64 protein-coding genes and 4 tRNA genes (2 of these 68 only partly in view) are annotated in these 55,795 nt (G+C 45.4%); 10 read left to right on the forward strand and 58 right to left on the reverse strand.

The features are described from left to right. A protein-coding gene (dapF, locus tag AC4BAN_RS12125) for a diaminopimelate epimerase (protein WP_490564675.1) crosses the window boundary here: on the reverse strand, positions 1–137 show its beginning. It extends 646 nt beyond the left edge of the window; only the first 137 of its 783 coding nucleotides appear in the window; it begins with the start codon at positions 135–137; its stop codon lies off the left edge, out of view. 106 nt (positions 138–243) lie between these two features. On the opposite strand from dapF, the gene AC4BAN_RS12130 reads away from it, so the two are divergent. From AC4BAN_RS12130 to AC4BAN_RS12140, 3 genes are all read left to right on the forward strand, one after another. Then, positions 244–1,137: a class I SAM-dependent methyltransferase gene (locus AC4BAN_RS12130; RefSeq protein WP_490564676.1), complete on the forward strand. Its 894-nt coding sequence runs from the start codon at positions 244–246 to the stop codon at positions 1,135–1,137. A gap of 81 nt (positions 1,138–1,218) precedes the next feature. After that, on the forward strand, positions 1,219–2,037 hold the full coding sequence (locus AC4BAN_RS12135) for an SH3 domain-containing protein (RefSeq protein WP_490564677.1): 819 nt from the start codon (positions 1,219–1,221) through the stop codon (positions 2,035–2,037). Between the two features lie 193 nt (positions 2,038–2,230). Further along, on the forward strand, positions 2,231–3,169 hold the full coding sequence (locus tag AC4BAN_RS12140; RefSeq protein ID WP_490564678.1) for a Ppx/GppA phosphatase family protein: 939 nt from the start codon (positions 2,231–2,233) through the stop codon (positions 3,167–3,169). A gap of 61 nt (positions 3,170–3,230) precedes the next feature. Here AC4BAN_RS12140 and AC4BAN_RS12145 read toward each other — a convergent pair whose 3' ends face one another. Further along, positions 3,231–5,612 carry a hypothetical protein gene (locus tag AC4BAN_RS12145; RefSeq protein ID WP_490564679.1) on the reverse strand — a complete coding sequence of 794 codons (2,382 nt, stop codon included), beginning with the start codon at positions 5,610–5,612 and terminating at the stop codon, positions 3,231–3,233. A gap of 184 nt (positions 5,613–5,796) precedes the next feature. Between AC4BAN_RS12145 and AC4BAN_RS12150 the strand changes: the two genes are divergently transcribed. Beyond that, positions 5,797–6,864: an Ldh family oxidoreductase gene (locus AC4BAN_RS12150; RefSeq protein WP_490564680.1), complete on the forward strand. Its 1,068-nt coding sequence runs from the start codon at positions 5,797–5,799 to the stop codon at positions 6,862–6,864. An 86-nt stretch (positions 6,865–6,950) separates the two neighbouring features. Here AC4BAN_RS12150 and dnaK read toward each other — a convergent pair whose 3' ends face one another. From dnaK to AC4BAN_RS12410, 52 genes are all read right to left on the reverse strand, one after another. After that, positions 6,951–8,816 (reverse strand): molecular chaperone DnaK, encoded by a 1,866-nt coding sequence (gene dnaK, locus AC4BAN_RS12155; protein WP_490564681.1) that lies wholly within the window; start codon positions 8,814–8,816, stop codon positions 6,951–6,953. Positions 8,817–9,013: 197 nt separating this feature from the next. Beyond that, positions 9,014–9,310, reverse strand: coding sequence for an FtsB family cell division protein (locus tag AC4BAN_RS12160; RefSeq protein ID WP_490564682.1), 297 nt, complete (start codon positions 9,308–9,310; stop codon positions 9,014–9,016). Between the two features lie 90 nt (positions 9,311–9,400). Then, a complete protein-coding gene (eno, locus tag AC4BAN_RS12165; protein WP_490564683.1) occupies positions 9,401–10,678 on the reverse strand; it encodes a phosphopyruvate hydratase in 1,278 nt (425 codons plus the stop codon). Positions 10,679–10,693: 15 nt separating this feature from the next. Continuing rightward, positions 10,694–11,815 (reverse strand): glutamine-hydrolyzing carbamoyl-phosphate synthase small subunit, encoded by a 1,122-nt coding sequence (gene carA, locus AC4BAN_RS12170; RefSeq protein WP_490564684.1) that lies wholly within the window; start codon positions 11,813–11,815, stop codon positions 10,694–10,696. A 76-nt stretch (positions 11,816–11,891) separates the two neighbouring features. Then, the gene (rplQ, locus tag AC4BAN_RS12175; RefSeq protein ID WP_490564685.1) at positions 11,892–12,407 is read right to left on the reverse strand and encodes a 50S ribosomal protein L17; all 516 of its coding nucleotides are present in this window, start codon (positions 12,405–12,407) and stop codon (positions 11,892–11,894) included. Positions 12,408–12,477: 70 nt separating this feature from the next. Continuing rightward, positions 12,478–13,467 carry a DNA-directed RNA polymerase subunit alpha gene (locus AC4BAN_RS12180; protein ID WP_490564686.1) on the reverse strand — a complete coding sequence of 330 codons (990 nt, stop codon included), beginning with the start codon at positions 13,465–13,467 and terminating at the stop codon, positions 12,478–12,480. 37 nt (positions 13,468–13,504) lie between these two features. Then, positions 13,505–14,110: a 30S ribosomal protein S4 gene (rpsD, locus tag AC4BAN_RS12185; RefSeq protein ID WP_490564687.1), complete on the reverse strand. Its 606-nt coding sequence runs from the start codon at positions 14,108–14,110 to the stop codon at positions 13,505–13,507. Positions 14,111–14,133: 23 nt separating this feature from the next. After that, on the reverse strand, positions 14,134–14,526 hold the full coding sequence (gene rpsK, locus AC4BAN_RS12190; RefSeq protein ID WP_490564688.1) for a 30S ribosomal protein S11: 393 nt from the start codon (positions 14,524–14,526) through the stop codon (positions 14,134–14,136). 9 nt (positions 14,527–14,535) lie between these two features. Then, the gene (rpsM, locus tag AC4BAN_RS12195) at positions 14,536–14,913 is read right to left on the reverse strand and encodes a 30S ribosomal protein S13 (RefSeq protein ID WP_490564689.1); all 378 of its coding nucleotides are present in this window, start codon (positions 14,911–14,913) and stop codon (positions 14,536–14,538) included. A 10-nt stretch (positions 14,914–14,923) separates the two neighbouring features. After that, entirely contained in the window at positions 14,924–15,040 is a 117-nt protein-coding gene (gene rpmJ / locus AC4BAN_RS12200) for a 50S ribosomal protein L36 (protein ID WP_007654264.1), read from the reverse strand. Positions 15,041–15,046: 6 nt separating this feature from the next. Continuing rightward, positions 15,047–15,265: a translation initiation factor IF-1 gene (gene infA / locus AC4BAN_RS12205; protein WP_377503297.1), complete on the reverse strand. Its 219-nt coding sequence runs from the start codon at positions 15,263–15,265 to the stop codon at positions 15,047–15,049. Beyond that, positions 15,266–16,039: a type I methionyl aminopeptidase gene (map, locus tag AC4BAN_RS12210; RefSeq protein WP_490564690.1), complete on the reverse strand. Its 774-nt coding sequence runs from the start codon at positions 16,037–16,039 to the stop codon at positions 15,266–15,268. A 3-nt stretch (positions 16,040–16,042) separates the two neighbouring features. Beyond that, complete coding sequence (secY, locus tag AC4BAN_RS12215) at positions 16,043–17,359, reverse strand: preprotein translocase subunit SecY (protein ID WP_490564691.1); 1,317 nt, start codon at positions 17,357–17,359, stop codon at positions 16,043–16,045. Positions 17,360–17,364: 5 nt separating this feature from the next. Continuing rightward, the gene (gene rplO / locus AC4BAN_RS12220; protein ID WP_490564692.1) at positions 17,365–17,811 is read right to left on the reverse strand and encodes a 50S ribosomal protein L15; all 447 of its coding nucleotides are present in this window, start codon (positions 17,809–17,811) and stop codon (positions 17,365–17,367) included. 1 nt (position 17,812) lies between these two features. Then, positions 17,813–17,992 carry a 50S ribosomal protein L30 gene (gene rpmD / locus AC4BAN_RS12225; protein WP_490564693.1) on the reverse strand — a complete coding sequence of 60 codons (180 nt, stop codon included), beginning with the start codon at positions 17,990–17,992 and terminating at the stop codon, positions 17,813–17,815. A 5-nt stretch (positions 17,993–17,997) separates the two neighbouring features. Beyond that, positions 17,998–18,516 carry a 30S ribosomal protein S5 gene (rpsE, locus tag AC4BAN_RS12230; protein ID WP_490564694.1) on the reverse strand — a complete coding sequence of 173 codons (519 nt, stop codon included), beginning with the start codon at positions 18,514–18,516 and terminating at the stop codon, positions 17,998–18,000. Positions 18,517–18,522: 6 nt separating this feature from the next. Then, entirely contained in the window at positions 18,523–18,870 is a 348-nt protein-coding gene (gene rplR / locus AC4BAN_RS12235) for a 50S ribosomal protein L18 (protein WP_490564695.1), read from the reverse strand. 8 nt (positions 18,871–18,878) lie between these two features. After that, on the reverse strand, positions 18,879–19,433 hold the full coding sequence (gene rplF / locus AC4BAN_RS12240) for a 50S ribosomal protein L6 (RefSeq protein WP_490564696.1): 555 nt from the start codon (positions 19,431–19,433) through the stop codon (positions 18,879–18,881). 14 nt (positions 19,434–19,447) lie between these two features. After that, positions 19,448–19,846: a 30S ribosomal protein S8 gene (rpsH, locus tag AC4BAN_RS12245; protein WP_490564697.1), complete on the reverse strand. Its 399-nt coding sequence runs from the start codon at positions 19,844–19,846 to the stop codon at positions 19,448–19,450. Positions 19,847–19,936: 90 nt separating this feature from the next. Further along, the gene (rpsN, locus tag AC4BAN_RS12250; RefSeq protein WP_490564698.1) at positions 19,937–20,206 is read right to left on the reverse strand and encodes a 30S ribosomal protein S14; all 270 of its coding nucleotides are present in this window, start codon (positions 20,204–20,206) and stop codon (positions 19,937–19,939) included. Between the two features lie 3 nt (positions 20,207–20,209). After that, positions 20,210–20,764 (reverse strand): 50S ribosomal protein L5, encoded by a 555-nt coding sequence (gene rplE / locus AC4BAN_RS12255; protein ID WP_490564699.1) that lies wholly within the window; start codon positions 20,762–20,764, stop codon positions 20,210–20,212. Between the two features lies 1 nt (position 20,765). Continuing rightward, positions 20,766–21,086, reverse strand: a complete 321-nt coding sequence (gene rplX, locus AC4BAN_RS12260; protein WP_490564700.1) for a 50S ribosomal protein L24 — start codon at positions 21,084–21,086, stop codon at positions 20,766–20,768. A 19-nt stretch (positions 21,087–21,105) separates the two neighbouring features. Next, positions 21,106–21,474: a 50S ribosomal protein L14 gene (rplN, locus tag AC4BAN_RS12265; RefSeq protein WP_490564701.1), complete on the reverse strand. Its 369-nt coding sequence runs from the start codon at positions 21,472–21,474 to the stop codon at positions 21,106–21,108. 1 nt (position 21,475) lies between these two features. Beyond that, positions 21,476–21,733 carry a 30S ribosomal protein S17 gene (gene rpsQ / locus AC4BAN_RS12270; protein WP_490564702.1) on the reverse strand — a complete coding sequence of 86 codons (258 nt, stop codon included), beginning with the start codon at positions 21,731–21,733 and terminating at the stop codon, positions 21,476–21,478. A 14-nt stretch (positions 21,734–21,747) separates the two neighbouring features. Further along, the gene (gene rpmC / locus AC4BAN_RS12275; protein WP_490564703.1) at positions 21,748–21,948 is read right to left on the reverse strand and encodes a 50S ribosomal protein L29; all 201 of its coding nucleotides are present in this window, start codon (positions 21,946–21,948) and stop codon (positions 21,748–21,750) included. A 3-nt stretch (positions 21,949–21,951) separates the two neighbouring features. Beyond that, entirely contained in the window at positions 21,952–22,374 is a 423-nt protein-coding gene (rplP, locus tag AC4BAN_RS12280; protein ID WP_490564704.1) for a 50S ribosomal protein L16, read from the reverse strand. A gap of 30 nt (positions 22,375–22,404) precedes the next feature. Then, positions 22,405–23,148, reverse strand: a complete 744-nt coding sequence (gene rpsC / locus AC4BAN_RS12285; protein WP_490564705.1) for a 30S ribosomal protein S3 — start codon at positions 23,146–23,148, stop codon at positions 22,405–22,407. A gap of 3 nt (positions 23,149–23,151) precedes the next feature. Beyond that, positions 23,152–23,544, reverse strand: coding sequence for a 50S ribosomal protein L22 (gene rplV, locus AC4BAN_RS12290; RefSeq protein ID WP_490564706.1), 393 nt, complete (start codon positions 23,542–23,544; stop codon positions 23,152–23,154). Positions 23,545–23,546: 2 nt separating this feature from the next. Continuing rightward, on the reverse strand, positions 23,547–23,825 hold the full coding sequence (gene rpsS, locus AC4BAN_RS12295; protein ID WP_490564707.1) for a 30S ribosomal protein S19: 279 nt from the start codon (positions 23,823–23,825) through the stop codon (positions 23,547–23,549). Next, positions 23,826–24,653 carry a 50S ribosomal protein L2 gene (gene rplB / locus AC4BAN_RS12300; protein WP_490564708.1) on the reverse strand — a complete coding sequence of 276 codons (828 nt, stop codon included), beginning with the start codon at positions 24,651–24,653 and terminating at the stop codon, positions 23,826–23,828. A 10-nt stretch (positions 24,654–24,663) separates the two neighbouring features. Beyond that, entirely contained in the window at positions 24,664–24,951 is a 288-nt protein-coding gene (rplW, locus tag AC4BAN_RS12305; RefSeq protein WP_490564709.1) for a 50S ribosomal protein L23, read from the reverse strand. A gap of 2 nt (positions 24,952–24,953) precedes the next feature. Next, complete coding sequence (gene rplD, locus AC4BAN_RS12310; RefSeq protein WP_490564710.1) at positions 24,954–25,580, reverse strand: 50S ribosomal protein L4; 627 nt, start codon at positions 25,578–25,580, stop codon at positions 24,954–24,956. A 1-nt stretch (position 25,581) separates the two neighbouring features. Next, on the reverse strand, positions 25,582–26,199 hold the full coding sequence (gene rplC, locus AC4BAN_RS12315) for a 50S ribosomal protein L3 (protein WP_490564711.1): 618 nt from the start codon (positions 26,197–26,199) through the stop codon (positions 25,582–25,584). Between the two features lie 180 nt (positions 26,200–26,379). Continuing rightward, positions 26,380–26,685, reverse strand: a complete 306-nt coding sequence (rpsJ, locus tag AC4BAN_RS12320) for a 30S ribosomal protein S10 (RefSeq protein WP_007654312.1) — start codon at positions 26,683–26,685, stop codon at positions 26,380–26,382. Positions 26,686–26,693: 8 nt separating this feature from the next. Next, entirely contained in the window at positions 26,694–28,796 is a 2,103-nt protein-coding gene (gene fusA, locus AC4BAN_RS12325; RefSeq protein ID WP_490564712.1) for an elongation factor G, read from the reverse strand. A 2-nt stretch (positions 28,797–28,798) separates the two neighbouring features. After that, complete coding sequence (rpsG, locus tag AC4BAN_RS12330; RefSeq protein ID WP_490564713.1) at positions 28,799–29,266, reverse strand: 30S ribosomal protein S7; 468 nt, start codon at positions 29,264–29,266, stop codon at positions 28,799–28,801. Positions 29,267–29,285: 19 nt separating this feature from the next. Further along, positions 29,286–29,702, reverse strand: coding sequence for a 30S ribosomal protein S12 (gene rpsL / locus AC4BAN_RS12335; RefSeq protein ID WP_219875622.1), 417 nt, complete (start codon positions 29,700–29,702; stop codon positions 29,286–29,288). Positions 29,703–29,806: 104 nt separating this feature from the next. After that, positions 29,807–30,124: a DUF3467 domain-containing protein gene (locus tag AC4BAN_RS12340; RefSeq protein WP_490564714.1), complete on the reverse strand. Its 318-nt coding sequence runs from the start codon at positions 30,122–30,124 to the stop codon at positions 29,807–29,809. Between the two features lie 6 nt (positions 30,125–30,130). Continuing rightward, complete coding sequence (gene rpoC / locus AC4BAN_RS12345) at positions 30,131–34,447, reverse strand: DNA-directed RNA polymerase subunit beta' (RefSeq protein WP_490564715.1); 4,317 nt, start codon at positions 34,445–34,447, stop codon at positions 30,131–30,133. Between the two features lie 109 nt (positions 34,448–34,556). Further along, positions 34,557–38,429 (reverse strand): DNA-directed RNA polymerase subunit beta, encoded by a 3,873-nt coding sequence (gene rpoB / locus AC4BAN_RS12350; protein WP_490564716.1) that lies wholly within the window; start codon positions 38,427–38,429, stop codon positions 34,557–34,559. A gap of 157 nt (positions 38,430–38,586) precedes the next feature. Continuing rightward, positions 38,587–38,964 (reverse strand): 50S ribosomal protein L7/L12, encoded by a 378-nt coding sequence (rplL, locus tag AC4BAN_RS12355; protein WP_490564717.1) that lies wholly within the window; start codon positions 38,962–38,964, stop codon positions 38,587–38,589. A 42-nt stretch (positions 38,965–39,006) separates the two neighbouring features. Continuing rightward, entirely contained in the window at positions 39,007–39,531 is a 525-nt protein-coding gene (rplJ, locus tag AC4BAN_RS12360; RefSeq protein WP_490564718.1) for a 50S ribosomal protein L10, read from the reverse strand. A gap of 4 nt (positions 39,532–39,535) precedes the next feature. Further along, a complete protein-coding gene (gene rplA / locus AC4BAN_RS12365) occupies positions 39,536–40,228 on the reverse strand; it encodes a 50S ribosomal protein L1 (protein WP_490564719.1) in 693 nt (230 codons plus the stop codon). A 16-nt stretch (positions 40,229–40,244) separates the two neighbouring features. Next, positions 40,245–40,688 (reverse strand): 50S ribosomal protein L11, encoded by a 444-nt coding sequence (gene rplK / locus AC4BAN_RS12370; protein WP_490564720.1) that lies wholly within the window; start codon positions 40,686–40,688, stop codon positions 40,245–40,247. A 12-nt stretch (positions 40,689–40,700) separates the two neighbouring features. After that, the gene (gene nusG / locus AC4BAN_RS12375; RefSeq protein WP_490564721.1) at positions 40,701–41,258 is read right to left on the reverse strand and encodes a transcription termination/antitermination protein NusG; all 558 of its coding nucleotides are present in this window, start codon (positions 41,256–41,258) and stop codon (positions 40,701–40,703) included. Between the two features lie 9 nt (positions 41,259–41,267). Beyond that, a complete protein-coding gene (gene secE / locus AC4BAN_RS12380; protein ID WP_377503329.1) occupies positions 41,268–41,459 on the reverse strand; it encodes a preprotein translocase subunit SecE in 192 nt (63 codons plus the stop codon). Positions 41,460–41,487: 28 nt separating this feature from the next. Next, a tRNA-Trp gene (locus AC4BAN_RS12385) sits at positions 41,488–41,560 on the reverse strand. A 112-nt stretch (positions 41,561–41,672) separates the two neighbouring features. Next, positions 41,673–42,860 carry an elongation factor Tu gene (gene tuf, locus AC4BAN_RS12390; protein ID WP_490564722.1) on the reverse strand — a complete coding sequence of 396 codons (1,188 nt, stop codon included), beginning with the start codon at positions 42,858–42,860 and terminating at the stop codon, positions 41,673–41,675. A 70-nt stretch (positions 42,861–42,930) separates the two neighbouring features. Next, positions 42,931–43,002: transfer RNA gene (locus tag AC4BAN_RS12395), tRNA-Thr, on the reverse strand. A gap of 114 nt (positions 43,003–43,116) precedes the next feature. Beyond that, a tRNA-Gly gene (locus tag AC4BAN_RS12400) sits at positions 43,117–43,189 on the reverse strand. A gap of 76 nt (positions 43,190–43,265) precedes the next feature. Next, positions 43,266–43,348 (reverse strand) — tRNA-Tyr (locus AC4BAN_RS12405). A gap of 161 nt (positions 43,349–43,509) precedes the next feature. Further along, positions 43,510–46,056, reverse strand: coding sequence for a M1 family aminopeptidase (locus AC4BAN_RS12410; RefSeq protein WP_490564723.1), 2,547 nt, complete (start codon positions 46,054–46,056; stop codon positions 43,510–43,512). 86 nt (positions 46,057–46,142) lie between these two features. Between AC4BAN_RS12410 and AC4BAN_RS12415 the strand changes: the two genes are divergently transcribed. From AC4BAN_RS12415 to frr, 3 genes are all read left to right on the forward strand, one after another. After that, positions 46,143–46,640 carry an acyl-CoA carboxylase biotin carboxyl carrier protein subunit gene (locus AC4BAN_RS12415; RefSeq protein ID WP_490564724.1) on the forward strand — a complete coding sequence of 166 codons (498 nt, stop codon included), beginning with the start codon at positions 46,143–46,145 and terminating at the stop codon, positions 46,638–46,640. Positions 46,641–46,721: 81 nt separating this feature from the next. Beyond that, on the forward strand, positions 46,722–47,486 hold the full coding sequence (gene pyrH, locus AC4BAN_RS12420) for a UMP kinase (RefSeq protein ID WP_490564725.1): 765 nt from the start codon (positions 46,722–46,724) through the stop codon (positions 47,484–47,486). A 60-nt stretch (positions 47,487–47,546) separates the two neighbouring features. Continuing rightward, positions 47,547–48,110 carry a ribosome recycling factor gene (gene frr / locus AC4BAN_RS12425; protein ID WP_490564726.1) on the forward strand — a complete coding sequence of 188 codons (564 nt, stop codon included), beginning with the start codon at positions 47,547–47,549 and terminating at the stop codon, positions 48,108–48,110. Between the two features lie 131 nt (positions 48,111–48,241). Here frr and nadD read toward each other — a convergent pair whose 3' ends face one another. From nadD to AC4BAN_RS12445, 4 genes are read right to left on the reverse strand one after another with little or no spacing between them, the layout of a single operon-like run. Continuing rightward, the gene (gene nadD / locus AC4BAN_RS12430) at positions 48,242–48,814 is read right to left on the reverse strand and encodes a nicotinate (nicotinamide) nucleotide adenylyltransferase (protein WP_490564727.1); all 573 of its coding nucleotides are present in this window, start codon (positions 48,812–48,814) and stop codon (positions 48,242–48,244) included. Continuing rightward, the gene (gene gmk / locus AC4BAN_RS12435; protein ID WP_490564728.1) at positions 48,811–49,395 is read right to left on the reverse strand and encodes a guanylate kinase; all 585 of its coding nucleotides are present in this window, start codon (positions 49,393–49,395) and stop codon (positions 48,811–48,813) included. Before gmk ends, nadD begins: the two co-directional genes overlap by 4 nt. Positions 49,396–49,401: 6 nt before the next feature. Beyond that, positions 49,402–49,686 (reverse strand): zf-HC2 domain-containing protein, encoded by a 285-nt coding sequence (locus AC4BAN_RS12440; RefSeq protein WP_490564729.1) that lies wholly within the window; start codon positions 49,684–49,686, stop codon positions 49,402–49,404. A gap of 25 nt (positions 49,687–49,711) precedes the next feature. Next, positions 49,712–50,305 (reverse strand): sigma-70 family RNA polymerase sigma factor, encoded by a 594-nt coding sequence (locus AC4BAN_RS12445; RefSeq protein WP_490564730.1) that lies wholly within the window; start codon positions 50,303–50,305, stop codon positions 49,712–49,714. Positions 50,306–50,559: 254 nt separating this feature from the next. On the opposite strand from AC4BAN_RS12445, the gene AC4BAN_RS12450 reads away from it, so the two are divergent. The 3 genes from AC4BAN_RS12450 to AC4BAN_RS12460 all read left to right on the forward strand — a co-directional run. Further along, entirely contained in the window at positions 50,560–51,786 is a 1,227-nt protein-coding gene (locus AC4BAN_RS12450) for a glycosyltransferase family 2 protein (RefSeq protein ID WP_490564731.1), read from the forward strand. A 49-nt stretch (positions 51,787–51,835) separates the two neighbouring features. Then, positions 51,836–52,702: a hypothetical protein gene (locus tag AC4BAN_RS12455; protein WP_490564732.1), complete on the forward strand. Its 867-nt coding sequence runs from the start codon at positions 51,836–51,838 to the stop codon at positions 52,700–52,702. Positions 52,703–52,953: 251 nt separating this feature from the next. Next, positions 52,954–55,795, forward strand: the 5' portion of a protein-coding gene (locus AC4BAN_RS12460) for a two-component regulator propeller domain-containing protein (protein ID WP_490564733.1). The gene runs 128 nt beyond the window's last position; 2,842 of the gene's 2,970 nt are visible here — the first part of the coding sequence; the start codon lies at positions 52,954–52,956; its stop codon lies off the right edge, out of view.

Raw genomic sequence — 55,795 nt, forward strand, 5'->3', positions numbered from 1 at the left:
TCGGCCCCAATGCCTGTCCGGCGGTTGCAGAGGTGCCTTACCAATGCCTCGTCTTCGGCCGGGAAACTCAGCTTCCGGTTATCGACCATAATAAAGTCGTTGCCGGTACCCTGATATTTGTAAAAGCTAATTGCCATGTGTATGTAACAAAAAAATCTGCGGCTGCGTGCCTTTTTAAGGTTAAGCGGATATTGAGTACTTTTGCCTTGATGCGGCATGAAGCCTGAAATAAACAACAAATATATGTATTCCTTTTTAACTACAGAAAACTGGGCTGACTACGAGCTGGTTGATTCCGGAAATTTTGAAAAGCTGGAGCGCTTCGGCGAGTACTTTGTAGCCCGGCCCGAACCACAGGCCATCTGGGACAAGCACTTGCCGGAGCAGGAGTGGCATCGCCTGGCCAATGCCGTGTTTACCCGCGACAAAGGCAGTCAGGAAAAAGGCCAGTGGAAACTGAAGCAGGGAATGCCGGAGCAGTGGTTCATCAATTACACCTACAACGACCTGAAACTTCGCTTTCGGTTGGGTTTGTCGTCGTTTAAGCATGTGGGCATTTTTCCGGAGCAGGACAGTAACTGGAAGTTTATTTACGACACTACGCGCCACCTCAAAACGCCGCAGCCCAAAGTACTGAACATGTTTGCCTACACCGGTGGCGCCACGCTAGCCGCCAAAGCAGCAGGGGCCGACGTTACCCACCTCGACTCCATTAAGCAGGTGAACTTCTGGGCCCGCGACAACATGGAGGCCAGCAACCTGGACAATGTGCGCTGGATTGTGGAAGATGCCATGAAGTATGCCCGGCGCGAGGTGAAGCGTGGCAACAAGTATAACGGCATTATTCTGGACCCTCCCAGCTACGGCCGCGGACCCAACAATGAAAAGTGGCAGTTGGAGAACGAATTGAATGAGATGATCAAGCTTTGCCGCGAGATGCTGGACGGCACCGATTATTTCCTGCTGATAAACCTGTACTCGATGGGTTTCTCGGCGATGGTACTAGAAAACCTGATGCTCGATACGTTTGGGGAGCTGGTGCAGCATGAGGAACTGGGCGAGTTATACTTGCTGGATAGCGGTAAGCGCAGATTACCTCTGGGGACTTTCTTTAGGTTTACCTCGGTGGGAAGGTAAAGTATTTCAATATTTATTTCAACACATTATATATAATATATATAATAATTATTATATATTAACATTTGATTTAATAATTCTATGAGAAAGATACTTTTACTAATTTCTTTGTTTTTAACTACACTTATATCATTCGCACAAGTAAGTGTTAAAGGTTATTATCGCAAAGATGGAACTTATGTTAAACCTCATATGCGTTCCAATCCTGATGGTAATCCATATAATAATTGGAGTTTTCCTGGTAATACTAATCCTTATACCGGTAAAACTGCTACAGGAAATGTTGATACTTATTTAAAGAACTATTATGGCCATAATGCTTATAGAGTAAATACATCTTATTTAAACGTATACTCTGGTTTATCAACTTATGACCCCACAATATATAAGTTGACTTCTGGCGATTATGTTGAGTTCGTTGAAAAGTATAATAACTCTTGGGCTAAAATAAATATTAGATATTTTGATAAGAGAGACAATTCAAATAAAACTAAAATTGGTTATGTTCTTTACAACTATTTAACATTAGCGGAATCTTCAAATGAAGATGAAGAATTTGAAGACATTTTAGAGCGACATCGACGACGATTAATTGAAGCTGAAGCAGAAAGAAGAGCAAAATTTTATTATGTCACTTCAAATAGCTTAAACTTAAGAAAGGACCCTTCCACATCCGCTCAAATCCTGAAAGCAATAAAGCAAGGTGAGATGGTCGAAATAATTGAATTTATTAATTCAGATTGGGCTAAAGTTGAAGTATCACATTATAATGACCCATTGGCATCATACTACAATGCAAAATATAATTCTACGGCAAAGTACTATCCTCAACACCCATCAGGCTTCATTAAATTAACTGGTTATGTAAGCACAACATACATCACTAATTCTAAACCATAACCTTTCCTGGCGCAAGCGTGAAGCGAAGCGTCACTTGTGACCAATAATTAGAGGAAGTCTTCGGTCTTCTGTGAGCCATACTTTATACTTTCCCAAGTCTGAAGACTTGCCATCATGAACAGGCACAAGTGACGCTACCGCTTAACACTTGCGCCATATTTTAAGTAATCAACAATTAGCAAATAACAATCTCATGAAAAACCGCCTTGCACTAATCGACATGGGTACCAACACTTTCCACCTGCTTATTACAGAAATAGATGAAGATGGGAAGCTACATGATTTTGTGCGGACAAAAGTGCCGGTGCGATTGGGGCAAGGCGGCATTAGTAACGGCACGATTGCACCTGAGGCCTACGAAAGGGCCATTAGCACCCTGAAAGATTTCAGGAAGCAGATAGATGCCTATGGCGTTGAAACTGTGCGGGCCATGGCCACCAGCATGGTGCGAAACGCTGCGAACGGCGATGACTTTGTGAAGGATGTTTTTAAGCAGACAGACATTGCCGTGGAGGTAATTGACGGCGCAAGAGAAGCAGAGCTGATTTACTACGGGGTGCGCTCAGCGGGTGTGCTGGATAACAGAACTGCACTGATCATGGATATTGGTGGCGGTAGCGTGGAGTTTATCCTCTGTAATGCACAGGAAATCTTTTGGAAGCAGAGTTTTGAGGTTGGGGCGCAGCGCCTGATGGATATGTTCTTTACCCAGGACCCTATCCCTGCCGCAAGTATAACCGCCGAGAAAGACTACCTGCAGGAGAAACTGCAGCCCCTTACCGAGGCCGTGGCAAAGTATAAACCCGCTGTGCTTATCGGCTCCTCTGGCACGTTTGATACCCTGTGCGATATTGATGCTTTAAGCAAAGGCGATGCCTCACGCCAGCAGGTGCAACCAGCCGCTTCTGTTTTAGAACCAGATGCTTTTTACCGCATCCATGAAGCGCTGCTGCAGAAAAACCATGCGGAACGCCTGGCCATTCCGGGTATGCTGCCCATGCGCGTGGATATGATCGTGCTGGCAAGTATAGTGGTGGATTTCGTGCTGCAAAAGTATAACCTGCAGGAGATACGCGTATCTGCCTATGCCCTGAAAGAGGGTGTGCTGCAACAGGCCTTAAATTCTCTGTAAAACAAGAGCGCCCGCAAATTAACCTGCAGGCGCTCTTGTTTTAGATAAGGGCTAGTATAGATCAGCTTTGCTTTGCCAGCCGCTTGCGCTCCTTCTCGTAAGCCTTTCTTAGCTTCTTCAGCCCTTTGTGATTTTGGGTATACTGCGCGGCCAATACGTCTGCTGTCTTATCTGGCTTCTGTGCCGCATCTTTTAAAGCCAGCTGCTTGCCCAACTGCTCCTGCACCTGCTTGGTTTTACGCCTGGCATAGTTTCTGTCCAGCAGGGAGGTCAGGAGTTGTACCGCAACCTGCTCTTCGTTTATACTTGCCAGGTAAGCCACCACATGCGCCGTGAACCTCTCGTTCTGGTTGCCCTTGGCATAGTTGTAAAGTGAGATATGATCGAGGCCAAACTTGCTCACATTGTTTGCCAGGTAATACGCCCGGGCCGCATTATGTTCTTGTACAGCTTCGGTATATCGCTTTTTAGCAATGTGCCGTTCCACATTCTCCAACATACGCTGATAAGTAGCCGCCGCCGCTATAGCTGTTCGGCCATCTTCGGCTGTAAGCGTGGCAATATGACAGTCTTGCTTTTCGAGAGCCGCTTTAAGGGCCGCCTGATAGGCCTGATCGGCGGCGATAAACTTCTTCTCGCCAATCAGTGCTTGTGCATGCTGATAATGTTTGTCATAAGCAGCCTGCGTGTTCAGGCATTCCTGCGTAGCTATTCGCTCGCGCAGCAGGTTGTACTTGCTCAGCACCTCGGCATCGGTTAGCAGGCCAAACCGGCTTTGCATAGCGGTGGCGGCAGCAGCCGTTTGCCGGGCATTTCCCAAGTCGTTTTGCATCGCCTGTGCGTACCCCTCCGCCAGTTTCGAGAGCAGTATCGGTTTGGCAGCCTGTTGGGCCAACATACCTAACTCCTGCACCGGCTTAAAAGTATAGTGTTGCTCCAGATCCAGGGCGTTTTCAAACTTTTCTAAAGCAGCATCATACTGCTGCTGCCCCAGGTAGTGCTTCCCCATATCTATGTACTGCAGATAGTACTGAAACTTCACCTGCCCCATCAGCTCGGTTGCCTCTCTTTCCCGGCTGAGTACAGCTGCATAGTCCTGCTGGAAAGCCAAGGCTTCCTCAGCTGTGCGTTCCGCCTCTTTCAGGTCGTTGCGGGCCAGCAACCGTTTCCCGTTGTCTACCATACTGCGGTAAGCACCCGTGGCGGCTCGCGCCTCCTCATCGTTTAGCACAGTGATATTGCAACGCAGCCCTCTTGTGGTGGTGCATATTTCGCGCGCATCGGCAATAGCCGCCAGGGCCGCATGGTAGTCTCCGCGGTTGGTCAGGCTGTGGCCTATGCTGACATGGGCTGCGTAGATCTCTTCCAGCAAGGTCATGGCGATGGCTGCTGTCTCGCGGTCGGGGCGCATGCCGGCTAGTACATCGCGCGTGCGGTTGGTTGCCTCTCTGATGTTTCCATTCATGAAGTCGAGGCGGGCCAGTTGCACGTGGGCAGGCGCAAATTGCGGGTTGGCATCAATGGACTTGGCAAAGTAGGCCTGTGCCGCAGAGCGGTTACCATGTTTCAAAAGACCAATCCCCCGGTTAAAGAACTGCTGATCGAGGGTAGCAAAAGCGTATTCAATAGCACGACGGCGCTCCTGCAACACCACATCGAGTTGCCTTAGTTTATAGTTCAGTTGCTGTGGGTCGTGCTGCTCCAGGTTTAACTTTCCCTTGAACTGATCTGCAAGGTTTGCAGCCAAATCTTCCAGTTCCCGCAGGTTTCGTTCCTGCAGTGGCAACCGTTCAATATCATCCGGACGAATGCTTGCGGCGTCCTGCAAGGCGTGCATCACAGTGGCATCGGCAGCATAATAACTCCGGATCAGTTCTAGCTGTGCCTTCACACGGTTTGCGTCGGCTGCGGTGTAAAGCACCTGCTTCTCCTCTATCTTTACCTTGTAGTGCCGATTGGCGGCAGTGTCTGGCAGGGTTACCTCGAACATGGTCCGCTCCTTACCATGCAGCTGCACACGCTGGTGCGTATAAGCTTTCACAAGCTCATTTTTAGCATTCAGCAAGACCACTCGGTAGCGCAATTCTTCCGGCACCAGCACCTCGCTTACATCAAAGCCTTTGATCGTGACATCGCCTGAAACAGCAACGCGGTTCACGCTTATCTTCACCAACAGGTTATCGCCATTGTCGGTTATGCGTGTCTGCTGCTCCAGTTTAACGGTAAACTCCGGACTACGCGAAGGTCGGCCGCCCTGCGCACTCACACCGGCCTGGCTCAGCAGCGAAAAGATGGTGTTCAGGTTTTGCTGGCTTCCGTCAGAACCGGCGCCATACTTCATGAGAAATGCATCCGTGGATGTTTCCTCGAAAACTATTTTGGTTTGTGCCTGCACTGCTATGGCAGCCAGCAACAGGGGCAGAAAAAGTAATGCTCTTTTCATACAGTAGATCTTATAGCATTATTCAGCCTAGTCAAAATCTAGGCCATAATGCCAGCCAGTTCCCGAAAGTATATAAAAAGTATATATTTATTTCTTTTAGGCGACTGGCAAGTGGGGTATCGCATATAAACCCATGCCATTCACGATTATTTGTTAATTTGGCGCTTTGATCAAGCCAAGAACGATGTATCCTTATAAACAACTTTTCAACTTTACCCAGGAGGTATTCCTGCGCATGGGCTGCCCGCCCAAAGATGCCAAGCTTGCCACGGAAGTATTACTGGAGGCAGATCTGAGAGGCGTGGACTCGCATGGCGTGGCGCGCCTAAGCGGTTATGTGCGCCTATGGGAAGCTGGCCGCATCAATGCAAAGCCCAAGATGCGCATTGTGCACGAAACCCCAAGCACGGCCACCGTGGACGGTGACGGTGGGCTGGGTCTGGTAATCGCGCCACGCGCCATGGACATTGCCATCGAAAAGTCGAAGCAGGTAGGCACGGGCTGGGTATCGGTCAGAAATTCGAACCACTTCGGCATTGCCGGCTACCACGCCATGGAGGCTCTATCCTCTAACATGATCGGGATTGCCATGACCAATGCCTCGCCACTGGTAGCCCCCACCTTTTCCACGGAAAGAATGCTGGGCACCAATCCGATTGCCGTTGCAATTCCGGCTGCCAAAAACCCGCCTTTTGTGGCCGATTTCGCCACAGCCTCTGCGGCCAACGGGAAACTGGAGATACTGCAGCGGAAAGAGAAGAAAGCGCCCATCGGCTGGATACAGACAAAAGACGGAGACCGCTCTACCAATGCCAATGAGCTGAAAGAAGGTGGCGCACTTTTACCTTTAGGCAGCGACAGAGTACATGGCAGCCACAAAGGCTATGCCCTGGCCGCTATTGTCGACATTTTTTCGGCGGTACTTTCCGGTGCCAACTATGGCCCCTGGGTTCCTCCGTTTGTTAGTTTTCTGGAGCCCCCATCAGACCCCGTAGGGGAAGGTATCGGGCACTTTTTAGGAGCCATGCGGATTGATGCTTTCCGGCCTGCCGATGAATTTATGGAACACATGGATAACTGGATTGACACGTTCCGATCTGCAAAAGTAATAAAAGGAGAAAAAGCAGTGCTGATACCCGGTGACCCTGAAAGAGAAATGACCGAAAAGCGCCTTAAAAAAGGTATTCCCCTGCTGGCCCCTGTGGAGCGCGACCTGGAGGAATTAGCCAGGAAGTTTCAGGTAAAAATGTAAAAACGGTTTTCCAGGGCTTTAATCATGCAAAACCCGCTGCAGCTTATGATAGCCACAGCGGGTTTTGCATGTAGTGTAATATTTTATTATTCGATCTTTTTACCAGACATCGCCTGCTTGATCGAGATCTGCATCACGCGCTCTGCAAATGGACTGGTTTGTTCTTCGAGTATGTCCACAGCCGTATAGATCGCATCTTTGTCGCCTCCGCCCGCTAACACATCTTTCAGGTGCTGCAGGTTTTTGGAGGTTAGCGCTATTTCTTCGGCTGTGAGGTGCTCTTTATTCTTCTCCACAAAACGCTCCACTTGGTAGAGCATCTGCTCCGCTGACGTGCGCGCCTCTATCTGCATCCGTGTGGCCACGTCTTCCTTCGCATTCAGCATCGAGTCCATGAGCATCTGCTCCACCTGCTCATCGGTGAGGCCATATTGCGGTTTCACCTCTACCTCCTGCTTTGTGCCCGAGCGCACCTCAATGGCTTCTACCTTCAGTATGCCGTCGGCGTTCAATATGAAATTCACATCTACTTTCGGGAAACCTGCAGGCATGGCAGGAATGCCTTTTAGATCGAACTCGGCTAGTTTTCGGTTCTCCTTCACCACATCGCGCTCGCCCTGGTATACGGATATTTTCATGTTGATCTGGCCATCGACAGAGGTAGTGTACTGGCGCCCGGCTTTTGTAGGGATTTTGGAGTTGCGTGGGATGATCGGGTCCATCAGGCCGCCCATGGTCTCAATTCCTAATGTCAGCGGCGTTACATCCAGCAGCAGAATATCTTTCCGGTTGCCGGCCAGAATATCGGCCTGTATAGCAGCACCCAGCGCTACTACCTCATCCGGGTTCAGCGTGTTGTTTGCGGGCCTGCCAAAGAACTCCGACACCGCCTCGTAAACCAAGGGCACGCGCGTAGAGCCGCCTACCATGATCACGGCATCGATCTGCTCTGGCTGCAACCCGGCATCTGCCATGGCCATGCGGCAACTCTCCATTGTTCGGGCTACGATTGGGGCAATAAGGGTTTCGAAAGTATGGCGCTCGATGTGGCACTCGATCTTACCATGCACATTACTGGTAAACACCTCCTGCGAGCTGAGCGCTTTTTTGGCCTCCTCCGCCTTCAGGCGCAACTCCTGCGACAGCTGCTTGTCCTGGTTCAAGGTATCGGCGATCAGTTCATTTTCCTGGATCCAGTGGTTGATCAGGACGCGGTCAAAATCATCGCCGCCCAGGTAGGTATCGCCATTGGTGGAGAGTACTTCAAAAATGCCTTGGTGTATACTCAGAATGGAGATATCAAAGGTGCCGCCTCCCAGGTCATATACCGCTACTGTTTTCTCCTCGTTAGGGTCTATGCCGATGCCGTACGCCAACGCGGCCGCCGTCGGTTCGTTCACGATGCGCAACACATCCAGTCCTGCCAGTTTTCCGGCATCTCGGGTGGCCTGCCGCTGGGAATCGTTAAAGTAGGCAGGCACGGTGATCACAGCACGGTTTACAGGAGTTTTAAGGGAGTGTTCGGCACGCGCTTTCAGTTCCTGCAGGATTTCAGCAGAAAGCTCTATCGGCGAATAAAACTTATCCTTCACCTTTATCTTGACCAGACCTTCGCTGTCGTCGTCGATCACTTTATAGCCAAAATAATCCTTGTGTTCGCCCAGGTCTTTGTACGATTTGCCTAAGAGGCGCTTTACAGAGTAGATGGTATTGGCCGGATCGGTAAGCAAATATTCTTTAGCCTCGTTGCCAACAACAGTTTCGCCCTTATCTGTGAAATGCACTACCGAAGGCACGATGGCGCCGCGGCCCTGGTCGTTGATGGCGATCGGTATTTTATCTTCGGGATGGATGTAAGCCACCAGGCTGTTAGTTGTGCCCAGATCTATCCCTACTATTACTTCTTCCTGCTGTATGGAACCTGTTGAAAGGTTTATTGCGACTTTTGCCATAGTATCTCTTTTAAAGAAGCCGCCGCTTTGGGCAGCGGCTCTGGCCACAAAGTTACAAAAAATTTAGGGAGGGGTTTTGTTTTCGGCCCAGCATCAATTGCTTGCCAGTTATTTCGCATCCAGAACTTGTAAATGGTAAAAAGCACAAAGGGCTGCTCTTAAGAACAGCCCTTTGTGCTTTAATTTAAAGTATACGCTTAATCTTTCTTGGTCACCACGATAAACACATCCTCGTTGGGCCGTTTCATCAGGTATTTTTCGCGGGCATATTTTTCCAGTAACTCCGAATTCCCCATCAGGGCTTTCCGGTCCTTCTCCACCTCCTCCATTTTATCCAGGTAATCGGCGCGTGCTTCCTCCAGTTCGCTCAGCTTGGCACTCATCTGGTACTGCGTCACGAAATCATTGGAATCGAAGAAGAGCATCCATACGAGAAATGACGCGGTGGTAATAAAGTAGAAACTTTTGAAGAACTTTGGAATGCGCTTTAACATGGCGATCTGGATAAAGGTACTTATACAAAAATAAGGCTGTGGGTCGTAAAACCCACAGCCTTAGCCATAAATATTTTATGGAGCCTTTACTTAGAACTTCTTGCCCGGGAAATAGGCTACCTCCCCCAGTTCCTCTTCGATACGAAGTAACTGGTTATACTTGGCCATACGGTCGGAGCGCGAAGCGGAGCCGGTCTTGATCTGGCCAGTGTTCAACGCCACGGCCAGGTCAGCGATGGTGTTATCCTCTGTTTCGCCGGACCGGTGGCTCATTACGCTCTTATAGCCGTGGCGCATGCCCAGGTTAATGGCGTTGATTGTTTCTGTAAGCGTACCGATCTGGTTAACCTTGATCAGGATAGAATTCGCCACGCCCTGATCGATACCCTGCTGCAGGCGGTTTACATTGGTCACGAATAGATCATCGCCTACCAATTGCACTTTGTCGCCGATTTTTTCTGTCAGCGCTTTCCAACCTGCCCAGTCGTCTTCGGCCATGCCATCCTCTATAGAAGCAATCGGATACTTCTCCGTCCATTCTTTCCAATAGCTCACCATTTCAGAAGACGAAAGCTTATCGCCCGTTGATTTTTTGAACACATACTTACCCGAAGCAGAATCATAAAACTCTGAGCTGGCTGCATCCATGGCAATCATCATATCATCGCCTGGCTTATACCCTGCCGCTTCTATTGCCTGAAGCACTACTTCGATCGCCTCTACATTGGACGCAATGTTAGGGGCAAAGCCGCCTTCATCCCCTACGTTTGTAGAAAGTCCTTTTTTCTTCAGCACATTTTTCAGATGGTGGAAAACCTCTGAGCCCATACGAAGCGCCTCAGAGAAAGAGGGGGCCCCCACAGGCATGATCATGAACTCCTGAAAATCGATGGCATTATCGGCATGGCTTCCACCGTTCAGAATGTTCATCATCGGAACCGGCAGGGTGTTGGCATTTACGCCCCCCACATAACGGTACAGCGGCATGTTGAGCTCCTGCGCGGCCGCACGCGCAATCGCCAGCGATACACCTAAAATGGCGTTGGCACCCAGGTTGCTCTTGTTCTCCGTGCCATCCAGCTCGATCATGATCTTATCAAGCAGGTTCTGCTCATACACCGGAAAGCCGATCAGTTCTTCAGTGATCTTTTCGTTTACATTTTTCACAGCCTGCAAAACGCCTTTGCCCATATACTTGTCCTTGTCCCCATCGCGCAGCTCTACTGCTTCATGGATGCCAGTGGAGGCGCCTGATGGCACAGCAGCACGTCCTAAGATTCCGTTTTCAGTAACTACATCTACTTCAACAGTAGGATTTCCGCGCGAGTCGAAGATCTGTCTGGCTTTAATGTCGGTTATAATGCTCATCGTTTTATTTTTTAACTATAGTTTTACTTGATTTTTACTTTGCTCCAAAAGTGCCACAAAATCATCAAACAAATACTCCGAGTCGTGCGGACCCGGGGATGACTCTGGATGGTATTGAACGGAAAATGCCGGCTTTGTTTTCATCCGAATCCCTTCAATTGTGTCGTCGTTGAGGTTGATATGCGTTACTTCCACATCCGGGTGGTTCCTTAGTTGATCGGCATCCACCACGAAACCGTGGTTTTGGCTTGTTACCTCACATCGGCCTGTTATCAGGTTCTTCACAGGATGGTTTAATCCGCGATGCCCATTGTGCATTTTATAGGTAGCAATGCCATTTGCCTCTGCCAATACCTGGTGGCCCAGGCAGATGCCAAAGAGTGGCTTTTGCTTCTCCAGCATTTGCCTAACGCTTTTTACAGCATCTGTGGTTGCAGCTGGGTCACCGGGTCCGTTTGAAATAAAATATCCATCCGGGTTCCATTCTTCCATCGTTTCAAATGAAGAATTATACGGGAAGACTTTTACTTCGCAGCCCCTGCTTACCAAATTGTTAATGATGTTCTTCTTAATTCCTAAATCCAAAACAGCCACCTTATACTTTACGGCCTCGGGCTTAATCTCGTAAACAGTTGCAGTGCTAACTTGTGACGATAATTCGAGGCCAGCCATAGAGGGAACCGTAGCCAGCATACTTTCTAGTTGCTCAATATCGGTAGTTGCGGAAGAGATAATGGCATTCATTGCCCCTTTATCGCGTATGTGGCGGACAAGGGCCCTTGTATCGATCTCACAGATACCGACAATATTCGCATTTTCAAAATACTGCTGTAACGAACCTTCTGCCGTGTTTCTGGAGAAATGGTGAGAAAACTCTTTACAAACTAAGCCTCTTATCTGGACCTGGTCTGATTCAACTTCCTGATGTTGCACCCCATAGTTGCCAACATGAGAAACGGTGGTTACAACAATTTGTCCGAAATAGGAAGGGTCCGTAAAGATTTCCTGATACCCCGTCATACCTGTATTAAAACAAAGCTCTCCACTGGTGGTGCCAATGCGTCCTAAGCTTTTGCCTTTGTATACCGTACCATCTTCTAATAGAAGAATTGCTTCTGTGGTTGTACTATTTTTCATGGTCACAATTTGATACAAAAATAAAAAGGGACACGACTGACGCCGTATCCCTTTCAAAAATATTTAATGATAATGCTTATTCTGCATCTTTCGCTTCTTCGTTAGAATCGGCAACTTCAGCGGAAGTTTCTGGAGTTGTAGTTGGCTCAGTGTCTTTTTTCTTAGCAGAAGAAGAACGACGACGAGACTTCTTAGCTCCAGCAGCAGCTTTGCCAGTTGATGGAAGCATATCCTCGTTATAGTCAACCAACTCGATCACACACATTTCAGCGTTATCACCTAGTCTGTGACCAGTTTTAATAATACGAGTATAGCCACCTGGCCTTGCAGCAATCTTTACAGATACTTCATCAAAAAGTTCTTTGATAGACTCTTTGTCCTGTAGGTAAGAGAAAACCGTTCTTCTTGAATGTGTTGTATCGTTTTTAGATTTTGTAAGCAGCGGCTCTACGTATTTACGCAACGCTTTTGCTTTTGCTACTGTGGTGGAAACGCGCTTGAACATGATTAAAGAAGAAGCAAGGTTGGATAACATTGCCTTTCTGTGTGAAGCGGTTCTTCCTAAGTGATTAATTTTTTTACCGTGTCTCATTAATTTGTATTGTGCACGGGCATACCGTCAATCAACCTTATCAGGGATCGGGAATTATGCCGTAAGTTAATTATTCTTCTTCTAATTTATACTTAGAAAGATCCATACCGAAGGTAAGGCCCTTCTCCTGTACCAGGTTCTCAAGTTCTGTTAGCGACTTCTTTCCGAAGTTTCTAAACTTCATCATGTCCGAGATATCCAACTGAACTAAATCACCGAGAGTTTTAATATCAGCAGCTTTTAAGCAGTTGTAAGCCCGTACAGACAAATCCATATCTTGGAGCGAAGTCTTTAGAACTTTGCGCATGTGCAACAATTCTTCATCAACTGCCTCTTCTTCTTCTGGCTTAGCTGTCTCAAAGGTCATTGTGTTGTCAGAGAAAAGCATGAAATGCTGAATAAGAATATTGGCAGCACCTTTTAAGGCATCTTCCGGATGAATTGAACCATCAGTCTGTATGTCAAGAACTAATTTTTCGTAGTCAGTCTTTTGCTCTACACGGGTATTTTCCACACTAAACTTAACGTTTTTGATAGGAGTAAAAATCGCATCGATAGAGATCAGTCCGAACACTTGGTCACCAGTCTTGTTCTCATCAGCAGGAACATACCCACGGCCTTTCTGAATAGTAAGTTCCACTTCTAAAGTGATGTTCTTATCAAGATGACAAATAACCAGATCCGGATTAAGAACTTCAAAGCTTGTAGTGAAATTATTGATGTCACCGGCTTTAAAAGTGTCCTTTCCGTTGATTGTGATGGTAATCTTATCATCTAACACCTCACTCACCTTCTTGAAGCGAGCCATTTTCAAGTTAAGAATGATATCAGAAACATCCTCTACCACTCCTTCAACAGATGAAAACTCATGCAGTACACCAGGTAAGCGAACACTGGTAATTGCGTAACCTTCCAGTGAAGATAACAGAATTCTTCGCAGTGCGTTACCGATGGTTACGCCGTAACCTTTTTCAAGCGGCTTGAATTCAAATAAACCATGAAAGTCGTCGGCTTTTTCCATTACAACTTTCTCTGGCATTTGAAATGCTAATATTGACATACTTGCAGTGTTAAAGGTTAAAAATTGATTAAGCTGATTACTTAGAGTAAAGCTCGACGATTAGCTGCTCCTGGATTTTCTCAGGGATCTGCTCACGCTCAGGCGTAGCTACCAACTTACCAATCATCTCACCTGCACTCCACTCTAACCAGCTAAACTGACGCGCATTACGTACAGAAAGACTAGTCGTGATCGCTTCAAGAGACTTAGATTTCTCTCTAACGGCTACAGCCTCACCAACTTTTAAGCTATAAGAAGGTATGTTCACTATCTCACCATTCACGGTGATGTGCTTGTGTAAAACCAACTGACGTGCTGCTCTTCTTGTTGGAGCAATACCCAAACGGTATACTACGTTATCTAAACGCGACTCAAGCATGATAAGCAAATTCTCTCCAGTAATGCCCCCCTTACGGTGCGCCTTCTGAAACAGATTCGCAAACTGCTTTTCTAAGATGCCGTAGATGTATTTAGCCTTCTGCTTTTCAGCTAGCTGAATAGCGTATTCAGACTGCTTTTTACGACGTCCTCTTCCGTGCTGCCCAGGAGGGTAGCTTTTCTTTTTTAATGCTTTGCTTGGGCCAAAAATCTCTTCGTTAAACTTTCTTGAGATCTTGCTTTTAGGACCAGTATATCTTGCCATTTTATTTAATCTACTTTAAAAAATTAAACTCTTCTGCGCTTAGGAGGACGACATCCGTTGTGAGGTAATGGCGTAACATCTTTGATAGAAGTTACTTCGATGCCAGAATTCTGAACAGTACGGATGGCGGACTCTCTACCTGCACCAGGACCTTTAACGAAAACCTCAGCTTTGCGCATACCTAAGTCATAAGCAACCTTAGCACAATCTGAAGCTGCCATTTGTGCAGCGTAAGGAGTGTTCTTTTTAGAACCTTTGAAACCCATTTTACCGGCAGAAGCCCAAGAAATAACTTGCCCGGTGTTGTTGGTAACAGATATGATAATGTTATTGAAAGAAGCTTTGATGTGTACTTGGCCAGTTGATTCAACAACGACAACACGCTTTTTAGCTTTATCTTTTCTTTTCTGAGCCATGATTAATGATTATTTAGTAGCCTTCTTCTTGTTTGCAACTGTTTTACGCTTTCCTTTTCTAGTGCGCGAGTTATTCTTCGTGCGCTGTCCGCGAACAGGTAAACCTTTACGGTGTCTCAAACCCCGGTAGCAACCAATATCAAGAAGACGCTTAATGTGTAACTGTACTTCTGATCTTAAAACGCCTTCTGTTTTATGATCAGCAGCTATAACGTTACGGATTTCATTAGCTTCATCCTCAGTCCAGTCTTTAACCTTTTTGTCAAGATCCACCCCGGCTTTGTTTAAGATAGTTTGAGAAAGGTTACGGCCAATGCCATAAATATACGTCAAAGCTATTTCACCTCTTTTGTTATCCGGAATATCTACTCCTGCTATTCTTGCCATACTCTTTTAATTATCCTTGTCTTTGTTTATATCTTGGATTTTTTTTGTTGATTACATAAAGTTTCCCCTTGCGGCGGATAACCTTACATTCAGCACTTCTCTTTTTTACTGACGCTTTAACTTTCATTGTAATTTATTTATATCGATAAACAATTCTCCCTTTAGTCAGATCATAAGGCGACATTTCTAATTTTACTCTGTCGCCTGGTAAAATTTTGATGTAGTGCATTCTCATTTTACCCGAAATATGAGCTATAACCTGATGACCATTTTCAAGCTCTACACGGAACATTGCGTTCGAAAGGGCTTCAATAATTGTTCCGTCTTGCTCTATAGATGACTGTTTCGCCATTTATTGTTGTTTAGCTTGTTCTATATATTCAAAAGTTGTTAAAATCTCGGCTTTATCTTTCCGCACTACTACCGTGTGCTCAAAATGTGCGGAGGGCTTATTATCTCGGGTCCGAATAGTCCAACCATCCTCCTCCTGCACAACATGCCTGGTACCAAGATTTACCATGGGTTCAATCGCAATCACGAGTGCATTTTGTAATTTAATTCCTTGTCCTCGCTTGCCGTAGTTAGGAACCTCAGGAGACTCATGTAAGTTCCTTCCAAGTCCGTGACCTACTAACTCTCTTACAACACCATATCCGTTAGTTTCTGCATGCTGCTGTACCGCATAGCTTATATCTCCTAACCTTGCTCCAACCACAGCATGATCGATGCCTTTGTAAAGAGATTCCTGCGTTATTTTCAATAAATCAGAAACTTCTTTAGTGACATTTCCCACTGCGTGCGTATAAGCGCAATCACTGTGGAATCCATGTTTAAAAACACCACAATCCACAGAAATAACATCGCCGTCTTTCAGAGTATACTTACTGGGCATACCATGTACAACAGTAGAATTAACTGAAATGCAAAGGCTGAAGGGGAAGCCATTATAGTTTTTGAAAGAAGGAGTAGCACCATTATCCAAAATAAACTCCTCTGCTCGTCTGTCCAGTTCTAATGTTGAGACGCCCTCTTTCACGAGAAAAGCTATTTCGCCATGCGCTTTACTTAATATTAAAGCACTCTGGCGAATTAGCTCTATTTCTTCTTCCGTTTTATAAAATATCATCTATTAGGATACCATGGCAATGTTCTCAGTTCGGCCTCTTAGCTTACCAGATTTCATCATGCCATCATAATGTCTCATTAATAAATAACTTTCTATCTGCTGTAAAGTGTCTAACACCACACCAACCATAATGATCAAAGATGTACCTCCAAAGAATTGCGAAAACTCTCTGGTCACACCTAAAAGCATAGCTATAGAAGGGAAAATCGCAACCAATGCCAGGTATATTGCTCCTGGTAAAGTTATTCTGGTTAATATAGTATCAATGTATTCAGAAGTAGTCCTTCCAGGTTTAACACCTGGTATAAAGCCGCCACTTCTTTTTAAGTCATCTGCAATTTGATTCGGGTTGACACTGATCGCTGTATAGAAATACGTGAACAGAAGAATCATTAAACCAAACACCAAGTTATACTGCCACGATGTAAAATCGGAAAAAGTAGATCCTATATAATTTGCTGTATCACTGGAGTCCGCCCAAATCGATGCGATCATTGAAGGCAGGAACATAAGCGATTGTGCAAAGATTATAGGCATCACACCCGCTGCATTCACTTTTAAAGGTATAAACTGGCGTTGTCCGCTGTACAGTGAGTTACCTCCTACCTGTTTGGCATATTGAACCGGAATTCTTCTAATCGCTTGAGTCAACATTACTACTGACATAACCACAAAGAACAGCACAGCTATCTCAAATATTAGTAATAAGGCACCATTCAGTTGTTTAGATAAGAATTCTGCCACAATTGCACCTGGAAATCGTGACACAATACCAATCATTATCAACATCGAGATACCATTTCCGATGCCTTTATCAGTAATTTTTTCTCCTAACCACATACAAAATATCGTGCCTGAAGTAAGAACGATCATAGATGTGATTGTGAACAACGTCATGTTAATAACTATCGCTTCTGCATTTATAGTGGCTACAAAACCAACAGCCTGTGCAAGAGTAATAATTATAGTTAGAACTCGGGTAATTTGGTTGATTTTCTTCCGACCAGACTCACCCTCCTTCTGCATTTTTTGAAAATAAGGAACAGCAATTGTTAATAGCTGCAATACAATTGATGCTGAGATATAAGGCATGATACCTAACGCAAAGATGGATGCATTGCTAAATGCACCACCTAGGAAAGTATCTAACAAACCAAACAAGCCTCCTGTATTAGCTTGTAGTTGATTAGGGTCCACGCCAGGAAGAACAACATAAGAACCCAATCTAAAAATAGCTATGAATAAAAGAGTATTTAATATACGAACTCTTAAATCATCTATAGCCCAAATGTTCTTAATTGTTGTTATAAACTTCTTCATATCAACTAGATCGCAACTGATTTACCGCCTGCTTTTTCAATAGATTCTATTGCTGATTGAGAAAATGCGTGTGCATGTATCTCTACAGCTTTATTTATCTCGCCTCTGCCCAACACCTTGATTTTGTCGTTTTTCTGTACCAAACCGTGTGCCTTGAAGTACTCAAAGTTGAACACAGTCTCATTGCCAGATTCAGCTAAAGCTTGAATAACGTCGATATTTATTCCCTTATACTCTTTTCTGTTAATATTCTTGAAACCGTACTTTGGAACACGTCGTTGAAGGGGCATCTGACCACCTTCAAATCCTGACTTCTGAGAATAACCAGAACGTGATTTAGCACCTTTATGACCTCTAGTAGAAGTACCACCTCTACCAGATCCTGTGCCTCTACCTATTCTTTTTCGGGTCTTTACAGCACCTTCCGCAGGTTTTAAAGTATTTAAATACATTTTAAATGTCTTTTACTTCTACTAAATTATGAACCTTGTTAATCATACCAGCAATCTGAGGTGTTAATTCAACAGTTACTGATCTACTGATTTTACCGAGACCTAGAGCTTGTAAAGTAAGCTTTTGCGACTTTGGTCTATCAATTTTGCTTTTGATTTGTGTTATTATAACCTTAGCCATCTCATTTAACCGTTAAATACCTTCTGTAAATTTACTCCTCTCTGTTGTGCAACAGCTAAAGGATCACGCATTTTAGAAAGTGCATCAAAAGTAGCTTTAACTACGTTATGAGGGTTAGATGATCCTTTAGACTTACAAAGTACATCCTTTATACCAGCACTTTCCAAAACAGCACGCATAGCACCTCCTGCAATAACACCTGTACCCGGAGCTGCTGGCTTAACCAAAACAAAACCTCCAGAATACTTTCCCTCCATAGAATGGGGAACAGTGTTATGATAAACGGGAACTTTTACCAAATTCTTTTTTGCGTCATCAATACCTTTGGCTATAGCATCTGTTACTTCGTTGGCTTTGCCTAATCCATATCCAACGACTCCATTACCATCACCTACAACTACTATAGCAGCGAAACTAAATCTTCTACCACCCTTAACAACTTTGGCAACGCGGTTTATAGCAACTACTTTCTCCTTTAGTTCGATTTCGCTAGCCTTAACGCTTCGTATATTATCCTTCAACATAAATTTTTAGAATTTTAGGCCAGCTTCACGAGCGCCTTCTGCCAATGATTTTACTTTACCATGGTATAAATAACCTGAACGGTCAAAAACTACCTGGTTAATTCCCTTCTCAAGGGCTAATTCAGCAATTGCTTTTCCTACTTTGTTTGAAGTATCTATGTTTGCCTTTGCATCATCAAGTTTAACTGAAGAAGCAGCTACCAATGTTTTACCAGTAGTATCATCAATTATCTGGGCATAGATTGCTTTATTGCTTCTAAAAACAGATAATCTTGGTCTTTCAGCCGTACCAGATATCTTATTCCTGATACTTCTCTTAATTCTAAGTCTTCTTGTTACTTTATTCGCAGACATGATGATGGTTATTTAGATGCTGTCTTACCAGCTTTTCTTCTGATTACTTCACCTACGAAACGAATACCCTTACCTTTATATGGCTCAACCTTACGTAGTGATCTGATTTTAGCAGCTACTTGACCAATCAACTGCTTGTCATTACTTTCAAGTGTAATAACGGGTGCCTTTCCCTTTTCTGTAACTGCAGTAGCAGAAACCTCTGCTGGTAAAGACATAAAGATGTTGTGAGAGTAGCCCAGAGCAAGTTCAAGAATATCACCTTGAACAGTAGCTTTATAACCTACACCTACTAACTCCAACTTTTCAGTATATCCTTGGCTAACGCCAACGATCATATTATTGATCAAAGATCTGTAAAGACCGTGCATTGCTTTATGACGCTTTTGCTCAGTAGGACGCTCAACTATAATTTGGTTATCCTCTGTCTTTACAATAATATCTTTATCTACTGGAGTGCTTAATGAACCTTTAGGGCCCTTAATGGTCACAACATTGTCTTTTCCGACGCTAACATCTATGTTACTAGGTAGGTCGATCGGCAATTTTCCTATTCTTGACATTGTCTATCCTCCTATTAATAAACGTAACATAACACTTCGCCACCAACATTAAGTGATCTAGCCTCCTTCTCAGTCATCACACCTTTAGAAGTAGAAAGTATTGCTACACCAAGTCCATTGAGAACTCTGGGCAACGACTCACTACCGGCATACTTTCGAAGTCCTGGCTTACTGATCCTCTCAATTTTCACAATAGCAGACTGCTTTGTGTTAGGGTTGTACTTGAGGGCGATTTTAATTGTGCCTTGTACTGAAGAATCTTCAAACTTATAACTCTGAATATATCCTTTCTCGTACAGTACTTTTGTAATCTCTTTTTTAATCTTGCTAGATGGTATTTCAACTATCCTGTGGTTTGCCTTAATGGCATTACGCACCCTAGTTAAATAATCTGCTATTGGATCTGAGTTCATTCCGAAACACTTAAATAATTGAATGCTTACTCTAAGCGAGCGGCAAAGATACGAATATCTTCTTTACTTTCTCACTATAGTAAGAAAATTTTACCAGCTCGACTTCGTTACACCTGGGATTTTTCCCATTACTGCAAGTTCTCTGAAAACTACGCGAGAAACGCCGAATTTTCTCATGTATCCCCTAGGACGACCAGACAGTTTACAACGGTTGTGTAATCTAACTGCCGATGAATTGCGTGGAAGTTTATCCAACGCATCATAATCGCCGTTAGCTTTAAGTTCAGCTCTTTTAGCCGCGAACTTTGCTACCAGTTTCTGTCTTTTAAGCTCTCTAGCTTTTACTGCTTCCTTAGCCATAATTTATTTCTTGATGTTAGTGAACGGCATCCCGAATGCTTTTAACAACTCATAGCTCTCTTCATCAGTATTAGCTGTTGTTACAAAAGTAATGTCCATGCCTGAGATAGACTTAATTTTGTCAATGCTAATTTCTGGGAAGATAATCTGCTCTTTGACACCAAGGGTATAATTACCACGTCCGTCAAAACCTTTCTCATTTACACCTCGAAAGTCACGAACGCGTGGTAAAGCGATAGTCAGAAGACGATCCAGAAATTCATACATCTTCTCACCTCGCAGGGTTACTCTTGCCCCAATCGGCATACCTTCACGAAGTTTGAAGTTAGAAACAGATTTTTTAGCAATTGTAGCTACTGCTTTCTGTCCAGTAATCGTAGAAAGTTCTTCGACTCCGAGATCAACCAGTTTTTTATCAGCAACAGCTGCACCAATTCCCTTATTAATAGAAATCTTGGTAATTTTTGGCACCTGCATGATGTTCTTATACTGGAACTTTTCCTTCAGGGCAGGCACTACCTCATTCTGATATTTTTCTTTTAATCTTGTAGTAGCCATTTTAGATAATTTCTCCTGTTTTAATAGAGTAACGCTCTGTCTTACCTTCGCTGTTCTTCCTTGTTCCTGCTTTAAATGTTTCGCCTTTAGTATTTACTAAAGCAACATTGCTAGCATGCATAGGTGCCTCAATTTTGGATATTCCACCCTGAGGGTTTTTCGCGCTTGGCTTCGAGTGCTTCGTCACCATGTTTAAACCTTCAATTGTTACTCTCTGCTTTTCTAGATTAACAGCTATAATACGGCCTGTTTTACCGCGTTCATCACCAGCAATAACCTTAACTGTGTCGCCGGTTTTCACATGAAGTTTTTTCTTATTCATCTTTCTCTGAATTAGGGTTTTAAAGAACTTCAGGGGCTAACGATACAATTTTCATGAACTGTTTTTCTCGAAGTTCACGGGCTACCGGCCCAAATATACGGGTACCGCGTGGCTCATTATTAGCATTCAAAAGAACGGCCGCATTGTCATCAAAGCGAATATATGATCCGTCTTTTCTTCTAACCTCTTTTTTTGTTCTTACAATAACTGCTTTCGATACAGTTCCTTTTTTAATGTTTCCAGAAGAAAGGGCTGATTTTACAGTCACAACTATTCTATCACCTATCGAGGCGTACTTTTTGCCAGTACCACCTAAAACACGGATACATAATACCTCTTTGGCACCACTATTATCCGCTACAGTAAGTCTTGATTCCTGTTGTATCATTTTACTTCGCCCTTTCTATAATTTCTACTAAACGCCAGTTTTTATTCTTGCTAAGCGGACGTGTTTCCTGAATTCTTACATAGTCACCTATGTTGCACTCATTCTTCTCGTCGTGAGCCATGAATTTTGTAGACTTGCTTAGAAACTTCCCATACATAGGGTGTTTCATTCTGCTTTCCACTATAACAGTGATAGATTTGTCCATCTTGTTGCTAACAACCTTACCACTTCTTTCTTTTCTAAGATTTCTCTCGTTCATGATCTAAATAAGTATTAAGAGTTAGCTTCAATTTCACGACGACGAATTTCCGTGTTAAGACGGGCGATGGTACGCTTTGTCTCACGTATCTTCATCGGGTTCTCCAACGGAGATATAGCATGTGCAAAACGAATATTTTGCATGTTGGAGCGCTCAGCGTTAAGCTTCTCTTTTAGTTCCTCTAAAGATAAAGCTGTTATCTCTACATTTTTCATATACTATTTCTCAACGTAATCTCTACGTACTACAAATTTAGTTTTAACAGGAAGTTTTTGCGCTGCAAGTCGAAGCGACTCCTTAGCAACTTCCATAGAAACACCATCAGATTCAAACATGATAGTGCCTGGTTTAACAACTGCTACCCAATACTCAGGTGAACCTTTACCTTTACCCATTCGAACTTCGGCAGGCTTCTTAGTAATAGGTTTATCAGGGAAGATGCGGATCCAAACTTGACCCTCACGTTTCATTGCTCTCGTCATCGCGATACGAGCTGCCTCAATCTGGCGGCTTGTGATCCAAGATGCCTCCAGCGATTTGATTGCAAAAGATCCAAATGAAATAGTACTGCCTCTATGAGCCAGCCCCTTCACGCGGCCTTTTTGCATTTTTCTATATTTCGTCCTTTTAGGCTGTAACATTTTCTAATACTTAATAATGTTATAGAACAATTATTGACGACGCTTACGCTTAGGGGCTCCCTCTGCTTTCTTGCGTCCACCGCGTCTGTCACCAGAAGCTGAACCAGGTCCTTTGCTCTCTAAACCAGCATTTGGAGTAAGATCTCTCTTACCATATACTTCGCCTTTAAAGATCCAAACTTTGATACCTAGCTTACCATAAACCGTCTGTGCTTCAGAAAGTGCATAGTCGATATCAGCACGTAAAGTATGAAGAGGAGTTCTTCCTTCCTTATAATGCTCCGTTCTTGCCATCTCAGCACCGCCTAAACGACCTGAAACTTGAACCTTGATACCTTCAGCACCAACTCTTAAAGCAGAAGCTATAGCTTGCTTCATGGCACGTCGGAAAGAGATACGAGCTTGTAACTGCTGCGCGATCGATTCGCCAACAAGTTTAGCATCTAATTCAGGGCGCTTAATTTCAAAGATGTTTATCTGTACATCCTTGTTCGTTAACTTCTTTAGCTCTTCCTTGATTTTATCTACTTCTTGCCCACCTTTTCCAATAACTACTCCCGGACGGGCTGTATTTACTGTAATGGTGATACGCTTAAGGGTTCTCTCGATTATTATTTTAGAAATTCCGCCTTTTGGAATACGTGCTAAAATATACTTTCTGATTTTCTCGTCTTCAATCAGCTTCTCAGCGAAATCTTTGCCGCCATACCAGTTAGAATCCCAACCTTTAATAATGCCAAGTCGAAAACCGATCGGATTTACTTTCTGTCCCATATCTTACTTACTGGCTTTGTTAGATTTTTTTGATTGCTTCTCTAGTTTCTCTTCAGTCATGCTGTCAATCACTAAAGTCACATGATTCGATCTCTTCCTGATTCTATACCCTCTTCCCTGTGGAGCAGGGCGAAGACGTTTCAGCATTTTACCTTCATCAACAAAAATCTCTTTGATATAAAGGTTGGCATCCTCGATTCGAGCATCTTCATTCTTCAACTGCCAATTTGATAAAGCAGATAAAAGAAGCTTCTCGATTCGAGCTGCACCCGCATTTGGTTCAAATTTTAATAAACCCAATGCCTTAGATACGCTTTTGCCGCGCACTAAATCAGCTACTAATCTCATTTTGCGAGGAGAAGTAGGCACACTTTTTAATTTTGCTACTGCTTCCATAATTAACGCTTGCCTTTATCTTTTTTAGCAATATGACCTCTAAAGTTACGTGTTGGAGCAAACTCCCCAAGTTTATGTCCTACCATGTTTTCGGTAACATAAACTGGAATAAATTTATTTCCATTATGTACTGCGAATGTATGACCAACGAACTCTGGAGAAATCATAGACCTTCTTGACCAAGTCTTGATAACTGTTTTTTTCCCAGCCTCATTCATCACATCGACTTTATTCTGGAGCCTATAGTCAATATAAGGCCCTTTTTTTAATGATCTAGCCATTTATTTTTTCTTTCCTCTGTTAACTATAAGCTTTTCAGAATACTTATTTTTGTTTCTAGTCTTCAGACCTTTAGACAATAAGCCTTTACGTGAACGTGGGTGTCCACCTGATGATTTTCCTTCACCGCCACCCATCGGGTGATCAACTGGGTTCATCGCTACACCACGTACCCTAGGACGCCTGCCTAACCAACGTTTACGACCTGCTTTGCCTAGCTTAACGTTCATGTGGTCAGAGTTAGAAACAGTTCCTACTGTCGCAAAACAATTAACCAGTACCATTCTCAATTCACCTGAAGGCAACTTCAATGTTGCATATCTTCCTTCACGCGCTACTAACTGGGCATAAGAACCAGCACTTCGTGCCATTGTTCCACCGTTACCTGGCTGCAGCTCAATATTGTGAATGATAGTACCTAGAGGAATATCAGATAGAGGTAAACAGTTGCCAACTTCAGGAGCTATGCCTGAACCAGAAACTATCTCAGTACCAACTTGTAAACCTGCTGGAGCAATGATATAGCTTTTCTCTCCATCTACATAGTAAAGTAATGCAATACGAGCCGTTCTGTTTGGATCATACTCAATTGACTTCACAATTGCAGGCACACCATGCTTGCTGCGCTTGAAATCTACTACTCTGTACTTTCTCTTATGACCACCGCCCATATAGCGCATCGTCATTCTACCTGAGTTATTGCGTCCACCGGATTTTGAGATGGGTGCCAACAAAGATTTCTCAGGAGTAGTTGCCGTTATTTCATCGAAGGCAGGAGCTACTCTAAATCTTTGACCCGGTGTTGTCGGTCTTAACTTTTTTAAAGCCATTTCTACTTAATTATATGCCGCTGTAAAAGTCTATTACTTCACCTTCTTTCACGGTGACGATTGCTTTTTTAATCAAAGATGTACGGCCAGACACTGCACCAGACTTTGTATATTTTGTCTTTAGCTTCCCTAGTGATCGCATCGTAGCTACTTTCACGATGGTTACACCATACATCTTCTCTACTGCTTTTTTGATTTCAACCTTATTGGCTTTCTTATCTACTTCAAAAGCGTACTTACCAACCTCGTTCATGGCAGCAAACTTTTCTGTGATCAGTGGTCTTTTCAGAACGTTCATAATTATGCGCTAAAGAGGTTTTCTAATACTTTCACTGACTCTTCTATCAACACTAGTTTTTCTGTGTTCAGCAGGTCATATGTGTTGAGGTCCATCGCTTGAGAAACTTTTACTTTCTTCAGGTTTTTACCAGACTTTACAACATTCATATCCACTGCCGGGAAAACCACCAATGTTTTACCAGTTAAGTTCAGGTTGCCTAAAATTGAAACGAATTCCTTCGTTTTTGGGGAATCGAATGTGAACGACTCTATCAAGGCTACTTTATTATCACGAGCTAACAAAGAAAGAGCTGATAAACGCGCTACTTCTTTCAGCTTTTTATTGAGCTTAAAGCTATAGTTTCTTGGCTTCGGTCCAAATACTCGGCCACCACCTATAAATACAGGTGATTTTAAACTGCCAGCACGGGCTCCGCCTGTGCCTTTTTGCTTTTTGATTTTCTTTGTCGAACCGGCAACTTCACCGCGTTCTTTAGACTTATGCGTCCCCTGTCTTTGATTTGCCAGGTACTGCTTCACGTCAAGATACATTGCATGCTCATTTGGCTCAAGACCAAATATAGCATCAGAAAGCGTCACCTTCCTGCCTGTATCCTCCCCTTTAATATTTAATACAGAAAGCTCCATTTTACTTCTCAATTAACACGTAAGAATTTCTGGCACCTGGTACTGAGCCACTAACTACCAATAGGTTTTTCTCTGCGATCACTCGGATAACAGTAAGGTTTTGGATCTTAACCCTGTTACCGCCCATTCTACCAGCCATTCGCATACCTTTAAACACGCGTGATGGCCAGGAGCATGCTCCGATTGAACCAGGGTGTCTTGCACGGTTATGCTGGCCGTGAGTCTGACCGCCCACACCAGCAAAATTGTGACGCTTAACTACGCCTTGGAAACCTTTACCTTTTGACGTTCCAACAACGTCCACAAACTCACCTTCTACAAATAGATTTGCATCTACTGTGTCTCCCAGGTTAAAAGAAGAGCCTTCCACATCAAATTCAGCAACTCTCTTTTTTGGAGAAGTATTTGCCTTCTTGTAATGACCTGCTTCCGCTTTCGTTACTCTTTTTAGCTTTTTCTCACCATAACCGAGCTGTACAGCTTCGTAGCCATCAGTCTCGACTGTCTTCACTTGAGTAACTACACACGGACCTGCTTGAATAAGCGTCACGGGAGTGTATTTACCATCTGCTGTGAAGAGGCTTGTCATTCCGATTTTTTTACCGATAATTCCAGGCATTCAACTTGTTTTTAAAAAGATGGATGTTTATTAATTTGTCCCCTCAGTTTTGCTAAGGGAGTGCAAAGTTAACAAATTTTCAATTGCTATAACAAACCTTTTCTAAATTATTTACTATCAGCCTTTAAAATAAAAAAGGAGAGCTTTCGGGGCTCTCCTTTTTTATTTTAAAGGCATCTATCACACTTTGATCTCAACGTCTACGCCGCTAGGAAGCTCCAGCTTCATCAGCGCATCTACTGTTTTAGAGCTTGTTGAATAGATATCCACCAGTCTCTTATAGGTGCAAAGTTGGAACTGCTCACGCGACTTTTTGTTCACGTGTGGAGAACGAAGTACGGTGAACTTATCCTTCTCAGTAGGAAGAGGAATAGGACCACTCACAATAGCCCCAGTTGCTTTTACAGCTTTCACAATCTTCTCAGAAGACTTATCAACTAAGTTGTGATCGTAAGACTTAAGCTTTATTCTTATTTTCTGATTCATTTTATTGATTATTTAGCTGCTGTTCCTTTTACTTTGGCAATAATGCCGTCTGCCAGGTTTTGAGGTACTTGCTCATAATGAGCAAAAGTAAGGGAGGCAGTTGCTCTTCCTGAAGTAATGGTACGAAGATCGGTTACATAACCAAACAGTTCAGAAAGCGGAACGTCTGCTTTTACCACTGTGGCTGTTCCTTTCGTATCCATACCTTTCATGATACCCCTTCTTCTGTTCAGGTCACCTGTTACCGGTCCTGTGTACTCATCCGGCGTCACAACGTCAACTGACATGATCGGCTCCAGAAGTTTCGGAGCACATTGCTTACCCGCTTCTTTGAAACCCTGACGCGCTGCAAGTTCAAACGAAAGCGAATCGGAGTCAACGTCGTGGAATGAGCCATGGAACAAACGTACCTTCATGGAATCAATAGGGAAGCCGGCAAGTATACCATTCTTCATTGCCTCCTCAAATCCTTTCTGTACTGCCGGAATAAACTCCTTTGGAATTATACCACCTACAATTCCATTCACAAACTCCAACCCTTGTTTACCATCTTCACGAGGGCCCATCTCAAATACGATGTCAGCAAACTTACCACGACCACCTGACTGCTTCTTAAACACTTCTCTGTGTTCTACAGACTTAGTAATGGTTTCTTTGTATGCCACCTGAGGTGCGCCCTGATTCAACTCTACCTTAAACTCACGTTTCATGCGGTCGATGATGATCTCCAAGTGAAGCTCACCCATTCCGCGCAGAATGGTTTGTCCTGTTTCTTCGTCTGTATTCACCTGCAACGTTGGATCCTCTTCGATCAGCTTGGCTATTGCCATACCCATCTTATCAGAATCTGCTTGTGACTTGGGCTCGATTGCATAACCAATCACTGGTTCAGGGAAATCCATGGACTCCAGTACTATTTTAGCACTCTGATCACACAGTGTATCTCCTGTTTTAATATCTTTGAAACCAACTACCGCACCGATATCACCTGCACCTAATCTTTCGATCTGGTTTTGCTTGTTAGCGTGCATCTGGAAAATTCGGGAAATACGCTCCTTATTATTTGAACGCGTATTGTACACATAAGAACCCGACTCCAACACACCAGAATATGCTCTTACAAAGCAGAGACGACCAACATAAGGGTCCGTTGCAATTTTAAAAGCTAATCCTGCAAATGGCTCCTTTTCGCTTGGTTTGCGGAATATCTCTTCTCCTGTATCAGGATTTAAGCCCTTGATACTTTCCTTATCCATTGGAGACGGACAAAGTGCCATCACATAGTCCAGCATTGTCTGCACTCCTTTGTTCTTAAAAGAAGAACCACATAACATAGGCACAATTGCCATGTCGATTGTAGCTGCACGTAAAGCCGCGATTATCTCGTCTTCCGTGATAGAGTTAGGATCTTCGAAGTATTTCTCCATCAAAGACTCATCGTACTCTGCTACTGCTTCCAGAAGTTTCTCCCTGTATTCAGTAGCTTCTTCGAGCATATCATCTGGAATGGCGACTTCAGTAAATGTCATCCCTTTATCTTCGTCGTTCCATTCTATGCCTCGGAAGTTTACCAGGTCAACCACTCCGCGGAAGTTATCTTCGCTTCCTATCGGTAACTGCAGCGCTACGGCATTGCTGCCCAGCATTTCTTTCACTTGCTTACATACAGCCAGGAAATCAGCACCTGAACGGTCCATTTTGTTTACGAAGCCTATTCGAGCGACTTTGTAGTTATCCGCCAGGCGCCAGTTAGTCTCAGACTGTGGCTCTACACCATCAACCGCACTAAATAAAAACACCAAGCCGTCCAATACACGCAGCGATCTGTTTACTTCAACAGTAAAGTCTACGTGTCCTGGAGTATCAATAATATTGATATGATAATCATCGCCTCTGTATGGCCATGTTACAGTTGTAGCTGCTGAAGTAATGGTGATACCACGCTCCTGCTCCTGCTCCATCCAGTCCATGGTTGCTGCACCATCATGTACTTCACCAATTTTGTGGCTTACGCCAGCATAATACAGAATACGCTCAGTCGTAGTGGTTTTACCAGCATCGATATGCGCGGCAATACCAATATTTCTTGTGTATTTTAAGTCTCTTGCCATTATTAGAATCTAAAATGTGAGAACGCCTTGTTTGCTTCAGCCATTCTGTGCGTGTCGTCTTTTTTCTTAACGGCTGCACCCTCGCCTTTAGCAGCTGCGATGATCTCACCAGCTAATCTATCTTTCATTGTCTTCTCACCTCTCTTGCGAGCGTAAGAAATCATCCACTTAATACCTAGAGATACTCTGCGGTCTGGACGAACCTCAGTCGGCACTTGGAATGTAGCTCCTCCTACTCTACGGCTTTTCACCTCGACACTTGGCATGATATTATTCAGCGCTTTCTTCCAGGTCTCTAATCCGTTTTCTTTCGTCTTCTGCTCTATTATTTCTACAGCATCATAGAAGATTCCATAGGCAACACTTTTTTTGCCATCTTCCATCATGTAGTTTACAAAACGTGTAACTAACGTTTCTTTGAATTTAGGATCAGGAAGGAGTATTCTACTTTTAGGCTTTGCTTTTCTCATTGTATTATAACTCTATGAATTACTTTTTCTTTCCACCTTTACCTGCTGCAGCTGGAGCCTGACCTGGCTTTGGTCTCTTAGCACCATACTTTGAACGACTTTGAAGACGTCCGCTTACACCTGCAGTATCAAGGGCTCCTCGTACTATATGGTAACGAACACCTGGAAGGTCTTTAACCCTTCCTCCTCTAATTAGCACTATGGAGTGCTCCTGCAGGTTGTGGCCTTCACCCGGTATATAGGCGTTTACTTCCTTACCGTTTGTCAGTCTCACCCTTGCCACCTTACGCATAGCCGAGTTAGGCTTCTTTGGCGTGGTTGTATATACTCTAGTACACACACCACGTCGCTGTGGGCATGAATCTAAAGCCGGAGATTTGGATTTAGAAGTTAACTTCTCTCTTCCTTTTCTTACTAATTGCTGTATAGTAGGCATTTACTAGCTGTTAATTATAGATTTTTCCACTCTAAAATTTGGTCTGCAAAGGTATGGAAATCATACTGCAAATTCAAAATTTTAATTCATTAATTATTAGCATCTTAGGCCTCGCCCACTGTTCCCCCAAAGTTCATTGGGAAAGAAGGAGCCTCCTGAGACTGTTTGATATCACCAAAACTGGCTTCATATTTATTGATATTATCCGCCAGAGCTGCCAAAAGTCTTTTGGCATGCTCTGGGGTAATAACAATTCTTGATTTAACTTTTGCTTTTGGAACACCTGGCATCAGCCGTATGAAATCAATCACGAACTCACTGCTAGAATGTGCAATCATTGCTAAGTTTGCGTATTCTCCCTCAGCAATATCTTCCGAGAGCTCTATGTTGATTTGGTTTTGCTTTTGCAGGTCTTCAGCCATTTTCTGTTATCTGTTTTGTAATTCCTGTTGCTTTGCCTTGGTTGTGGCTTTCTTTGATTCAACCAACATATCATACTCCTCCTGATTTCCCACAATCATTTTCTGGTACTCTCTTAACCCGGTACCGGCCGGTATTAAGTGACCTACAATTACGTTTTCTTTCAGGCCTAATAATTCGTCGGCTTTACCTTTGATGGCTGCTTCGCTAAGCACCTTTGTAGTTTCTTGGAATGAAGCTGCTGATATAAAGCTCTGCGTTCCTAGAGATGCTTGTGTGATACCCTGCAGTGTTGGCCTTGACACAGATGGCTGTGCATCACGCACTGTTACCAACTGCATGTCCCGACGCTTAAGGCTTGAGTTTTCATCGCGCAGCCTTCTGGTAGTTACGATCTGACCTGGTTTCAAATTGGCTGAGTCGCCCGACTCTTCAACTACTTTCATGTCGATGATTCTGTCGTTCTCTTCCATGAATGTTACCTTGTCTACTACCTGGTGCTCTAAGAAACTTGTGTCTCCTGCATCTACAACCACCACTTTCTGCATCATCTGGCGAACAACAACCTCGATGTGCTTGTCGTTGATCTTAACACCCTGCAGTCGGTAAACTTCCTGAATCTCATTTACCAGGTACTCCTGTACTGCGCCTGGGCCCTGAATATTGAGTATGTCATTCGGAGTGATGGCACCGTCAGATAGAGGCATACCTGCACGTACAAAGTCATTATCCTGTACCAGGATGTGCTTTGACAACGGCACCATGTATTTTTTCTTCACCCCATCTTTCGATTCGATGTAGATCTCCCTGTTACCGCGTTTCACGTTACCATAGGTCACCACACCATCTATTTCTGAAACAACCGCTGGATTCGAAGGATTACGTGCTTCGAACAACTCCGTAACGCGTGGCAAACCTCCCGTAATATCGCGTGTCTTACCAATAGCTCTTGGGATCTTCACCAGAATTTGTCCGGCTTTGATTTTTTCCCCGTTCTCCACTGTAAGGTGAGCGCCTACCGGAATGTTGTAGCCTTTGGATTCGCCGCTTTTCGGATTTACAATGATTGCCGGGTTCTGTGTCTTGTCTTTTGTATCAACAATAACCTTCTCCCGATAACCAGTCTGCTCATCTGACTCTTCGCGGTAGGTTACACCTTCGATAATCGACTCGTATGCAATCTCCCCATCAAATTCCGACAAGATAACTGCATTATATGGATCCCAGCTACAAAGTTTTTCTCCTTTTGCCACTGTTTGGCCATCATTCACATTGATAAAGGAACCGTAAGGCACGTGATTACTGATCATTAACTTCCCAGTTTTTTCATCCGTAATCTTCAACTCTCCAGATCGGCCCATCACTACTTTCACAAGGTCTCCCTCGTTGTTCAGGGTATCAATCGTCCTGACATCTTCGTACTCAACCTTACCCGCAAACTTAGCTACGATGGTTGCATCTACTGCAATGTTCGAGGCTGTACCACCAACGTGGAAAGTACGGAGTGTTAACTGTGTTCCTGGCTCACCAATTGACTGTGCCGCGATAACACCAACAGCTTCTCCCCTTTGCACCATAAATCCGGTGGCCAGGTTTCTTCCATAACATTTCGCACAAATACCTCTTTTAGACTCACATGTTAATACAGATCGTATCTCCACTGCTTCTATGGCGGTATTTTCTATTGCGCGTGCTACTTCTTCTGTAATCTCTCCACCTGACTCTACAATCAGGTCATTAGTGATTGGATCATATACATCATGTACTGTTACACGACCCAGGATACGTTCAGACAATGATTCCACGATGTCCTCGTTGTCTTTGAGCGCGCTCACTTCAAGGCCACGTAATGTACCGCAGTCCTCCTCATTCACGATCACATCCTGGGATACGTCCACAAGACGACGCGTCAGGTAACCAGCATCAGCAGTTTTTAGGGCAGTATCGGCTAGACCCTTACGAGCACCGTGCGTGGAGATGAAATACTCGATTACATCCAGACCTTCTTTAAAGTTAGAAAGAATAGGGTTTTCAATGATCTCACCTACTGATCCTTGTAATGATTTCTGAGGTTTAGCCATCAAGCCTCTCATTCCACCCAACTGACGAATCTGCTCCCTAGAACCACGGGCTCCGGAGTGCATCATCATAAAGATGGAGTTAAAGCCCTGGTCATCGTTCTCCAGACGACGCATCAACGTTTCAGTTATCTGATTGTTAATACGTGTCCAAATGTCAATTACCTGGTTATAACGCTCATTATCTGTGATCAGACCCATAGAGTAGTTCTGCCATACAGCGTCTACTTCTTTTTTCGCCTGTTCTACTAAGGCATCTTTCTCAGCCGGGATTTGAATATCCCCGAGCCCCATTGAAAGACCGCCTTTGTAAGCAGATTGGAAACCCAGTGTTTTTATATCATCCAGGAAATGGGCTGTACGTGCCATACCCGTTTCCTTAAACACACGTGATATGATCTGCTGTAACTTCTTCTTCGTTAACAGCTCATCTATATAACCTACTTCAGCAGGCACGAACTGATTAAAAATAACGCGGCCGGCTACGGTTTCGATTAGTTTTGTCTCTAACTCGCCTTGTTCGTTTCTGATACTTGCCCTTACCTTTATATAGGCCTGCTTAGACAAAATACCTTCGTTGATGGCAATGATAACTTCCTCCGCAGAGTAAAAGCTCATTCCCTCACCTTTGATTTCCTCTTTTTCTGTGGTGCGTTTTCCTTTTGATACATAGTATAAACCTAGCACCATGTCCTGCGAAGGTACCGCGATCGGCGCTCCGTTTGCAGGGTTAAGGATGTTATGAGAGGCCAGCATCAACATAGAGGCCTCCAGCACGGCTGCAGGTCCCAAAGGTACGTGCACCGCCATCTGATCACCGTCAAAGTCAGCGTTGAACGCCGTACACACTAATGGGTGTAACTGGATTGCCTTTCCTTCAATCAGCTTCGGCTGGAAAGCCTGTATACCCAATCTGTGAAGTGTAGGAGCACGGTTTAGGAGTACCGGGTGGCCTTTCAGCACATTCTCCAGAATATCCCACACAACCGGATCCTTGCGGTCCACTATTTTCTTCGCAGACTTTACAGTCTTAACGATGCCCCTTTCAATCAACTTACGGATAATGAATGGCTTGAAAAGCTCAGCTGCCATGTTCTTTGGCAAACCGCACTCATGCAGCTTTAATTCAGGACCAACCACAATTACGGAACGTCCTGAATAATCCACTCGCTTACCAAGTAAGTTCTGACGGAAACGCCCTTGCTTACCTTTTAGCATATCTGAAAGAGACTTCAGCGCCCTGTTACCCTCTGCACGTACAGCATTCACTTTACGGGAGTTGTCGAACAGGGAATCAACTGCCTCCTGAAGCATTCTCTTCTCGTTACGAAGGATCACTTCCGGTGCCTTGATCTCAATTAATCGCTTCAAACGGTTATTTCTGATAATAACGCGTCTGTATAGGTCATTTAAATCTGAAGTCGCAAAACGACCTCCATCCAAAGGAACCAGTGGACGAAGCTCTGGTGGTATAACCGGCACCATGCGGATAATCATCCACTCTGGTCGGTTCTCAATACGTGTTGCTGCGTCACGGAAGGCTTCCACCACACGCAAGCGCTTTAAGGCATCTGCCTTACGCTGCTGGGAAGTTTCGTGTGCTGCAGCATGACGCAATTCATAAGACAGATCATCCAGATTAGTGCGCTCCAGCAGCATCTGCAAGGCTTCAGCACCCATCTTTGCGATAAACTTGTTGGGATCGTTGTTGTCCAACATCTGGTTCTCGCGCGGAAGCTTGTCAATCATATCCAGGTACTCGTCTTCGGTCAGAAAGTCGAGCGTGTTCACGCTGTCTTCTGCCAAAATACCTGGCTGAATCACAACATATCTTTCATAATAGATAATCTGGTCAAGCTTTTTTGTAGGAAGCCCTAAAAGATACCCGATTTTGTTTGGGAGAGACTTAAAGTACCAGATATGCGCCACCGGAACCACAAGTTCGATATGACCCATACGCTCACGGCGCACTTTCTTCTCGGTAACCTCTACTCCGCAACGGTCGCAGATGATTCCCTTGTATCTGATTCTTTTATACTTTCCGCAGTGGCATTCCCAGTCCTTTACAGGGCCAAATATTCTTTCGCAGAATAGGCCACCCATTTCAGGCTTATAGGTTCTATAGTTTATTGTCTCAGGCTTTGTTACCTCTCCATTCGAACGCTCAAGAATAGATTCCGGAGAAGCTAAGCTTATCGTCACTTTTGAGAAGTCCTGAGTTAGCTTTTTATTTTTTGCAAATGCCATATTATGCTAATAATGTCAATACAATGAATATGCCTTACAGTTTTGTCTGATTTGGTGTACTAAGTAAGCTAAGCGAGCAGGTGGTTTCCTGTCGCTTAGCTTTAACTTTTTACTCCAATGTGATTTCCAGCGCCAAGCCTCTTAACTCGTGAATCAATACATTGAATGATTCCGGTATATTCGGTTTTGGCAGTACATCACCTTTCACGATGGCCTCATACGCTTTCGCACGACCGATCACATCATCAGATTTTACTGTCAGTATTTCCTGCAACACGTTTGATGCACCAAATGCCTCAAGCGCCCACACTTCCATTTCACCAAAACGCTGCCCACCAAACTGCGCTTTACCACCGAGTGGCTGCTGCGTAATCAGGGAGTAAGGTCCGATGGAACGGGCGTGCATCTTATCGTCAACCAAGTGACCCAGTTTCAGCATGTAAATCACACCCACTGTTACCGGCTGGTCGAAGCGATCACCGCTCAGACCGTCGAACAGATAGGAACGGCCGAAAACGGGAAGTCCCGCCTCCGCTAATTCTGCGGAAACCTGCTCTTCAGTGGCTCCGTCAAAAATTGGCGTGGCATAGGTACGACCCAGCTTTAAGCCTGCCCAGCCAAGTACAGTTTCATATATCTGACCGATGTTCATTCGAGAAGGTACTCCAAGTGGGTTCAAAACGATATCCATTGGGGTTCCATCCTCTAAGAATGGCATGTCTTCCTCACGAACTATTCTGGCTACTACACCTTTGTTACCGTGACGACCCGCCATCTTGTCACCAACTTTCAGTTTACGTTTCTTAGCGATGTAAACTTTCGCAAGCTGCACAATGCCCGCTGGCAACTCGTCTCCTACCTCTAATGTGAAACGTTCACGCTTGAAGTGGGCAGAAACGATGTTCCTACGCTTGTTGTAGTTCTTAACAAGCTCAAGAAGCATCTTGTTTACCTTGTCGTCGCTAGTCCAGTTTTCCAGAATAAGGTCTTTGAACATATTCACCTCTTCCGGAACTGCGTAGTTGCTCTCGTCTTTGTAAGGGTTCTTTTCAGGGAACAAGCCTTCCGTAATGTTCTTCCTAGAGAATTTAACTCCTTTAGAAAGTATGTCATCACCAAATTTATGCTTTATCCCCTGCGAAGTTTTTCCTTCCAGCAAAGCAACCAACTTATCTGCCATAACATTCTTGATGGCCGTAAGCTCCTTGCCATACTTCACTTTCAGCTCTTCAACCTCTTTCTTCGACTTTGCCCGCAGGTTCTTGTCTTTCTTAGGTCTTGAGAATAGCTTGGTATCGATCACAACACCATTCAGAGATGGCGGCGCCTTTAAAGAGGCATCCTTCACATCGCCTGCCTTATCGCCGAAAATAGCGCGTAAAAGCTTTTCTTCCGGAGTCGGATCGGTTTCTCCTTTTGGTGTGATCTTACCAATAAGGATATCCCCTTCCTTAACTTCAGCACCCAGGCGTATTATTCCATTCTCATCCAGGTTGCGAACAGCCTCCTCACTTACGTTTGGTATTTCTGAAGTCAGTTCTTCCTCACCTCGCTTCGTCTCCCGAACTTCCAGCTCAAACTCTTCTATATGGATGGATGTAAAGATGTCGTCACGTACAACTTTCTCAGAGATTACAATCGCATCCTCAAAGTTGTATCCTTGCCAAGGCATGAATGCCACCTGCAGGTTACGACCTAAAGCGAGTTCCCCTTTGTTTGTTGCATAACCTTCGCAAAGTGGCTCCCCTTTGGTTACACGCTGACCTGTTCTCACCAATGGCGTCAGGTTAATGCATGTGTCCTGGTTGGTCCTTCTGAACTTGATCAGGTTATAGGTCACATATTCCGCATCAAACGAAACCAGTTTCTCGTCATCTGACAGGTCATACTTTACAACGATCTTCGTAGCATCTACAAAGTTGATCACTCCCTCGCCTTCAGCGATAACCAAAGCTCTTGAATCTATGGCTGCTCTTTTCTCCAAACCAGTACCCACGATCGGCGCCTCTGCTTTAAGCAATGGAACTGCCTGGCGCTGCATGTTGGATCCCATCAATGCACGGTTAGCATCATCATGCTCCAGGAAAGGAATCATTGATGCTGCCACAGACACGATCTGGTTAGGAGCAACGTCCATGTAAGTATAGGTATTCGGCTCTTCAACCGGGAAGTCACCTTCGAACCTACCTTTTACTTTATCATTAATAAAATTACCCTTATCATCAATTAAGGCATTTGCCTGTGCAATGTGATGGGTGTCTTCTTCTTCTGCCGTCAGGTATTCTACAGACCCGTCAACCTGTACTTTACCTTCAATCACCTTGCGGTAAGGTGTTTCAATAAAGCCCATGTGGTTTACCCTGGCATGCACACAAAGCGAGGAAATTAAACCAATGTTTGGTCCTTCCGGCGTCTCAATGGTACAAAGGCGGCCATAGTGGGTGTAATGCACGTCACGAACCTCAAATCCGGCACGCTCTCTCGAAAGACCACCGGGCCCCAGGGCAGATACACGACGCTTATGCGTCACCTCTGCAAGTGGATTGGTTTGGTCCATGAACTGAGAAAGCTGATTGGTTCCGAAGAACGAATTGATAACAGAGGACAAGGTACGCGCATTGATCAGATCAACCGGTTTGAAGTCCTCGTTGTCGCGCACGTTCATACGCTCCTTAATAGTACGGGCCATACGTGCCAGACCTACACCAAACTGGGCGTATAGTTGCTCACCTACTGTTCGTACACGTCTGTTGCTCAAGTGGTCAATATCATCTACCACCGCTCTTGAGTTAATCAGACCGATCAGGTATTTCACGATCAACACAATGTCCTCGTTTGTTAATACCTTTGCATCCCAGTTCGTATCGAGACCAAGTTTCTTGTTGATTCTATAACGCCCTACTTCGCCCAGGTCATAGCGCTTGTCAGAGAAGAACAGCTTTTGGATAATATCACGGGCTGTCTCCTCATCAGGAGCTTCTGTGTTTCGTAACTGTCGGTATATCTGCTCTACAGCTTCCTTCTCAGAGTTGGAATTGTCTTTTTGAAGGGTGTTGTAAATAATAGCATAATCCGCGATGTTCACATTCTCACGGTGCAGAATGATCGACTGCACACCAGAGTCAACGATAACATCAATATCTTCAGCAGTGATTTCAGAGTCACGCTCCAAAAGCACTTCATTTCGGTCAATTGAAACTACTTCACCTGTGTCTTCATCCACAAAGTCCTCCGTCCATGTTCTTAAAACACGAGCAGCCAGCTTTCTGCCGATGGAATTTTTCAGGTTCGTCTTTTTAGCCGGCACCTCTTCTGATAAACCGAACAGGTCCAGAATATCTTTATCAGTACCATAGCCGATGGCGCGAAGTAATGTTGTTACCGGAAATTTTTTCTTACGGTCGATGTACGCATACATCACATTGTTCACGTCTGTAGCAAACTCTACCCAAGATCCTTTAAAAGGGATAATTCGGGCAGAATAAAGCTTTGTTCCGTTGGTGTGCTTGCTTTGCGCAAAGAACACGCCCGGTGAACGGTGTAACTGTGAAACAATTACACGCTCTGCTCCATTGATAACAAAAGAGCCTTTCTCTGTCATGTAGGGAATATTCCCCAGGAAAACCTCCTGTTCTATCGTTTCAAAATCTTCGTTGTCCTCATCGTTACAGATCAGGCGAAGTTTAGCTTTTAGCGGAACAGAGTAAGTCAGTCCTCTGTCGATACTTTCATCAACAGAATATTTTGGAGGATCTACATGATAATCGATAAACTCCAGTACAAAGTTTTCGCGTGAATCGGAAATAGGGAAGTTCTCGGCAAACACCTTGAACAAGCCTTCCTGAGCTCTATTCTCAGCTGGAGTCTCCAACTGAAAGAAATCCTGGAATGACTGTACCTGAACATCCAAGAAGTCCGGGTAGTCAATCACCATCTTTATAGAGGCAAAATTGATTCGATCTGTCGTTTTATTCTTAGCCAAGGCCTTGAAGGTTTACGTTTACAATCTCTTACAAGCACACAGAGTCCAAAACAGCTGTGGGCAAAAAAGGATTCAAAAAATGAATCCATATACAAACAGGAAAAGACCTGACGAATATGCCAGGTCTACCTGTTTGCGGTATGTTGATAAAGTGAGATTATTTAACCTCTACTTCAGCACCAGCTTCTTCTAAAGATTTCTTCAGTGAATCTGCTTCGTCCTTCGCAACACCTTCTTTTAGAGCTTTTGGAGCGCCGTCAACTAGTTCTTTAGCCTCTTTCAGACCAAGACCAGTAAGCTCTTTTACAAGCTTAACTACTGCTAGTTTCTGAGCACCAGCCGCCTTAAGGATCACGTCAAAAGACGTCTTCTCTTCTGCAGCAGCTCCACCTTCAGCAGCGCCACCAGCCATCATAACTGGAGCGGCAGCAGCAGGCTCGATGCCATACTCATCCTTAAGAATAGTAGCTAGTTCGTTAACCTCTTTTACAGTTAAGTTTACTAACTGCTCAGCGAATGCTTTCAAATCTGCCATTTTATTGAAATTAAAAGTTACTTATTGATTACGTTTTGGAAATTATTCTTTTTCTGACAATGTTTTGAGTATACCGGCTAACTTGCCACCACTGCTCTGAAGCGCTGAAACAACGTTCTTAGCAGGAGATTGAAGTAAGCTGATTACATCCCCGATCAGTTCACCCTTCGACTTGATCTTAGACAGTGTGTCTAGTTGATCTTCACCTATGTATAAACCGCTATCGATGAATGCTCCTTTGAGAAGTGGAAGCGTATTTCCCTTCTTTCTGTAGTCCTTGATCAGTTTTGCAGGGGCATTGCCTGACTCCGTAGAGAACAGGATACCAGAAGCGCCTTTCAAAACATCTTCAAGTTCAGTCGTGTCAGCCTCTAAGCTAGCTAGGGCCTTCTTTATTAATGAGTTCTTATATACCTTGTACTCGATGCCACGCTCAAATGCTAATCTTCTAAAAGCGTTCACGCCTGCAACGGTCATTTTAGAAGCATCGGTAATGTAGAAATAGTTTGTGTTTGCAAACTTCTCACTCAGGTCCTGTACAATTATTTGTTTTTCTTCCCTGGTCATTTTCTTAGATAGTTGAATTCTTGTCAACGATTACGGCCGGGCTCATTGTGCTAGACAACGTTATGCTCTTTATATATGTACCCTTTGCAGAAGATGGCTTCAAACGGTTGAGTGTCTGAATAACCTCCGCTGCGTTAGCAGCAAGCTGCTCTGTAGTAAAAGAAACTTTTCCTACGCTTGTGTGGATGATACCGAACTTATCGACTTTAAAATCGATTTTACCAGCCTTAACCTCTTTCACCGCTTTGGCAACGTCCTGTGTAACGGTTCCTGATTTCGGGTTAGGCATCAGGTTGCGGGGTCCTAAAATACGACCTAAACGACCAACTTTAGCCATCACTGCAGGCATGGTGATGATCACGTCCACATCCGTCCAGCCTTTCTCGATTTTCTGGATATAGTCATCAAGGCCTACGAAATCAGCACCTGCGTCTTTAGCTTCCTGCTCTTTGTCAGGAGTTACCAACGCTAGCACCTTTACGTCTTTGCCAGTACCGTGAGGTAGTGTTACAATACCACGCACCATCTGGTCTGCCTTCCGAGGGTCAACACCTAGACGAACGTCGATATCTACAGAGGCGTCAAACTTAGTGAAGGTGATTTCCTTTACTACATTTGCGGCATCTGCTAAAGAATATTCTTTTGCCAAGTCAGCTTTTTCCAAAGCTGCTTTTCTGTTTTTTGAAATCTTCGCCATTTTCCTTAAACTCTAATTATACTTTCCAAGGAGCAGTTCCTGAAACCGTGATACCCATGCTTCTTGCCGTTCCGGCTACCATTTTCATAGCCGCCTCCAGTTTGAACGCATTTAAGTCTGGCATCTTTGTCTCAGCAATCTCTTTAACCTGATCCCAAGTCACTGAACCTACCTTGTTTCTGTTTGGCTCTTTTGAACCTCCCTTAATTTTAGCAGCATCCATTAACAATACAGGAGCAGGTGGAGTTTTAACCACGAAGTCGAAGGACTTGTCTGCATACATTGTAATCAACACTGGTAACACCTGTCCAGGCTTATCCTGGGTTCTAGCATTAAACTGCTTACAGAACTCCATGATGTTAAGACCTTTAGAACCAAGTGCAGGTCCAACCGGTGGCGATGGATTCGCGGCACCTCCCTTTATCTGAAGTTTCAGATAACCTTTTATTTCCTTTGCCATTATTTGTATTTACTACGATTCTTTTTCCACTTGCATGTAATTCAACTCAACCGGGGTGTTTCTTCCAAAGATCTTCACCATCACGTTCAGTTTCTTACGCTCTTCAAATACTTCTTCTACAGTTCCGGAGAAACCACTGAACGGTCCGTCCATCACTTTTACGCCTTCGCCCACAATGAACGGGGTATCCAGCACCTCTGCCTGATCTTCTGCCTCATCCACATTCCCTAAGATCCTGTTGATCTCTGACTGGCGAAGTGGCACCGGCTTTTTATTTGCGGCACTGTCGTTAGCGCCTAAAAAACCGATCACACCCGGTGTGCTTATGATAATATGCTCTGCCTCTCCATGCGACAGGTCAGCGTGAACCAGGACATAGCCGGGAAAGAAATTACGCTCTCTTATCCTCTTCTTACCGCCCCGCATTTCATACACCTTCTCTGCTGGAATAAGCACTTGCGGAACATACTCCTCCAGGTTTTGCCTTAAGATCTCATTTTCGAGATATGCTTTTGCTTTCTTTTCCTGCCCACTTACGGCGCGCACTACATACCATTTTAAATCACCCATCGTGTCTTCTTAAAATTGGTTGTAGAACCATGTCAGGCCCGAATCAAAAACGAAATCCATTGCACCAACAATCAAAGCAAATATAAGAGAACCGATCAGCACCAATACAGAGCTATTCTGCAATTCAGAATAAGAGGGCCAGGAGACTTTGTCTCTCATTTCCTCAACTGTTTCACTTACGTAGTTTCTAACCTTGCTCATTTCTTCGCTTTCCAGATGGTTTTTATTGCACGGGTGGAGAGACTCGAACTCCCAGCCAATGGTTTTGGAGACCACTACTCTACCAATTGAGCTACACCCGTAAAAAAATGCACGCCACTTTTATCAAATGGAGTGCAAATTTATACAAATCTTTAATGAAAACAAACCCGTTCTTAAAAAACTTATTAAGAACGGGTTTGCTACATATTATATTTAGTCAAGAATCTCAGTAACCTGACCGGCACCTACTGTTCTACCACCCTCACGGATAGCGAAACGCAGACCTTTTTCCATGGCCACCGCGTTGATCAACTTCACATCAATTGTGATGTTGTCACCTGGCATTACCATTTCTACGCCTTCAGGAAGCATGATCTCACCTGTAACGTCGGTGGTTCTGAAGTAGAACTGTGGACGGTACTTGTTAAAGAATGGCGTGTGACGGCCACCTTCTTCTTTAGAAAGCACGTAAACCTCAGCCTTAAAGTGAGTGTGCGGCTTAACAGAACCTGGCTTACAGATTACCATTCCACGACGGATATCAGATTTCTCGATACCACGTAGCAACAGTCCAACGTTGTCACCAGCTTCACCTCTGTCAAGTATCTTACGGAACATCTCAACACCAGTAACGGTAGACTTCAGGTTCTCAGCACCCATACCTAAGATATCCACCTGCTCTCCAGAGTTGATGATACCACGCTCAATACGGCCTGTGGCAACAGTACCACGACCTGTGATTGAGAACACATCTTCAACCGGCATCAGGAATGGAAGCTCAGTAAGACGAGCAGGAATCGGAATCCAGTTATCAACCGCATCCATCAACTCTTCGATAGTCTTCACCCACTTCTCATCACCGTTCAAGCCACCAAGAGCAGAACCCTGAATCACAGGAATGTTGTCGCCATCAAAATCATAGAAAGAAAGTAGTTCACGGATTTCCATCTCTACAAGCTCAAGAAGCTCAGGATCGTCCACCATGTCAACTTTGTTCATGAAAACAACCAGTTGAGGAACACCCACCTGACGGGCAAGAAGGATATGCTCGCGTGTCTGTGGCATAGGGCCATCAGTAGCAGCAACTACCAGGATAGCACCATCCATCTGAGCAGCACCAGTAACCATGTTCTTCACGTAGTCAGCGTGACCCGGGCAGTCAACGTGTGCATAGTGGCGGTTTTCTGTAGCATACTCTACGTGAGATGTATTAATAGTAATACCTCTTTCTTTTTCTTCAGGAGCGTTATCAATTGAAGAGAAATCACGAAGCTTGGCAAGACCTTTACCAGCCAAAACAGTAGTAATAGCAGCAGTCAAGGTAGTTTTGCCGTGGTCAACGTGACCAATAGTACCGATATTTACGTGCGGTTTCGAACGGTCAAATGTTTCTTTAGCCATTGTATGATATTAAATTAAGGTTAAAACGTTTAAGTTTCTGTCGCGCTTTAATTACACGTAACGGACTTAGAGCCAACGATGGGAATTGAACCCACGACCTCTTCCTTACCAAGGAAGCACTCTACCCCTGAGCTACGTCGGCTGAAATTTTTCCGAAGCGCCTTAATCTTAGCTTACAATAAAAAGGAAATCCATCAAGATGAAATCCCTCCCATAAAAACCCGTAAGTAAAACTAATTTCTTCTTTATTAAAGCGAGCGGGAGACGAGGGTCGAACTCGCGGCCTATAGCTTGGAAGGCTATCGCTCTACCAACTGAGCTACTCCCGCTTATGCATCTTGAACGAAAGAATAATGGCATGACAAAACAAAAAGCATTCCCTATCCAATCATTCAAAAGTTACTGTGGGGAGAGCAGGATTCGAACCTGCGAAGTCGTAAGACAACGGAGTTACAGTCCGTCCCATTTGGCCGCTCTGGAATCTCCCCGTTCACTAATTTTAAATAAACCAGCAAATTTCTCCTTTCAAACAAAGCTTTTTAACTGGGCTTTTCGTTCTAAGGAGATGCAAAATTAAGCGCTTTTTCTTTCCTGTCAAACATTCTTCGAAAAAAAGTTCTTTTTTTTCTACAACATCTCCCGCATCACCTTAATTGTACATCTCTAACAGACGCGTATCTGTTTCATTCTCTTTTATTTCCCTTATAATTTGCAGTACTTCTGGCTTTTCCGACATTACCATTAAGGCCTGGAATGCCGCGCCTCTAACATAGTAAAGGTTATGATGCTGGGCAATTTCTTTGAGTACCCCGATGGCCTCCGGAGTATTTGCGGCTGCGTTTGATGCTAAATACGCCCCAAAGCTTTGCAGCACGTAATACAAACTACCACCTCTGGATTCATTTACCTGTTTTAAGAACCATGTATACTTCGGCATGCCGCCCTGCAAAGCGTAGTAGGTGGAAAGTGCCAGCACGACTTCGGCGTTCTTCTCCTGGTCAAATTTTGATAGCTTTGCCATCGCATCCGGTGCACCCGTCCCCGCATAAGCCAGTATGGCCGCTGCGGCAACCTGGTAAGAGCTGTCCTGCAGCGCTTGCTCAAACAGCGTTTTATACTTTGCCCCTCCTTTGTTCGCAAGTGTTAGAATGGCATCGGCGCGCACTGCTCCCTTTTTATCCTGTTGCGCAATTTTGAGAATGTCTGTTTGCAGTTTGCTGCTTTGCTCCGGCGTCAGTTTGTTTAGGGCATTCACGGCGGCACTGCGCACAACCCAGTAGTTATCCTGTAGCGCTGCCTTTATTAGGCCCCCTGTTTCCGCATCTCCTGGGTACTTTTCTACCAATGCACCCATTGCCTCCAGCTTTGTGGCTAACTGCCCTGCCTGGTAGAACTGAAACAACAGTTCCGGTTTTGTCTTTTCCTGGCGGATGGTTCCGAGCAACTGCCGCTCCGGGTCCAACAGAACCAGGTCTGGGTTTGCCGCCACCTGAAAGTCAAAAGTCTGTACTGCTTTTTCCACCACGATCGGGTGGACCTCCTTTTTCCCGTTTACCCAAACCGCCACGTTCATGGGAAGCCGGTAAACAGGCATGTAAGCCGTGTCTTGCAGCTGCATGATGCTAATTTCCAACTGCCCGTTTTGGTAACTGTGCTCTACCTGAAGCTCCGGATGCCCCGGCTTCATAAACCACTGATCAAAGAACCACATCAAGTCCTGGCCCGTCACGTCTTCAAAGGCCATCCGCAGCTCGGCCACCTCTACGGCGCTATACTTGTTCTGGGTCAGGTATCGGTTCAGGGATGCCCACCAGGCCTCATCGCCCACCAGTGTGCGCAGCATGTGCAGCACGCGCCCGCCTTTTGCGTAGGAATGGCTGTCAAACATCTCCTCCCTGTCTCCATAGTAATACCGGATAAGGGGCTCCCTTTTGGTTTCGGCTTCATCCAGATATTGGTTAAGCTCGTCCATTTGCAGGTAAGCCGCCTCATCGGCCCCGTACTTGTGTTCTGCCCAAAGGTATTCCGAATAGTTGGCAAAAGACTCGTTCAGGGGCAGGTTTGCCCACGATTCAGTGGTTACATAATCGCCGAACCACTGATGGAACAGCTCATGCGCTATGATATTATCCCAGTTCTTATCCAGCAGTTCGCGCTCATTCAGCTGCAGGTCTTCCATAAACGTGGAGGCAGAGGTGTTCTCCATCGCCCCCGATACAAAGTCGTGCACTACTACCTGGGCATACTTTTGCCACGGGTACGCCACGCCCAGTTTCTGGGAGAAAAACTCCATCATGGCCGGCGTGTTCCCGAACACCTTTTTGGCTGTGTTCTTATAGGCCGGCTCCACGTAGTAGTTCACCTCTTTGTCGCGCCATTTGTCCTTTACCACGGCAAACTCGCCAATTGCCAGCATGGTCAGGTAAGGCGCATGCGGCAGCTCCTGTTTCCAGTAATCCGTTTTGGTGCCGTCGGCGTTCTGGCGCGAGTACATAAATACCCCGTTGGAGAGGGTGGTATACTTTGGATCTGTCGTGATGTAGATCTCCTGCGTCATGCGCTCGTTTGGCGAGTCGATGGTGGGAAACCAGGCTGAGTTCGCCTGGGTTTCGCCCTGGGTCCAGATCTGGCGCGGTTTGTTGGGCTCCTTGCCCAAAGGGTTAATGAAGTAGAGGCCTTTGTCCTCGGTGATGGCATCGCTGCCGCCAGCCTTCAGTTCGTTGGGCTTGGCCGTGTAATCGATCTCAACCGTATACTCTTCGCTGCGGGTATAGGTCTTGTTAAGGGTAATGATGAGCTTACTGCCATCATAGGAATACTGCAGCGGACTGCCGTCGTATCCTTTCATCAGACTCACGCGGTGTATGTCCATGCCTTTCGCATCCAGCGTTAAGGTGTTCTGCGGATAGAAATAAGGCTTCAAGGTCAGTTCGGCCAAACCGTTCAGTTGTTGTTTATCCCAGTCAAAGCCAACGCGCAGCTTTGTGTGCAACAGGTCGTGCTCTAACGTGCGCGACGGGTTGAAAGCGTGCTTTTTGGGTGCCCAAACGGGGATGCTATCCTGAGAGGCCAAAGCGGTTGTTTTGTTTTGCGTTACAACCGGGCTGCTGTTGGTCACGGCTTTATTCGTGCCACAACCAGCCATAAATGACATTGCCGCCGCAAAGCCAACGACACTCAAAAACCTATGATTCATGATGGATTGTTTTAATTTTGAGGTCAAGTTCTAAAATTACTGTCAGAAATCAATTATCTTTAAGCTCTAAACCCACATATATTAAGATGCTCCAGGTAAAAACCGCTGAAGACAAAACGTGGCAGGTTGATATTCAGAAAGAAACCATCCTCTTAAACGGAACACCTTTTAACTGGGACATCCAACCCATCAATTCCAGTACGTTCCACATCATCCGGGATAATAAGTCGTATACTGCTGAATTGGTAGAGGCGGACTACCAAGCAAAAACTTTTACGTTTAAGATCAATGGCATTAAGCAAACGGTTAGCGTGAAAGATCGTTTCGACCTCCTGCTCGATCAGCTGGGTATGAGCGACGCCAATGTGCAGAAAGTGAACGACGTGAAGGCGCCGATGCCCGGCCTTATCCTGGACATTAAGGTACAAGTGGGGCAGGAAGTGAAAAAGGGAGACACCATTCTGATTCTGGAGGCCATGAAAATGGAGAATATCCTTAAGTCGCCGGGCGACGGCATTGTGAAGGAGATAAAAGTAGAGGCCCGCCAGAACGTAGAGAAAAACCAGGTGCTGATCCTATTTTAACTTTTTGGTGTTGCCGGATGGGCAGCACTTGCCCGTCCTCTTAACTGTAAAGACAAACTCATAACTAATAAAGTACAGATCGTGAAGTATAAGAGAATATTACTGAAGCTTAGCGGCGAGGCGCTGATGGGAGAACAGCAATACGGCATCGATTCTAACAGGTTGATACAGTACGCGAAGGAAATAAAGGAAGTGTCGGGAATGGGCGTTGAAGTAGCTGTTGTAATTGGCGGAGGCAATATTTTTAGGGGTGTGCAGGCCGAGCAAGTAGGCCTGGACCGCGTGCAGGGAGATTACATGGGCATGCTGGCCACTGTGATCAACAGCATGGCTTTACAGAGTGCGTTGGAAAAGATCGGTGTATACACACGGTTACTTTCCGGTTTAAACATACAGCAGGTGTGTGAGCCTTACATCCGACGCAGGGCCGTGCGGCATTTGGAGAAAGGCCGCGTGGTTATTTTTGGCGCCGGCACCGGAAACCCATACTTTACCACCGACTCAGCCGCATCGCTGCGCGCCATCGAGATAGAGGCAGATGTTGTTTTGAAGGGAACCCGCGTAGACGGTATATACTCGGCTGACCCGGAAAAGGACCCGGACGCTATTTTCTACAGAAACATCTCGTTTAAGGATGTATTTGAGAAGAACCTGAACGTAATGGACATGACAGCGTTTACACTTTGCAAAGAGAACGGCCTGTCTATCATTGTCTTCGACATGAACACCCCCGGCAACCTTAAACGACTGGTGCAGGGCGAGGAGATTGGCACGCTGGTAACCATGGATGAGCTGCCTGAAATCGCAGACCAATTGCAGGATGCAGGCAAAACTGACAAAAATTAGTAATTTTGCACCTAACTTAAACCTAACGTTTCAAAAGAACTTTAATAAGCTACAATTGATATGACGGAAGAAATTCAGTTTTACCTCAGCGAAGCCGAGGAGTCTATGGAGAAAGCGTATCAGCACACCGCCGCTGAACTTACTAAAATCCGCGCGGGCAAGGCCTCCCCTAACATGGTGGAAGACCTGCGCGTGGACTACTATGGTACACCTACTCCCATCTCGCAGGTAGCCAACGTTGTCGCCCCCGATGCGCGCACCCTCTTGATAAAGCCCTGGGAGAAGAACATGCTGGGCGAAATCAACAAAGCCATCAAGAACAGCGACCTTAACCTGAACCCGCAGCAAGAAGCTGACGCTATCCGCCTGAATATACCGGCCCTAACAGAAGAGCGCCGCCGTGACTTGGTAAAGCAGGTGAAGAACGAAACTGAAAACGGCAAGATCAGCGTGCGCAACGTACGCAAAGATGTGAACGACAGCCTGAAAAAGCTGCAGAAGGAAGGCACCTCAGAAGATGCCGTACGCGACGCCGAAGCCAAAGTGCAGAAGCTGACCGATGCCTATATTGTGAAAGTGGACGAGCTGCTGTCGAAGAAAGAAGCTGAGATCATGACGATCTAAGTTCGTAGCACGTATCAAGATACATAGCTATTCAAGTAAAAGCCCCGTGATTCATTTCACGGGGCTTTTGCTTTTCATTCAAAAATGAAAAATAAATCGTGATACGTGTGTCGGTACGCGATAAGAAAATGCTACTGATAGAGCTTGTGCACCTGAATGTAGGCGGCAACCTCGTCTGGCACCAGGTACTTAATGCTTTTTTCTTCCTGAATACACTTGCGGATAAAGGTGGCAGAAATATCCAACACAGGGGCTTTAACGAACACTATCCCCGGCTTATCCGGAATATCATCAGTGACAGAGCCCGAGCGGGGGTATACGTATACTTTGTGGTAGGCCAGTATACTTTCGTAGTTTTTCCACTTCGGGAACAGCGGCAGGTTGTCCTCACCCATGATCAGCACAAACTCGTAGCTCGGGTATTTTTCCTGCAGATAGGTTAGCGTATCGATGGTGTAGCTGGGCTTGGGCATGCCAAACTCAATATTAGACACGCCCAGGTTAGGGTTGTCGGCTATTGCCAGCGACACCATGTGCAGCCTGTCAAACTCATGCAACAGCGTGTTGCTGGGCTTAAAGGGGTTTTGCGGCGACACCACCAGCCACACCATGTCCAGGTTGGTGTTGGTGGCCATAAAGTTGGCTAGAATAAGGTGCCCGGTGTGAATTGGATTAAAGGAGCCAAACAACAGCCCTACTTTCATACGATGGCAGGTTCTGTGTTCAGAAATTTGTTAACCAATTTTTCTGCCTCCAAAAAAGCTTTCTGCAGATCGTCGTTCACAATCACCTTATCAAACTGGTCCTCAAAGCCCATTTCGAACTTGGCCTTGAAAACGCGGCTCGAGATGCTAGAGTCAGAATCAGTGTTGCGGGCTGTCAGGCGCTTAGCCAGTTCGTCTACGGATGGGGGCTTTACAAAAACTGCCAGGGCGCGCTCTTTGTAAAAATGCTTGATGCTCAATCCACCCTTTACATCCACATCCAGGATCACATGCTTCCCGCTTTTCCAGATGCGCTCAATCTCAGATTTAAGCGTTCCGTAAAAAGCACCCTCATACACTTCTTCCCACTCTACAAACTCATCGCTGGCGATTTTCTTCTTAAAGTCTTCGGGCGTGATAAAGTAATAATCCTTACCGTTTTCCTCGGTGCGGCCGCGCTTATCGCGGGTGCATGCCGAAATAGAAAAGCTCAGATGCGGGTTTACACTTAACAGGTGTTTTACAATGGTAGTTTTACCGGCGCCGGATGGCGCCGAGAAGATAATGATTTTGCCTTGCATTCGGGATTATAATGTTTCTTGAATCTTCGCTCTAATAGAAAATGCCAGGCTTTCTGGCACTATTACGCGCTTGAGATGTCCGCTAATGATCCCTTTAAGCAGCTTTTGCTTCTGGTGGTTTTCGAAACAGCTTACACAGTCCTCTATGTGAGTACTAAAAAACTTTTCTTCTTCAGAGGATGCCTCACCATCAATTACGAGGTCTAACATACCGGATATCTTGTCGCAATCTGTTGTATCACGACCTTCGTCCGATGACTTCTGGTATACTTCTGTAAATTTCGATTCCATCTTTGCTCAAACTCTTAAAAACGCTCTAATTGTTATAACCCATGCTTTTAGCATACTTTTCCAACTTCTCCTTTAAAGAGTTTCGGGCTCGGTGCAACCTGGAGCGTACGGTTCCGATGGGGATATCAAGTATCTTGGCCATTTCTTCGTAGGTAAAGCCTTCCAGGTCACAAAGTATAATTACCGTTCTAAAGTCTACCGGCAAGGCGTTCAGGGCGCTGGCTACCTCATCCCCAATCAGGTCCTGCACACTTTCGGTGCGCATATCTGTGGTAGAGGCCACGCCGCCCTCCCCATCTACATCTTCAGAATTGTAATATCCTTCTACCTCGCTGTAGTCTACTTTGGCAGGTTGCTTGCTCTTTTTCCGAAACTCGTTTATAAAGGAGTTCTTCAGGATTCGGAACAGCCACGCTTTTGCATTAGTTCCTTGCTCGAAGTAGTCAAAAAAGCGGTAGGCTTTTAGATACGTTTCCTGCACCAGGTCATTGGCGTCGTCTTCGTCCAGGGTGAGGCGGTAGGCGAAATTGTACAGCGGGTCCAGTACAGGCAGAAGCTCTGCCTCGAACCTCGCGTCCTTTTCCTCTTTACTTAGCTGTTTACCTGTTTGCTCGCTCATCAACTTGGATTTTGTACTTTTGTGAAGTCCTCAATCGCGTATTATACGCAAATATAGAAATTTTAATTACATACCTTACTTGCGGCTTCAGGGTTGCAACTGCTCCCTTGCCATAGCCCCTATGCAATAGTCTTAATTAGTAGGTTCATACGTGAAAGGATTTGTTACAGTTCATCCGCTTTTTAGCGGGAGTTCGCTTGTATCTGTGTAATTTTGTTTCAAATAGATTCTCTATCAAGCCTGCAAAGCATTACATGAGTCCTCCTATATCCGTAACGATCCTGACGAAAGATAGCCAGAGACACCTGGCCGCCTGCCTGCATGCCTTGCAAAATTTTGATGAAATTATTTTGCTCGATAATGGCTCCACGGATAAAACGATTGCCATTGCAGAGCAATTTGCCAACGTAAAGATCTTCCATTCTCCTTTCATCGGATTTGGGCCGCTTAAAAACCTGGCCGCTTCGTACACGTCCAATGCCTGGGTCCTCTCCATCGATAGCGATGAGGTAGTTACCACAGAGCTGGCACGGGAGCTGCTGCAACTGGATTTAACGGATCAAAGCATCACGTACCGCATCAAGAGGCATAATTATTACCGTAACCGGCTGATTGAAGCCTGTGGCTGGGACAACGACTACGTACTGAGGCTATATAACAAGGAGGTGACTGACTTTGCCGAGCTGCAGGTACATGAGTACGTGCGCACCGAGGGTTTGCAGGAAAAACGGCTTACCGGCATTTTACGCCACTACCCTTACGATTCTGTTTCGCAGCTTCTTTCCAAGTCAGATAAGTATAGCTCGTTGTTCGCCTCCGAAAATAGGTTTAAGAAGCAATCCTCCCCCTTTAAAAGCTACTACAAATGGGCTTTCTCCTTCTTTAGGAATTACCTACTGCAGCGGGGGTTTCTGTACGGATACCAAGGACTCGCCATTTCCTTTACCAATGCGGGTAACTCCTTTTATAAGTACATGAAGCTATACGAGGCGAACAAGACATTGCGAATTTCCCTGGTCTGTTTTGCTGATGCAGGCACCTGGGAGGAAACACAAAGCGTCTTAGCGGTACAGCAAGAAGCGCCTGATGAAATTCTGGTTGTGTTTCCGGATGCTCCTGCAAGCGCTCGGTTACCTCGCTTCTTACAGAACCGGGCCGCGGTGACCCCGATGCATTACCTAGCTAACGAACAGCACCATAGTTCCATACTCCGTGAGGCCGTTTCGCAGGCAACAGGAGAGTACATTATAGTAGCCTGCCCCAAGGCCGTCCTTTCGCCTGGTTTTGTAAAGCAATTGAAAAACCAGGCGCAACCGGGGGCCTTTACCGTCGGGGCACCTCCTACTGCTTACCAGGCTATGGCATTTTGGAAAACGGATTTCGTGCGGCTTGACTTAGCAGGCATTCCGGATACATTACCTCACCTTGCGCTGGAGAAGCTTGCCGCGCAGTTACAGCTTGCCGGAATAAAGAAGAACTGATGCGCTCCCTTACCTTTGCCCGAAGCATTCTATTACCAAACACTAAAGTATGAACCTCCTCTTCCTCACTTTTGGGCCGAATATCAAAAACCATTACCAGGCGAACTTTTGTATCCTGTCCTTTCTAAGGCAGCCAGAGGCAATCAGCTCCATCAATGTATACACAGACCAACCAGATTTTTACAGGCATCTGCAGGCGTATGTAAACGTTGTGCATGTCACCGATGCAACGCTCTCGGACTGGAAAGGGCCACACGATTTTTTCTGGCGTGTCAAGATCAAGGCACTGGAGCATTTTACCTTGCAGGATAGTAGCAAGCCTCTGGTCTATTTAGATTCCGATACCTTCCTGTTTCAGGACCTGGCCTCTTTCCAGGGTTTGCTCCAGACGAGGGCCAGCATGCACGAAAAAGAAGGGAAGCTTTCAAAGCTAAAGAGCAAAACTGAAAAAGCCATGTGGCAACAGGTAAAGGGCAAAACCTTTGGTGGGCTTACAATTAATAGCGACCATGCCATGTGGAACGCCGGGGTGGTTGCGCTGCCGGCATCAGACAGCTTAAAGGCGGTGCGCCTGGCGCTGGCCATTTGCGACGACATGTGCCAGGCCCAGGTGACCCGGCGCTTAATAGAGCAGTTTGCGCTTTCTGTAGCGCTGGAAGAAGTATACGGCCTGCAGCCGGCTCAAAACTGGATCGGACATTATTGGGGCAACAAAGAAGAGTGGAACGGCCTGATCGCTAATTTCTTCCTGGAGTCTTACCTGAAAGAACATACTTTGAGCCAAGAGATCACGCGCATAAAAGATATCGATTTCAGGCAACTACCCATCCGCAGGAAAATAAAGAACACAAAGCGCCGGCTAACGGCCCTTTTAAATAAATTGTTCCCTGAGCAGGATGTAACCTATCACAAGTAGACTTATTTCATTATTCTTAGGCTCCTGTGTTGGTCGATTCTAATACTTATTAAGCCCGCTTCTTACTTTTACAACCTAATTAATAATACTTACACAGCTTTAGGCGTGTTCTGCCCAATAAACGTAACCTCTAAAGTGTTTACTTTTTCGGCCGCACATCGTAAGCAAGTTATACCCCTTACTTTTATTTTGTGCGCCTTCCTGCTGCGTTGGCTAAAGGTTAGAAGTATACTTTGCTTTGATGTTAACCTATGCGAATACCTTTACTTCTTTGTTTACTCCTGGTTTGCCGCTTTGGATTTGCCCAACAGCACAATTTCAGAAACTGGACGCTGGAACAGGGCTTGCCCCAGTCACAGGTAAACGACATCATCCAGGATCACAGGGGCCAGCTGTGGCTGGCAACCCGGGGTGGGGTAAGCCGGTTTAACGGAGAAACTTTTCATACTTTCACCAAAGAAGATGGCCTCAGTAGCAATAACACCACTACGCTGTTACAGGACAGCCGTAAGCATATCTGGATTGGCTCCTCAGACCATGGCCTGACCCGCTTTACAGGCACCTCTTTTATAAAATACCCTAACCTGCCTGCCAGAACCATCTCAGACATAGCCGAAGACAGGATGGGAAGGGTTTGGCTAGCAACCGAGAACGGGGTGTTCTATATCTCCGGGAACAAGCTTATAAATTATAAAAAAATACCGAAACAGGCCTATTCCTCCCTATTATTACAGGCTGACGGCACCCTTTGGGCAGGCAGCAAAACCAACGGTTTATACATGGTCGGCAGGGGCCTTGTCTCGCATTTTGACAACGCTAATAGCCACTTGCCTCATAATAGCGTTACCACTCTGGCGGCTGGCAAAGAAAACACTGTGTTGGTCGGAACCGAATCGGGCGCGGCCGTGGTCAAGAGCGATTCTGTGCAGTATTTCAAGCTGCCCCTAAACGGAACCCACCTTGCCATTAGCAGCTTCTCTTACGACACTTACGGCAACCTTTGGATTGCCCTCCGCCAGAACGGCCTTGTAAAGTATGACGGCAATACCTTTACGCACCTTACCCGCCGCAACGGCCTGCGCACGACACGCATAAACACGCTTGCCACCGACGCGGAAGGAAATATCTGGATCGGAACGAACGGCTATGGACTGCAGCAGCATATGTCGCCCTGGTTTGTGCATTACTTTGAGTTCAGTGAAATAAGCGAGCCAAGCGTTACCGCCCTGGCCCAGGACTCACAGGGGAGGCTTTGGCTCGGTACCGACGAAGGATACACCGCCACCATGAACGCCGGGCGCCTAACCTGGAACAGAAACACAGCCTGGCCACCTGGAACATCGGTCAACCACATCCAAATGGTGAACGACAGAGAAGCCTGGGTCTCTACCAGCAATGGCATTTGGCACCTCACCCCCAACAGCACAGCCCACTATACAACCAAGGATGGTTTACCCACTAACGAAACGTTTCAGTGTCTGCCAGATAAGCAGGGCACTGTTTGGGTAGCTACAGCTGCGGGTGTTTCCCGTTTTTTGGGTGGCAAGTTCAACAAGGTTGCTTATACCGATGCGCCGCGCGCTGATAAGGTTTACCACATCCTGCAGGATAGCAGGGGTAAGCTATGGTTTGGTGCGGTAAGCGGAGTGTATCACTTACTGGAAGGTAAATTGGTACCAGTATCAGAACTGGAGCAGTTTCATTTCGAGGATGTCACTTCCATTGCTGAAGATAAAGAAGGCGTGCTTTACTTCGGAGGCTTTAATTTCGGGCTTGCTGTTCTGAACAGGGCCTGGGAAACACCCAAGCTTTTTAGTGCCGCGAACGGGTTGCCCAACGAAGGAATTAAAGGCCTTTTTGTTGATGAACGTGACAATTTATGGATTGGCACCAGCCGCGACGTTTTAAAAGTGCGGTTACCCGTGCTGCGGCAACATGCGCGCCTGAATTATAGGAGCTACGCCAGCTCAAACGGGTTCAAAGGCATTGAGATCACCTACAACTCCATCACGCAAACCCCTGATGGCTGTGTCTGGTTCGGCACTACGAAAGGCCTAACCCAATACCTGCCAGCACTGGATCGTCGCAACAAGGTTTATTCTGAAATCAGCTTAAACGATATCTTACTTTTCCAGAAGCCCACTAACTGGAAAAAGCTCGGTTACGCTACTGACGCACAAACTGGCCTACCCATCAATCTCAAACTTCAACACACGCAAAACCACCTTACTTTCGACTTTCATGCCATTTGCCTTTCAAGTCCGGACCACGTAAGGTACAGGTACAGACTGAAGGGATACGAAGAGCAGTGGTCGCCGGCTTCTGCACAATCTTTTGCCACGTACGCTAACCTTAACCCCGGCACGTATACTTTTCAGCTCAATGCCCAGAACAACGACGGGTATTGGACACCGAAGCCCCTGCTCTATACTTTTTCCATTATGCCTCCCATCTGGCGCCGCGAGTGGTTCGTAGGTGTGCTTTTGTTGGTATTGGCCGGCTCGGTGTTAAGCATTGTCAAGCTGCGGGAAAGAAGCCTTGTAAAGATGAATTCGCTGTTGGAGATGCGCGTGAACCACCGCACCCGCTTGCTGGAACGCAAGAACCGGGAAAAAGAAATGCTGTTGCAGGAGATACACCACCGCGTTAAAAACAACCTGCAGATCGTGATCAGCATGTTAAACCTGCAGGCCCGGCACGTAGAGGATCCGCAGGCTATTGATGTGATGCGGGCAATCCGGAGCAGAGTGCGCTCCATGGCCATCCTGCACGAACGCCTGTACCGACATGATGACCTGGGACAGATAGATCTGGATGACTACTTCCGGAGCATTTGCGACAGCCTCTACCAAGCCTATGGTGTGACGGAAGAAGAGGTAGCGCTGGAGCTGAAGGTGCCCCCTACAAAAGTGGATATCGATTCAGCTATAACTTTAGGATTAATTGTGAACGAACTTGTCTCCAATTCGTTAAAATATGCATTCCCCGATGATGTGGAAAGAGGGCTTTTACGCATTGTGATGGAGCAGCAGGAAAATAATCGTTATATCTTAACAGTGGGCGATAACGGGAAAGGTCTAACCCCTAATTTCG

This window comes from Pontibacter sp. GD13 (assembly GCF_058216355.1).

Bases quoted from the DNA above. Each gene is read 5' to 3' on its own strand.
- rpoC (WP_490564715.1), bottom strand. From the start codon at position 34,447: ATGGCATTTGCAAAAAATAAAAAGCTAACTCAGGACTTCTCAAAAGTG.
- rplV (WP_490564706.1), bottom strand. From the start codon at position 23,544: ATGGAAGCAGTAGCAAAATTAAAAAGTGTGCCTACTTCTCCTCGCAAA.
- rplD (WP_490564710.1), bottom strand. From the start codon at position 25,580: ATGGAGCTTTCTGTATTAAATATTAAAGGGGAGGATACAGGCAGGAAG.
- AC4BAN_RS12160 (WP_490564682.1), bottom strand. From the start codon at position 9,310: ATGTTAAAGCGCATTCCAAAGTTCTTCAAAAGTTTCTACTTTATTACC.
- rplQ (WP_490564685.1), bottom strand. From the start codon at position 12,407: ATGAGACACGGTAAAAAAATTAATCACTTAGGAAGAACCGCTTCACAC.
- rpmD (WP_490564693.1), bottom strand. From the start codon at position 17,992: ATGGCTAAGGTTATAATAACACAAATCAAAAGCAAAATTGATAGACCA.
- rplE (WP_490564699.1), bottom strand. From the start codon at position 20,764: ATGGCTACTACAAGATTAAAAGAAAAATATCAGAATGAGGTAGTGCCT.
- infA (WP_377503297.1), bottom strand. From the start codon at position 15,265: ATGGCGAAACAGTCATCTATAGAGCAAGACGGAACAATTATTGAAGCC.
- frr (WP_490564726.1), top strand. From the start codon at position 47,547: ATGACGGAAGAAATTCAGTTTTACCTCAGCGAAGCCGAGGAGTCTATG.
- rpsM (WP_490564689.1), bottom strand. From the start codon at position 14,913: ATGGCAAGAATAGCAGGAGTAGATATTCCGGATAACAAAAGAGGTGAA.
- rpsQ (WP_490564702.1), bottom strand. From the start codon at position 21,733: ATGAACGAGAGAAATCTTAGAAAAGAAAGAAGTGGTAAGGTTGTTAGC.
- rpsG (WP_490564713.1), bottom strand. From the start codon at position 29,266: ATGAGAAAAGCAAAGCCTAAAAGTAGAATACTCCTTCCTGATCCTAAA.
- rplW (WP_490564709.1), bottom strand. From the start codon at position 24,951: ATGAACGTTCTGAAAAGACCACTGATCACAGAAAAGTTTGCTGCCATG.
- AC4BAN_RS12140 (WP_490564678.1), top strand. From the start codon at position 2,231: ATGAAAAACCGCCTTGCACTAATCGACATGGGTACCAACACTTTCCAC.
- fusA (WP_490564712.1), bottom strand. From the start codon at position 28,796: ATGGCAAGAGACTTAAAATACACAAGAAATATTGGTATTGCCGCGCAT.
- rplF (WP_490564696.1), bottom strand. From the start codon at position 19,433: ATGTCAAGAATAGGAAAATTGCCGATCGACCTACCTAGTAACATAGAT.
- AC4BAN_RS12410 (WP_490564723.1), bottom strand. From the start codon at position 46,056: ATGAATCATAGGTTTTTGAGTGTCGTTGGCTTTGCGGCGGCAATGTCA.
- rpmC (WP_490564703.1), bottom strand. From the start codon at position 21,948: ATGAAAAATGTAGAGATAACAGCTTTATCTTTAGAGGAACTAAAAGAG.
- nusG (WP_490564721.1), bottom strand. From the start codon at position 41,258: ATGGGTGATTTAAAATGGTATGTAGTGCGCGCCGTAAGTGGGCAGGAA.
- rplX (WP_490564700.1), bottom strand. From the start codon at position 21,086: ATGAATAAGAAAAAACTTCATGTGAAAACCGGCGACACAGTTAAGGTT.
- rplC (WP_490564711.1), bottom strand. From the start codon at position 26,199: ATGCCTGGAATTATCGGTAAAAAAATCGGAATGACAAGCCTCTTCACA.
- rplP (WP_490564704.1), bottom strand. From the start codon at position 22,374: ATGTTACAGCCTAAAAGGACGAAATATAGAAAAATGCAAAAAGGCCGC.
- rpsS (WP_490564707.1), bottom strand. From the start codon at position 23,825: ATGGCTAGATCATTAAAAAAAGGGCCTTATATTGACTATAGGCTCCAG.
- rplR (WP_490564695.1), bottom strand. From the start codon at position 18,870: ATGTCTGCGAATAAAGTAACAAGAAGACTTAGAATTAAGAGAAGTATC.
- AC4BAN_RS12415 (WP_490564724.1), top strand. From the start codon at position 46,143: ATGCTCCAGGTAAAAACCGCTGAAGACAAAACGTGGCAGGTTGATATT.
- AC4BAN_RS12135 (WP_490564677.1), top strand. From the start codon at position 1,219: ATGAGAAAGATACTTTTACTAATTTCTTTGTTTTTAACTACACTTATA.
- rpsL (WP_219875622.1), bottom strand. From the start codon at position 29,702: ATGCCTACTATACAGCAATTAGTAAGAAAAGGAAGAGAGAAGTTAACT.
- secE (WP_377503329.1), bottom strand. From the start codon at position 41,459: ATGAGCAAGGTTAGAAACTACGTAAGTGAAACAGTTGAGGAAATGAGA.
- map (WP_490564690.1), bottom strand. From the start codon at position 16,039: ATGATATTTTATAAAACGGAAGAAGAAATAGAGCTAATTCGCCAGAGT.
- AC4BAN_RS12340 (WP_490564714.1), bottom strand. From the start codon at position 30,124: ATGGCTGAAGACCTGCAAAAGCAAAACCAAATCAACATAGAGCTCTCG.
- nadD (WP_490564727.1), bottom strand. From the start codon at position 48,814: ATGAAAGTAGGGCTGTTGTTTGGCTCCTTTAATCCAATTCACACCGGG.
- rpsE (WP_490564694.1), bottom strand. From the start codon at position 18,516: ATGTTGAAGGATAATATACGAAGCGTTAAGGCTAGCGAAATCGAACTA.
- rplL (WP_490564717.1), bottom strand. From the start codon at position 38,964: ATGGCAGATTTGAAAGCATTCGCTGAGCAGTTAGTAAACTTAACTGTA.
- rplB (WP_490564708.1), bottom strand. From the start codon at position 24,653: ATGGCTTTAAAAAAGTTAAGACCGACAACACCGGGTCAAAGATTTAGA.
- secY (WP_490564691.1), bottom strand. From the start codon at position 17,359: ATGAAGAAGTTTATAACAACAATTAAGAACATTTGGGCTATAGATGAT.
- dnaK (WP_490564681.1), bottom strand. From the start codon at position 8,816: ATGGCAAAAGTCGCAATAAACCTTTCAACAGGTTCCATACAGCAGGAA.
- carA (WP_490564684.1), bottom strand. From the start codon at position 11,815: ATGAAAAATAGTACAACCACAGAAGCAATTCTTCTATTAGAAGATGGT.
- AC4BAN_RS12455 (WP_490564732.1), top strand. From the start codon at position 51,836: ATGAACCTCCTCTTCCTCACTTTTGGGCCGAATATCAAAAACCATTAC.
- AC4BAN_RS12450 (WP_490564731.1), top strand. From the start codon at position 50,560: ATGAGTCCTCCTATATCCGTAACGATCCTGACGAAAGATAGCCAGAGA.
- rpsN (WP_490564698.1), bottom strand. From the start codon at position 20,206: ATGGCTAAGGAAGCAGTAAAAGCTAGAGAGCTTAAAAGACAGAAACTG.
- rpsD (WP_490564687.1), bottom strand. From the start codon at position 14,110: ATGGCAAGATATACTGGTCCTAAAAGCAAGATCTCAAGAAAGTTTAAC.
- AC4BAN_RS12440 (WP_490564729.1), bottom strand. From the start codon at position 49,686: ATGGAATCGAAATTTACAGAAGTATACCAGAAGTCATCGGACGAAGGT.
- rpsC (WP_490564705.1), bottom strand. From the start codon at position 23,148: ATGGGACAGAAAGTAAATCCGATCGGTTTTCGACTTGGCATTATTAAA.
- eno (WP_490564683.1), bottom strand. From the start codon at position 10,678: ATGAGCATTATAACCGACATTAAAGCCAGACAGATCTTCGACTCGCGC.
- rpsH (WP_490564697.1), bottom strand. From the start codon at position 19,846: ATGAACTCAGATCCAATAGCAGATTATTTAACTAGGGTGCGTAATGCC.
- rplJ (WP_490564718.1), bottom strand. From the start codon at position 39,531: ATGACCAGGGAAGAAAAACAAATAATTGTACAGGACCTGAGTGAGAAG.
- rplK (WP_490564720.1), bottom strand. From the start codon at position 40,688: ATGGCAAAGGAAATAAAAGGTTATCTGAAACTTCAGATAAAGGGAGGT.
- AC4BAN_RS12445 (WP_490564730.1), bottom strand. From the start codon at position 50,305: ATGAGCGAGCAAACAGGTAAACAGCTAAGTAAAGAGGAAAAGGACGCG.
- gmk (WP_490564728.1), bottom strand. From the start codon at position 49,395: ATGCAAGGCAAAATCATTATCTTCTCGGCGCCATCCGGCGCCGGTAAA.
- rpmJ (WP_007654264.1), bottom strand. From the start codon at position 15,040: ATGAAAGTTAAAGCGTCAGTAAAAAAGAGAAGTGCTGAATGTAAGGTT.
- rplA (WP_490564719.1), bottom strand. From the start codon at position 40,228: ATGGCGAAGATTTCAAAAAACAGAAAAGCAGCTTTGGAAAAAGCTGAC.
- AC4BAN_RS12180 (WP_490564686.1), bottom strand. From the start codon at position 13,467: ATGTCAATATTAGCATTTCAAATGCCAGAGAAAGTTGTAATGGAAAAA.
- rpsK (WP_490564688.1), bottom strand. From the start codon at position 14,526: ATGGCTCAGAAAAGAAAAGATAAAGCTAAAAAGCGTGTTGTCGTTGTT.
- AC4BAN_RS12150 (WP_490564680.1), top strand. From the start codon at position 5,797: ATGTATCCTTATAAACAACTTTTCAACTTTACCCAGGAGGTATTCCTG.
- rplN (WP_490564701.1), bottom strand. From the start codon at position 21,474: ATGATACAACAGGAATCAAGACTTACTGTAGCGGATAATAGTGGTGCC.
- rplO (WP_490564692.1), bottom strand. From the start codon at position 17,811: ATGTATTTAAATACTTTAAAACCTGCGGAAGGTGCTGTAAAGACCCGA.
- AC4BAN_RS12130 (WP_490564676.1), top strand. From the start codon at position 244: ATGTATTCCTTTTTAACTACAGAAAACTGGGCTGACTACGAGCTGGTT.
- tuf (WP_490564722.1), bottom strand. From the start codon at position 42,860: ATGGCTAAAGAAACATTTGACCGTTCGAAACCGCACGTAAATATCGGT.
- rpsJ (WP_007654312.1), bottom strand. From the start codon at position 26,685: ATGAATCAGAAAATAAGAATAAAGCTTAAGTCTTACGATCACAACTTA.
- AC4BAN_RS12145 (WP_490564679.1), bottom strand. From the start codon at position 5,612: ATGAAAAGAGCATTACTTTTTCTGCCCCTGTTGCTGGCTGCCATAGCA.